The sequence below is a fragment of the Pseudomonas sp. xss_4 genome (genome assembly GCF_043104125.1).
Lineage (GTDB): Bacteria > Pseudomonadota > Gammaproteobacteria > Pseudomonadales > Pseudomonadaceae > Aquipseudomonas > Aquipseudomonas parafulva_B.
Genome location: NZ_JBICKJ010000078.1, coordinates 57,672 through 107,767 on the forward strand (window position 1 = coordinate 57,672; position 50,096 = coordinate 107,767).

General features: G+C 62.2%; 43 protein-coding genes, 2 tRNA genes and 1 pseudogene (1 of these 46 only partly in view). 34 read left to right on the forward strand and 12 right to left on the reverse strand.

Annotated elements, in window-relative coordinates; genetic code table 11:
- Positions 1 to 273: the 3' portion of a membrane integrity-associated transporter subunit PqiC gene (locus tag ACF8GB_RS17080; RefSeq protein WP_023532908.1), read on the forward strand. It extends 438 nt beyond the left edge of the window; 273 of the gene's 711 nt are visible here — the last part of the coding sequence; the start codon falls outside the window, past its left edge; its stop codon occupies positions 271 to 273.
- An 85-nt stretch (positions 274 to 358) separates the two neighbouring features.
- On the opposite strand, the gene ACF8GB_RS17085 is transcribed toward ACF8GB_RS17080, so the two are convergent.
- Positions 359 to 1,801, reverse strand: coding sequence for a hypothetical protein (locus ACF8GB_RS17085; protein WP_058638925.1), 1,443 nt, complete (start codon positions 1,799 to 1,801; stop codon positions 359 to 361).
- A gap of 134 nt (positions 1,802 to 1,935) precedes the next feature.
- Between ACF8GB_RS17085 and serB the strand changes: the two genes are divergently transcribed.
- Entirely contained in the window at positions 1,936 to 3,150 is a 1,215-nt protein-coding gene (serB, locus tag ACF8GB_RS17090) for a phosphoserine phosphatase SerB (protein ID WP_058604066.1), read from the forward strand.
- 66 nt (positions 3,151 to 3,216) lie between these two features.
- Here serB and asd read toward each other — a convergent pair whose 3' ends face one another.
- The 3 genes from asd to ACF8GB_RS17105 are packed head-to-tail and all read right to left on the reverse strand — an operon-like array spanning position 3,217 to position 6,477.
- Positions 3,217 to 4,080: an archaetidylserine decarboxylase gene (asd, locus tag ACF8GB_RS17095; protein ID WP_058638926.1), complete on the reverse strand. Its 864-nt coding sequence runs from the start codon at positions 4,078 to 4,080 to the stop codon at positions 3,217 to 3,219.
- Between the two features lie 9 nt (positions 4,081 to 4,089).
- Positions 4,090 to 4,899: a rhodanese-like domain-containing protein gene (locus ACF8GB_RS17100; RefSeq protein ID WP_058603990.1), complete on the reverse strand. Its 810-nt coding sequence runs from the start codon at positions 4,897 to 4,899 to the stop codon at positions 4,090 to 4,092.
- Positions 4,900 to 4,941: 42 nt separating this feature from the next.
- Positions 4,942 to 6,477, reverse strand: coding sequence for an HDOD domain-containing protein (locus ACF8GB_RS17105; protein WP_325941928.1), 1,536 nt, complete (start codon positions 6,475 to 6,477; stop codon positions 4,942 to 4,944).
- Positions 6,478 to 6,607: 130 nt separating this feature from the next.
- Here ACF8GB_RS17105 and motA point away from each other — a divergent pair, with 130 nt between their 5' ends.
- Together motA and motB are read left to right on the forward strand one after the other, a co-directional pair.
- Positions 6,608 to 7,459, forward strand: a complete 852-nt coding sequence (motA, locus tag ACF8GB_RS17110; RefSeq protein WP_058605808.1) for a flagellar motor stator protein MotA — start codon at positions 6,608 to 6,610, stop codon at positions 7,457 to 7,459.
- A 3-nt stretch (positions 7,460 to 7,462) separates the two neighbouring features.
- Positions 7,463 to 8,485, forward strand: coding sequence for a flagellar motor protein MotB (motB, locus tag ACF8GB_RS17115; RefSeq protein ID WP_058637983.1), 1,023 nt, complete (start codon positions 7,463 to 7,465; stop codon positions 8,483 to 8,485).
- A gap of 80 nt (positions 8,486 to 8,565) precedes the next feature.
- Here the strand turns inward: motB and rsgA are convergent, their stop codons facing one another.
- Complete coding sequence (gene rsgA / locus ACF8GB_RS17120) at positions 8,566 to 9,597, reverse strand: small ribosomal subunit biogenesis GTPase RsgA (protein ID WP_058637984.1); 1,032 nt, start codon at positions 9,595 to 9,597, stop codon at positions 8,566 to 8,568.
- Positions 9,598 to 9,736: 139 nt separating this feature from the next.
- Between rsgA and orn the strand changes: the two genes are divergently transcribed.
- Together orn and ACF8GB_RS17130 are read left to right on the forward strand one after the other, a co-directional pair.
- A complete protein-coding gene (gene orn / locus ACF8GB_RS17125; RefSeq protein WP_027913960.1) occupies positions 9,737 to 10,279 on the forward strand; it encodes an oligoribonuclease in 543 nt (180 codons plus the stop codon).
- Between the two features lie 112 nt (positions 10,280 to 10,391).
- Entirely contained in the window at positions 10,392 to 11,003 is a 612-nt protein-coding gene (locus tag ACF8GB_RS17130; RefSeq protein ID WP_023532953.1) for a trimeric intracellular cation channel family protein, read from the forward strand.
- A 98-nt stretch (positions 11,004 to 11,101) separates the two neighbouring features.
- Here the strand turns inward: ACF8GB_RS17130 and queG are convergent, their stop codons facing one another.
- Positions 11,102 to 12,166, reverse strand: coding sequence for a tRNA epoxyqueuosine(34) reductase QueG (gene queG / locus ACF8GB_RS17135; protein ID WP_058637985.1), 1,065 nt, complete (start codon positions 12,164 to 12,166; stop codon positions 11,102 to 11,104).
- A gap of 64 nt (positions 12,167 to 12,230) precedes the next feature.
- Here queG and ACF8GB_RS17140 point away from each other — a divergent pair, with 64 nt between their 5' ends.
- The 13 genes and pseudogenes from ACF8GB_RS17140 (at position 12,231) to ACF8GB_RS17200 (ending at position 26,612) form a co-directional block, all read left to right on the forward strand.
- Positions 12,231 to 13,091, forward strand: a complete 861-nt coding sequence (locus ACF8GB_RS17140) for an NAD(P)H-hydrate dehydratase (protein WP_078477907.1) — start codon at positions 12,231 to 12,233, stop codon at positions 13,089 to 13,091.
- The gene (tsaE, locus tag ACF8GB_RS17145) at positions 13,079 to 13,561 is read left to right on the forward strand and encodes a tRNA (adenosine(37)-N6)-threonylcarbamoyltransferase complex ATPase subunit type 1 TsaE (RefSeq protein WP_058605813.1); all 483 of its coding nucleotides are present in this window, start codon (positions 13,079 to 13,081) and stop codon (positions 13,559 to 13,561) included. Before ACF8GB_RS17140 ends, tsaE begins: the two co-directional genes overlap by 13 nt.
- Before the next feature lie 2 nt (positions 13,562 to 13,563).
- Positions 13,564 to 14,994 (forward strand): N-acetylmuramoyl-L-alanine amidase, encoded by a 1,431-nt coding sequence (locus ACF8GB_RS17150; RefSeq protein WP_058605814.1) that lies wholly within the window; start codon positions 13,564 to 13,566, stop codon positions 14,992 to 14,994.
- Positions 14,991 to 16,880, forward strand: coding sequence for a DNA mismatch repair endonuclease MutL (gene mutL / locus ACF8GB_RS17155; protein ID WP_058637987.1), 1,890 nt, complete (start codon positions 14,991 to 14,993; stop codon positions 16,878 to 16,880). The genes ACF8GB_RS17150 and mutL overlap by 4 nt, the downstream gene beginning before the upstream one ends.
- 1 nt (position 16,881) lies before the next feature.
- On the forward strand, positions 16,882 to 17,853 hold the full coding sequence (gene miaA, locus ACF8GB_RS17160) for a tRNA (adenosine(37)-N6)-dimethylallyltransferase MiaA (RefSeq protein WP_078477909.1): 972 nt from the start codon (positions 16,882 to 16,884) through the stop codon (positions 17,851 to 17,853).
- A 94-nt stretch (positions 17,854 to 17,947) separates the two neighbouring features.
- Entirely contained in the window at positions 17,948 to 18,208 is a 261-nt protein-coding gene (gene hfq / locus ACF8GB_RS17165; protein ID WP_015272006.1) for an RNA chaperone Hfq, read from the forward strand.
- Between the two features lie 12 nt (positions 18,209 to 18,220).
- Positions 18,221 to 19,522 carry a ribosome rescue GTPase HflX gene (gene hflX, locus ACF8GB_RS17170; protein WP_058605817.1) on the forward strand — a complete coding sequence of 434 codons (1,302 nt, stop codon included), beginning with the start codon at positions 18,221 to 18,223 and terminating at the stop codon, positions 19,520 to 19,522.
- A gap of 96 nt (positions 19,523 to 19,618) precedes the next feature.
- Complete coding sequence (hflK, locus tag ACF8GB_RS17175; protein ID WP_392527356.1) at positions 19,619 to 20,797, forward strand: FtsH protease activity modulator HflK; 1,179 nt, start codon at positions 19,619 to 19,621, stop codon at positions 20,795 to 20,797.
- The gene (gene hflC, locus ACF8GB_RS17180; RefSeq protein WP_058605819.1) at positions 20,797 to 21,666 is read left to right on the forward strand and encodes a protease modulator HflC; all 870 of its coding nucleotides are present in this window, start codon (positions 20,797 to 20,799) and stop codon (positions 21,664 to 21,666) included. The genes hflK and hflC overlap by 1 nt, the downstream gene beginning before the upstream one ends.
- 287 nt (positions 21,667 to 21,953) lie before the next feature.
- On the forward strand, positions 21,954 to 23,141 hold the full coding sequence (locus tag ACF8GB_RS17185) for an ATP phosphoribosyltransferase regulatory subunit (RefSeq protein WP_023532898.1): 1,188 nt from the start codon (positions 21,954 to 21,956) through the stop codon (positions 23,139 to 23,141).
- Between the two features lie 56 nt (positions 23,142 to 23,197).
- Positions 23,198 to 24,490, forward strand: coding sequence for an adenylosuccinate synthase (locus ACF8GB_RS17190; protein WP_058637990.1), 1,293 nt, complete (start codon positions 23,198 to 23,200; stop codon positions 24,488 to 24,490).
- A gap of 1,003 nt (positions 24,491 to 25,493) precedes the next feature.
- Positions 25,494 to 25,706, forward strand: a pseudogene (locus ACF8GB_RS17195) (methyl-accepting chemotaxis protein); the annotation flags it as partial.
- Between the two features lie 201 nt (positions 25,707 to 25,907).
- Entirely contained in the window at positions 25,908 to 26,612 is a 705-nt protein-coding gene (locus ACF8GB_RS17200) for a methyl-accepting chemotaxis protein (RefSeq protein ID WP_392475052.1), read from the forward strand.
- A gap of 14 nt (positions 26,613 to 26,626) precedes the next feature.
- Here the strand turns inward: ACF8GB_RS17200 and ACF8GB_RS17205 are convergent, their stop codons facing one another.
- The 4 genes from ACF8GB_RS17205 to ACF8GB_RS17220 form a co-directional block, all read right to left on the reverse strand.
- Complete coding sequence (locus ACF8GB_RS17205) at positions 26,627 to 28,192, reverse strand: iron ABC transporter permease (protein WP_196124453.1); 1,566 nt, start codon at positions 28,190 to 28,192, stop codon at positions 26,627 to 26,629.
- On the reverse strand, positions 28,192 to 29,205 hold the full coding sequence (locus tag ACF8GB_RS17210) for an extracellular solute-binding protein (RefSeq protein WP_058637993.1): 1,014 nt from the start codon (positions 29,203 to 29,205) through the stop codon (positions 28,192 to 28,194). The genes ACF8GB_RS17205 and ACF8GB_RS17210 overlap by 1 nt, the downstream gene beginning before the upstream one ends.
- Positions 29,206 to 29,447: 242 nt before the next feature.
- Positions 29,448 to 29,534, reverse strand: a tRNA-Leu gene (locus ACF8GB_RS17215).
- A gap of 86 nt (positions 29,535 to 29,620) precedes the next feature.
- A tRNA-Leu gene (locus ACF8GB_RS17220) sits at positions 29,621 to 29,707 on the reverse strand.
- A gap of 271 nt (positions 29,708 to 29,978) precedes the next feature.
- Between ACF8GB_RS17220 and rnr the strand changes: the two genes are divergently transcribed.
- The 9 genes from rnr to azu all read left to right on the forward strand — a co-directional run bounded on the left by rnr (position 29,979) and on the right by azu (position 40,439).
- Complete coding sequence (gene rnr, locus ACF8GB_RS17225) at positions 29,979 to 32,561, forward strand: ribonuclease R (RefSeq protein ID WP_058605823.1); 2,583 nt, start codon at positions 29,979 to 29,981, stop codon at positions 32,559 to 32,561.
- Positions 32,558 to 33,304 (forward strand): 23S rRNA (guanosine(2251)-2'-O)-methyltransferase RlmB, encoded by a 747-nt coding sequence (gene rlmB / locus ACF8GB_RS17230; RefSeq protein ID WP_023532995.1) that lies wholly within the window; start codon positions 32,558 to 32,560, stop codon positions 33,302 to 33,304. The genes rnr and rlmB overlap by 4 nt, the downstream gene beginning before the upstream one ends.
- Before the next feature lie 291 nt (positions 33,305 to 33,595).
- On the forward strand, positions 33,596 to 34,021 hold the full coding sequence (gene rpsF, locus ACF8GB_RS17235; protein ID WP_021783885.1) for a 30S ribosomal protein S6: 426 nt from the start codon (positions 33,596 to 33,598) through the stop codon (positions 34,019 to 34,021).
- A gap of 28 nt (positions 34,022 to 34,049) precedes the next feature.
- Entirely contained in the window at positions 34,050 to 34,280 is a 231-nt protein-coding gene (gene rpsR / locus ACF8GB_RS17240) for a 30S ribosomal protein S18 (protein ID WP_003249563.1), read from the forward strand.
- A 33-nt stretch (positions 34,281 to 34,313) separates the two neighbouring features.
- The gene (locus tag ACF8GB_RS17245; RefSeq protein ID WP_392527357.1) at positions 34,314 to 35,177 is read left to right on the forward strand and encodes a hypothetical protein; all 864 of its coding nucleotides are present in this window, start codon (positions 34,314 to 34,316) and stop codon (positions 35,175 to 35,177) included.
- A 20-nt stretch (positions 35,178 to 35,197) separates the two neighbouring features.
- Entirely contained in the window at positions 35,198 to 35,644 is a 447-nt protein-coding gene (rplI, locus tag ACF8GB_RS17250) for a 50S ribosomal protein L9 (protein WP_012316464.1), read from the forward strand.
- Positions 35,645 to 35,757: 113 nt separating this feature from the next.
- Positions 35,758 to 37,155 carry a replicative DNA helicase gene (dnaB, locus tag ACF8GB_RS17255; RefSeq protein ID WP_023532900.1) on the forward strand — a complete coding sequence of 466 codons (1,398 nt, stop codon included), beginning with the start codon at positions 35,758 to 35,760 and terminating at the stop codon, positions 37,153 to 37,155.
- Between the two features lie 183 nt (positions 37,156 to 37,338).
- Positions 37,339 to 39,639: a YgiQ family radical SAM protein gene (locus ACF8GB_RS17260; protein WP_078477912.1), complete on the forward strand. Its 2,301-nt coding sequence runs from the start codon at positions 37,339 to 37,341 to the stop codon at positions 39,637 to 39,639.
- Between the two features lie 350 nt (positions 39,640 to 39,989).
- Positions 39,990 to 40,439: an azurin gene (gene azu / locus ACF8GB_RS17265; RefSeq protein WP_058637996.1), complete on the forward strand. Its 450-nt coding sequence runs from the start codon at positions 39,990 to 39,992 to the stop codon at positions 40,437 to 40,439.
- Between the two features lie 55 nt (positions 40,440 to 40,494).
- Here the strand turns inward: azu and nadE are convergent, their stop codons facing one another.
- Positions 40,495 to 41,322: an ammonia-dependent NAD(+) synthetase gene (nadE, locus tag ACF8GB_RS17270; RefSeq protein ID WP_058637997.1), complete on the reverse strand. Its 828-nt coding sequence runs from the start codon at positions 41,320 to 41,322 to the stop codon at positions 40,495 to 40,497.
- A gap of 4 nt (positions 41,323 to 41,326) precedes the next feature.
- Positions 41,327 to 42,532, reverse strand: a complete 1,206-nt coding sequence (gene pncB / locus ACF8GB_RS17275) for a nicotinate phosphoribosyltransferase (protein WP_145253664.1) — start codon at positions 42,530 to 42,532, stop codon at positions 41,327 to 41,329.
- Positions 42,533 to 43,017: 485 nt separating this feature from the next.
- Between pncB and ACF8GB_RS17280 the strand changes: the two genes are divergently transcribed.
- The 6 genes from ACF8GB_RS17280 (at position 43,018) to ACF8GB_RS17305 (ending at position 49,528) form a co-directional block, all read left to right on the forward strand.
- Positions 43,018 to 44,154, forward strand: coding sequence for a branched-chain amino acid ABC transporter substrate-binding protein (locus ACF8GB_RS17280; protein WP_058637999.1), 1,137 nt, complete (start codon positions 43,018 to 43,020; stop codon positions 44,152 to 44,154).
- A 157-nt stretch (positions 44,155 to 44,311) separates the two neighbouring features.
- Complete coding sequence (locus ACF8GB_RS17285; protein ID WP_023533025.1) at positions 44,312 to 45,226, forward strand: branched-chain amino acid ABC transporter permease; 915 nt, start codon at positions 44,312 to 44,314, stop codon at positions 45,224 to 45,226.
- A gap of 2 nt (positions 45,227 to 45,228) precedes the next feature.
- Entirely contained in the window at positions 45,229 to 46,530 is a 1,302-nt protein-coding gene (gene livM, locus ACF8GB_RS17290) for a high-affinity branched-chain amino acid ABC transporter permease LivM (RefSeq protein ID WP_392527359.1), read from the forward strand.
- Positions 46,527 to 47,402 (forward strand): ABC transporter ATP-binding protein, encoded by an 876-nt coding sequence (locus ACF8GB_RS17295; RefSeq protein WP_023532980.1) that lies wholly within the window; start codon positions 46,527 to 46,529, stop codon positions 47,400 to 47,402. Before livM ends, ACF8GB_RS17295 begins: the two co-directional genes overlap by 4 nt.
- Positions 47,399 to 48,115 (forward strand): ABC transporter ATP-binding protein, encoded by a 717-nt coding sequence (locus ACF8GB_RS17300; RefSeq protein WP_058638001.1) that lies wholly within the window; start codon positions 47,399 to 47,401, stop codon positions 48,113 to 48,115. Before ACF8GB_RS17295 ends, ACF8GB_RS17300 begins: the two co-directional genes overlap by 4 nt.
- Positions 48,116 to 48,760: 645 nt before the next feature.
- On the forward strand, positions 48,761 to 49,528 hold the full coding sequence (locus ACF8GB_RS17305) for an SDR family oxidoreductase (protein ID WP_058638002.1): 768 nt from the start codon (positions 48,761 to 48,763) through the stop codon (positions 49,526 to 49,528).
- Positions 49,529 to 50,096 lie beyond the last annotated feature (568 nt).

The window sequence follows — 50,096 nt, forward strand, 5'->3', positions numbered from 1 at the left end:
CGCCGTGGTCAGGTGCGTGACAACCGCATCGTACATTTAGAGCAGAAGCATGAAGGCAGCGAGGCCTCGCAGGTCCAGGCGCAAGGGCAACTGTTGCAGAAGCTGGCCGAGCAACTAAGCACTGCGGTCAAGCCGTTGGCAAACCAGCCGGCCATCGCCGAAGCCGCACCCAAGAAGCCTGCAGCGCCTGTGCAGGTCAAGAAGCAGCCCGAGAAATCCAAAATCCCGATGGCCTCGCCGATTCGTACCGACATGGAAGTGTATCGGTTCTGATCGAAGACCAGCCACGAAAAAGCCCGCATCAAAGCGGGCTTTTTCGTGGGCGCTGTACGGCGCCGCGCAGCGACCCTGTAATGGCTCAGGCGCGGCGTTCGTGCATGCGGGCCAGCTGGCGCTCCAGCATCGAGGGGTATGGCTCCATCAGGCGCTCCACACAGCAGGCGCCTTCCGGGCTTGCAATGGGGCGGATGCGAGCACGCTGGCGAATCAAACCGTCGTCATTGACCTTGCGCTCGACCAGCAACAGATTGCGGCTGTGTTGAGACAGTGCCAGCGCATCCTGCACCTTCTCAGCCATCAGCAGGTCGACCAGTTCCAGGCCATCGAGGTCATTGCTCATGGCAAGGCCCAGTTGCAGTTGCAAGGTGATGCCGCTGTCAGCGACGTCGATCTGCAAGGCATGGCCCAAGGCACGTAGCAACTCACCGCAACAGATGGCATTGGTAAGGTAGTCCTCGCCGCACTGGCGGCTGTGGAACAGGACCAACGTACTGCCATCGTTGAGGGTGTGGGTTTCGCCCTCGTACAGCGAGGCCGCATGCTCCAGGCACTCCTGATAGCGCTCGGTAAGCTCGGTCAGGCGGGTGCGCGGCAAACGCCGCAGCTGCTCCTGGGAACCCAGTTGCACGGCAAGCACTGCGCTGAACTGGGGCTCATCGGACTCCATTTCGATCGCATGCGCCGGTGTGTCGTCCAGCAGGCCGGCGAATGCCTCGTCGTCATCGTCCGCGCTGGTCACGGTAGTGCGCTGGGCAGGCTTGGAAACGGGGGCGGGCGCTTCATCGAAGTGCTCGTCGTCCTCCAGTTCCGGTTCCGGCTCTGGCGGAGGCGGTGGCGCCAGTCGGGCGTGCAGTTGCCGGGCGATGTCGCCGATCTCGTCCTGGCGGTCGGTGGCGGGCGTGTAATACTGCGGGTCGCGCAACCAGACCCGCAGTTGCAGCAGCGGCAAGGTGATGAATCGGCCCTGGCGCAGGCTCAAGGTCAGGGCGAGCACCAGCAGAATGGCCGCCAGGATAGCCATGCTCTGCATGCTGATCAGCATGGGCTGCTGGAACTGGCTCATGTCCAGGCTCATGCGCAGTTGTCCGGCGGCCACGTCCTGGAAGGTGATCTTGGTCTGATAGACGCCCTCGGCCTCACCCAGCAGGCTGTTGCGCGGACGCTGGCCTGCCTCGGCGAGGATGCGGTTGTCGACACTGTAGATGGCGGCATGCGCCACCAGCGGGTTCTTCACCAGGTTGCCCAGCAGCACGTTGAGGCTGAGGATATCGTTGGCCACCAGCAACTCGGTCGCCGACGTGGCCGTCTGGGTCGTCAGGCTCTGGCCCACGGCATCGGCCTGGTCGTGCATGGCCTGCTTGAACTGCAACCCCATTACGCAGGCATAGATCACCAGCGCCAGGGCCACCAGGAAAATGTTGGTGCAGGCGATGCGCAATGCCAATGGCACGCGACGTTGACTCAGGGCGCGATAGATCATCAGGAAGAAATTGTCTGTTTTGACTGAGGTGGGCCGGTTCACTGAGCTCGGCTCTTAATGGCATGAAGTGGGGGGCAGTATAGCGACACGGGTTTTGTCGGCAAAGTATCGTTAGCGCCCGATGGTCACGGAAAATCGGTAGAATGCGCATTTTTCATCGAAGTCGGAGCCTGGTTGTGCGCGAAATCGTCCTGATCAACATCACCGGTGAGGACCGCCCCGGTCTTACCGCTGCCATCACTGGCGTCCTGCTGCAGGGCGGTGTGAGCATTCTCGACATCGGCCTGGCGGTGATGCACGGCACGTTGTCGTTCGGCATCCTGGTGGATATCCCGGATAACGAAGTGGCGACCAAGCTGCTGCAGAGTGTCCAGGCCAAGGCGCACGAGCTGAACTTGCAGGCGCGCTACACACCGATTTCCGAAGCGGACTACCAGCACTGGGCCGATGGCCATGGTGAAGCACGGCACGTGGTGACCCTGCTTAGCCGCAAGATCTCGCCCGACCAGTTACAGCGTGTCAGCGCCATCATCAGCCAGCACGGGCTGACCATCGAGCGCATCGAGCGCCTGTCGGCTCGAGTGGCGCTGGACGCGGACACCAGCAAGGGCAAGGCCGCGGTGGAGATTTCGGTTCGCGGCGAGCCTGACGATGGCCAGGCGTTGCGCGCCGAGTTCTTTGCCTTGTCCGAGGCCCTGAGCATCGACATCGCCTTCCAGCGGGACGACCTGTTCCGCCGCAACCGCCGCCTGGCCGTGTTCGACATGGATTCGACCCTGATCGAAGCCGAAGTGATCGACGAGCTGGCCAAGGCCGCTGGCGTGGGTGAGCAGGTCGCGGCGATCACCGAGCGGGCCATGCGGGGGGAGTTGGACTTCCGGGCCAGTTTCAAGGAACGCATGGCGCTGCTCAAGGGTTTGGATGTCAGCGTGCTGGATGAAATCGGCGCATCGCTGCGCTTGACCGAGGGCGCGGAAAACCTCTTTGCCGAGCTCAAGCGCCTGGGTTACAAGACCGCCATTTTGTCGGGTGGCTTCACCTACTTCGCCCGCCAGGTACAGGCGCGCCTGGGCATCGACTACGTCTTCGCCAATGAGCTGGAAGTGGTCGACGGCAAGGTGACTGGCGTGGCGGTGGAGCCTATCGTCGATGCCCAGCGCAAGGCCGAGCTGCTCCAGCAACTGGCCAGCGAGGAGGGCCTGCAACTGGAACAGACCATCGCCGTGGGCGATGGCGCGAACGACCTGCCGATGCTGGCGTTGGCGGGGCTGGGCGTGGCCTTCCGCGCCAAGCCGCTGGTGCGTCAGTCGGCCAAGCAGGCGATTTCCACGCTGGGCCTTGATGGTGTGCTGTACCTGCTGGGCCTGCGCGATCGCGATACCCGCGGCTGATCCAGCCTGCGCAGACCCCAGGGTTTTGGCGTCAGCGCCCGAACCCTGGGGCCACGTCTTGGGCCATCACGCCTGCAGCGGCGTGGCCAACAGCTGGCCCATGCGCACCGCCGAGGCGGCGCCCACGTGGTCGGCCCATTTGACCTGGTCGGGGCCGAACAGCACGATCGCCGTCGAACCCAGCTTGAATCGACCCAGTTCGGCGCCTTTTTCCAGGTGAATTGGCGCACGGCTGGCATCGTCGTAGCGGAAGGTCTTGAGCTCGCGCTTGGGCGGCGTGACCAGCCCTGCCCAGACGGTCTCGATGGAGGCCACGATCATGGCACCGACCAAGACAACCGCCATCGGGCCGCGCTCGGTGTCGAACAGGCAGACCACCCGCTCATTGCGAGCGAACAGTTCAGGCACGTTTTCTGCGGTGGTCTGGTTTACCGAGAACAGCCGCCCCGGCACGTAGACCATCTCGCGCAGCGTGCCTGCCAGCGGCATGTGCACGCGGTGGTAGTCCTTGGGTGAGAGGTAGACAGTGGCAAACTCGCCGCCCATGAAAGGGGCTGCCAGGGCCGGGTCGCCGCCCAGCAGTTCCTGTGCGCTGTAACTGTGGCCCTTGGCCTGGAAGATGCGGCCGTGCTCGATCGGGCCAACCTGGCTCACTGCACCGTCGGCCGGGCACAGGATGGCGCCGGGGGTCTGGTCCAGGGGGCGTGCGCCTGGTTTCAGGGCGCGGGTGAAGAATGCGTTGAAGTGCTCGTAGGCGGTCAAGTCTTCGACCAGCGCTTCACGCATGTCGACCTGGTAGCGCTTGGCAAACCAGGCGGTGAAGGCGTTCTTGAACCAGCGGGCGCGGCACTCGGCAACGCAGCCGGCCAGGCGCGACAGCAGGTGATGCGGCAGCAGGTACTGGCTGATGATGAACAGACGGGATTTCATTCAGGTTCCTTAAACTTCGACAGGCGTGTCCGGGTGGTTGCCCCACTCGCTCCAGGAGCCAGCGTACGCTTTGACTCGCGGGTAGCCCAGGGCCTTTGCCACCAGATAAGTGAAGCCGGAGCGGCGATGCGTCTGGCAGTGGGTGATCACTTCCTTGTCAGGCGTGATGCCAAGGGACTGCAGCACTTCGGCGATGTCCGGGCGGATGCGCAGATGGTCATTGAGATCCATGCCGGCGGTCCATTCGAAATTGACCGCACCAGGTATGTGCCCGCCTTTGGCCGCGAGCATTTTTTCGCCGGTGAATTCCTGTGGGGCGCGAGCATCCCAGATGGCCAGGTCATCGGCGCCCAGGCGGCTTTGCAGGTACTCGCGGGTGGCGGTGGGTTCCGGATGCAGTTGCAAACTCACCGGCCGGGTACCCTTGGCAGGCACATCGGTACTGAGCCGGTCGGCCGGCCAGGTCTGGATGCCACCGTTGAGATAGTGGTACCGGGTGTGACCGATCACATCGAGCAACCAGATGAAGCGGCCAGCCCAGCCACCGCCATCATCGTCATACACCACGTAGACCGCATCGCTGCGGTGGCCCAGTTCGCCGAACAGCTTTTCCAGGTCGCTCTGCGGCGGTAGCAGCCCAGGCGCAGGCGGCTGGCCGAGCTGGGTCCGCTTGCCCTCGACGAAATGCGCGCCCGGGATATGCCCGCTGACGTAACGATTGGCGCTGCTGAGGTCGACCAGGATCAAGTCGGGCGAGCCCAGGCGTGGCAACAGGTCGGCGGCTTCGATCACCAGCGGCAGGCCGGAAAAGTCGGTCATCCACGGTCTCCAGTGTGCAAAGGGGCGATTGTAGCGCAAGGCTCAGCCGTTGCGGTTGGCAAACACCCACAGCGCCCGTTCGATGCATTGCGAGGTTTTGCCAAAAGCCTGCACGCTGATGTCGGCCAAGGGCCGGCACCCCTGGTCGGCCACCAATAACATGACCACCTGGTCTTTGACCGCCAGCGAGCGCAGCAGGACATGCTCGCCCCGGAACAGGGCACGCAAGGGCGGCGGCAACAACGAGGCGAACTGCGTGTGGTTTTCGGGCGTGATGCGCAGTTGCCCGGCCTTGGACATCAGCTTTTGCAGCAGCTTGTTCGCCGCCACCGGCAATACCAGGCTGGTCGCCTCTTTCGCTAGCCCGGCCGCCTGTTGCACGCGTAGGCAGTCATTGGTCCGGTCCAGGCCAAGCAGCAGCAGGCGTTGCATGCCGCACGCCAGTACCGCCTCACGGGCTTGGGCCGCCAGGTGCACGGTATTGGTGAAAGGGCTGGGCTGGGCCAGCAAGTCCTGGCAGAGCGACCGCCAGCGCGCCAGTTCATCGGCGGTGGGGGGCGGGGGCGCCAGCATGTCCGGGTGGGGGCGGCGTTGATGCCATGGCCAGATCAAGGCCTCGGCTGGGTGGAACAGTGCCAGGCGCGCATGGCGCCTGGCACTAGCCGCGGCTTGCTGGTGCACCTGCTGCTGTATGTCTTCGAGCGAGGTCTGCAGGTAGAGTGCGGTCAGCAGTTGCCAGCGCAGCAGATGGGGATTGTCCCAGCCCACCTGGGCTGCCAGCGCCAGGTTATTGGCCAACAGCACGGTGTTGGCCGGTTGATTGAACCAGCGCCGCAGACCGGGCTCGGCATCGAGCCGATGTTGTTGGTTGAGCAGGTCTTCGTCCCGGGCGATGTTCAACACCTGGGCAAGCTGCTCGCGCTCTTCGAGCAGCAGACGGTAACCCTGGGTCACCCATTGCGGCAGGCGCCACTGCTGGGCCACGGCCTGGCACAGCGCCATGATGCGAACACCGAATAGCTCCTGCTCGACAATGGCGGCGTCTTCTCCTTTATGGATGACCCGCAGCTCCCAGGTGTCGAGCAGCTTCGGGTGGGCCAATGCCAGCGGCCATAACGGGGACAGAAACAGCAGGCTACCCCAGTGGATTTCCTGCCACAGCCGCGCCAGTCGGCTGGCGAACAGGCCACTGGCCTGCTGCGAGGCATGCTGGCTGATCATCTGGAACTGGCGCAGCACCGGCGGGATGTCTTCCATCGGCAGCGCTGGCAGGCGCTTGAGCAGCAGTGCGCTGCGCTCAAGGCCCAGGCGATTGAGCGCAATCTCCAGGCTTTCGGCCGGCTCGGCCTGGCTGGCGTTGGTCGGGTGGTTGGCTTCGCGCATCACCGACAGCACCAGGGCCGGGCTGTCCTGCATCAGCTCGGCGATGTCGCGCAATGAACGCCGGTTATCGTTGATGGCCGCCATGACCCGGTCGTAGCTGTGCTTGGGCACAGGAATGCGCACACTCTCCAGCAGCTTCACCCAGGCTTCTAACGTACGTGGGGCCTGGCCGGATACCTCGGTTTCAATTGGCATTTTGACATCAGTCCGAACTGGCTTTTCGCTTTTAGTGGCTATAGTCTGGCGCAGTTCTGCCGATAAGGAGAAGAAGAGTTTTGACGCTCCCGCCTCTTTCCCTGACCACGACAGCAAGTGCTTTGAATCTATGGCTAAAATTATCGGCATCATCGTCGTATTCGCGAGCGTACTCGGCGGCTACGTCCTTTCCCACGGCAAGATTGCGGCGCTGATCCAGCCGTTCGAAGTGCTGATCATCGGCGGCGCGGCCTTTGGTGCGTTTCTGCAGGCCAACCCTGGCTACATGACGATGCACGTTCTGAAGAAGTCGATGAAGATGTTCGGCTCGCGCTTCACCCATGCCTATTACCTGGAAGTGCTGGGACTGGTCTATGAAATTCTCAACAAGAGCCGCCGCGAAGGCATGATGGCCATCGAGGCCGACATCGAAGACGCCTCGGCCAGCCCGATCTTTGCCAAGTACCCGACCGTACTGGCCGATGAGCGCATGACCGCGTTCGTCTGCGACTACCTGCGCATCATGTCCACCGGCAACATGGCCCCCCACGAACTCGAAGGTCTGTTCGACATGGAGCTGCTGAGCATGAAGGAGGAGCTGGAGCATCCGTCCCACGCGGTCACTGGGGTCGCAGACGGCATGCCAGGCTTCGGTATCGTTGCAGCCGTATTGGGTATCGTCGTCACCATGGCGTCGCTGGGCGATGGTGACCAGGCAGCCATCGGTATGCACGTGGGCGCCGCCTTGGTGGGTACCTTCTTCGGTATTCTCGCCGCCTACGGTTTCTTCGGCCCACTGGCCAAGTGCCTTGAGCACGATGCCAAGGAAGAACTCAACCTGTACGAGTCGATCAAGGCCTCGCTGGTCGCCTCGGCCTCGGGCATGCCGCCGTCGCTGGCCGTGGAGTTCGGGCGCAAGGTGCTGTACCCCAAGCATCGCCCCAGCTTCTCCGAGCTCGAGCAAGCGGTACGCGGTCGCTGAGTCATGGAGAACAATCAGCCCATCATCGTCAAGCGCGTAAAGCGCTTTGGCGGCGGCCACCACGGTGGCGCCTGGAAGATCGCCTTTGCCGACTTCGCCACGGCCATGATGGCGTTCTTTCTGGTGCTGTGGTTGCTGTCGACCGCAACCCCTGAGCAGAAGATCGCCATCGCCGGGTACTTCAAGGACCCGATCGGCTTCTCCGAGAGTGGTACACCCTACGTCATCGACCTGGGCGGCTCGCCCGAGCTGGCGCCGGAGAAGACCATCAACCCCGAGGTGAAATCGGAGCCGACCCCAGACACCAGCATCGAACTGAACAAGGACCAAGTGGAAACCATGGCCGAGCAGGTCGAGCGCGAGCGCCTCGAGCTGCTGCTGCAGGAGTTGCAGAACAAGGTGGAGGAGAACCCGCAGCTGCAGAAGTTCAAGGACCAGATCCTGTTCGAGATCACCCAGGACGGCCTGCGCATCCAGATCATGGACGCCGAGAACCGGCCCATGTTCGACATCGGCAGTGCACGCTTGCAGCCCTATTTCGAGGACATCCTGCTGGCCATGGCCGATACCATCAAGACCGTGCCCAACAAGATCAGCGTCAGTGGCCATACCGATGCCAAGCCGTACGCAGGCGCTGGCGAGTTCGGCAACTGGGAGCTGTCGGCCAACCGTGCCAACGCTGCGCGGCGGGCCCTGGTGGCAGGGGGGTATCCAGATGGCCAGGTGGCACGGGTGGTGGGGTATGCGTCTTCGTCGCTGTTCGATCGCAAGAACCCGTTCAACCCGGTAAACCGTCGGATCGACATCATCGTGCTGACCAAGAAGGCCCAGCGTGATATCGAAGGCGAGCAGGGCGCCGCGCCACCGCCGGCGCAAGCCCCTACCGGGGCGCAGCCACCTTCAACGACTGCACCGGCACCCTCGGCGGCCGATGACCATACGCCCATGCAACCACGTGAGTTGCGCCAGAAGCTCAACATCTTCGAGGACGGCACGTTGAAGATGGATGAGGCCAAGGAACAGTAAGGGCTTGGCAGCCCCGTTGGGCTGCCGGTCACTGCCGGGGCGGACAAGGTACCTCGCCTGCATTGGGCATGCAGGGTTGATCAGTAGGTTTCTTCCGGCAGGCTGGCGATGATCGAGCGGTAGCTGTTCATCCGCTGTGGCTTGATTCGCCCGTCTTCCAGGGCCTTGAGCAGCGCGCACCCAGGCTCGCGATCATGTTTGCAGTCGCGGAAGCGGCAGGTGCCGAACAGGTCGCGGAACTCGATAAAGCCCTCTTCCACATCGGTGCGGCTGACATGCCCCAGGCCGAACTCACGGATGCCCGGCGAGTCGATCAGGTCGCCCCCGTTGGGGAAGTGGTACAGGCGGGCGGTGGTGGTGGTATGGGTGCCCTGGCCTGACCATTCCGACAGGTCACCGACCCGGGTACCGGCCTGTGGCAGCAGGCTGTTGACCAGCGACGACTTGCCCACCCCCGACTGACCGACGAAGACGCTGATGTGTCCATCCAGTGACTGCTGCAGGCGCTGCATGCCATCCCCTTGATGCGCCGACACTTCCAGCAGCGGGTAGCCCAGTTCACGGTAGACGTCCAGGAGCGCTTGCAGGCCTGGCCCGTTCTCGTCATTGACCAGGTCAGCCTTGTTCAGCAGCAACAGGGGCCGCAGGCCGGCATGCTCGGCGGCCACCAGGTAGCGGTCGATGAGGTTGGGGTGCGGTTCCGGCGCCGGTGCGAAAACGATGACGATAAGGTCGACATTGGCCGCCACTGGCTTGAGCTGGCCATGGTTGTTGGGCCGGCACAGTTCGGTTGCACGGGGCATCTGCGCAACGATGACGCCGATCCCCTGGTTGCCGGCACGCCAGACCACGCGGTCGCCAGTGACCAACGCAGGAAGGTTGGCGCGCAGGTGGCAGCGAAACACCTGGCCTGCGGTGTCGCCATCCTGGGCTTCGACTTCAACTTGTACACCGAAGTGCGCGATCACCAGCCCCAGCTGCTCGGGCCCAAGGTCGCCGCCTTCCAGTTCCTGCAAGGCATGCTGCTCGCGCTTTGCCGCACGTGCAGCGCGCTCGTTCTGAATCTTTTCGATACGCCAGTTCTGGCGACGGTTGAGCTGGCGTTTGGCCATGAACGCTCCGTAGAAGGCCCCGTGCGGGGCGTAGAAAACGACTGGCAGTCTAGCATGCCGGGCCTGAACGCTGTCCGCTTCACTTTGGTTCGTGGGGGTGCACTGCGCTAATATAGGCCTCCATCGGAGGAGTGCCTGCATGCAAAACCCACAGAACCTGATCTGGATCGACCTGGAGATGACCGGGCTGGATCCGGACAGCGATGTCATCATCGAGATGGCCACCATTGTCACCGACAGCGACCTCAATACGCTGGCCGAGGGCCCGGTCATCGCCATCCACCACAGTGATGAAGTGCTGGCGCGCATGGACGACTGGAACACCCGCACCCACGGCGCCTCCGGCCTGACCCAGCGTGTGCGCGAGAGCCAGGTGAGCATGGCCCAGGCCGAGGCCCAGACCATCGCCTTCCTCGAGCAGTGGGTACCTAAAGGCAAATCGCCAATCTGCGGGAACAGCATCTGCCAGGACCGTCGATTCCTGTACCGGCACATGCGTCAGCTGGAAAATTACTTCCACTACCGCAATCTCGACGTCTCCACCCTCAAGGAACTGGCAGCGCGCTGGGCCCCCGAAGTGCGAGACAGCTTCAGCAAGGGCAACACGCACCTGGCGCTGGACGACATTCGCGAATCCATCGCCGAGCTGCGCCACTACCGCGAACACTTCATCAAATTCTAAAAAAACGCAGCTCACGCGCTTCACGCGACCATTAGCGTACGGCCCCCGGCACTTCTGCCCGAGGCCGTGCGCTGACGGTCGCTTGAGCGGGTGATCGGTGTGGGTCTTGCTCATGTTGCTGATGCTTTATCTGATCGCCATCACCGCCGAAGCGATGACCGGTGCGCTGTCTGCCGGCCGTCGTGGCATGGACTGGTTCGGGGTGGTGCTGATCGCATGCGTGACCGCATTGGGCGGTGGCTCGGTGCGTGACGTGCTGTTGGGGCACTACCCGCTGACCTGGGTCAAGCACCCGGAATACCTGGTGCTGACCAGCTGTGCGGCGCTGTTGACCATTTTCATCGCGCCGATGATGCGCCGCCTGCGCTCCCTGTTTCTGGTACTCGACGCCTTGGGGCTGGTGGCCTTTACCCTCATTGGTTGCATGACCGCGCTGGAGATGGGGCAGGGCATGCTGGTGGCGTCCATCAGCGGTGTGATCACGGGGGTCTTCGGCGGGATTCTGCGGGATATCTTCTGCAATGACATTCCGCTTGTGTTCCGCCGGGAGCTTTACGCGAGCGTGTCGTTCGCTGCGGCCTGGTTCTACCTGGGCTGCGACTACTTCAAGGTGCCCGCAGAGCAAGCCATGCTGCTGACCTTGTTCGGTGGCTTTCTGGTGCGATTGCTGGCTATCCGCTTTCACTGGGAGATGCCCAAGTTTCATTACAATGACCAGCAGTGAGGTTGGGCGCCCGCACCAGGCTAGCGGGCCCTGGCTTTGTGCTACACCGCAAAGGTGCAGAGGCCGCTATGCGGCCTATCGCGACCTCCCCTTTAGGGTCATGCCACCCCGTGCCGGGCAAGCGCCCATTCCACGTGTTCCCTCACCAGTGGCGAGGCATCGTCGCGTCGCGCCTTGAGGGCTTCGATGACCGGGATCGTGGAGGGGGCGTTGCCCAGACCAACGGCCAGGTTGCGCAGCCAGCGCTCATAACCGGCACGTCGCAATGGCCCGCCTTCGGTCTTGCGCAGGAAAGTAGGCTCATCCCACAAGAACATCTGCGCCAGCTCCGCGTTCTCCAGGCCGTGGCGGGGCTGGAAGTCCTGCTCGCGGGTGGGCTTGGCGAAGCGGTTCCAGGGGCAGACGATCTGGCAGTCATCGCAGCCGAACACCCGGTTGCCCATCATCGAGCGCAACTGCACCGGGATCGGCCCCTTGAGCTCGATGGTCAGGTAGGAGATGCAGCGGCGGGCATCGAGCACGTACGGGCCGACGAACGCCTGGGTTGGGCAGATGTCCAGGCAAGCCGTGCAGCGGCCGCAATGCTCGCTGGTGGTGGCCTGGTCCACTGGCAGGGGCAGGTCGACGAACAGTTCAGCCAGAAAGAAGTAGCTGCCGGCCTTGCGGTTGAGCAACAGGGTGTTCTTGCCGATCCAGCCAAGCCCGGCTTGTTCGGCCAGCGCCTTTTCCAGCACCGGCGCGCTGTCGACGAAGGCTCGGTAGCCAAAGGGGCCGATGGCCTGCTGGATGCGGTCGGCCAGCGACTGCACACGCTTGCGCACCAGCTTGTGGTAGTCCCTGCCCAAGGCATAGCGGGATACGTAGGCCTTTTCCGGTTGGGCCAGGCGCTGCGCCATTTGCGTGTCGCCGGGCAGATAGTCCATGCGCAGCGAGACGACGCGCACGGTGCCTGGAATCAGCTGCTCTGGGTGGGCGCGCTTGCTGCCGTGTGCCCCCAGGTATTCCATCTCCCCCTGATAACCGGCGTCCAGCCAGCGCTGCAGGTGATGCTCGTGTTCGCCCAGGTCGATACCGGCGATGCCGACGTGGGCAAAGCCCAGTTCCTGGCCCCACAGCTTGATGTTATGGGCCAGTGCGTCGAGGTCAGGAGTGAAGGCGGACATGGATGGGCAAGCAATACGGGCAGAGGTGCGTATAATTCTGCCAGACATTGGAGCTTTTGACCCCATGCAACAGACCAGTAACCCCGTACACGCCCCCACAGTGCTGAGCAGCCTGACCGTTGCCCGCCTGCCGCCACGCCCTGCTCAGGCCCATAAAGGTGACTTCGGCCATGTGCTGGTGGTCGGCGGCGACCTTGGCACCGGCGGCTCCGTCCTGCTCAGCGCCGAGGCCGCGTTGCGCTGCGGCGCGGGGCTGGTGAGCGTAGCCACGCGGCCGGAGCACGTGGCCGCCGGGCTGACTCGCATGCCCGAAACCATGTGCCTGGGCGTGCAGTCGGCCAACCAGTTGATGACCGTGCTGGGCCGCGCTTCGGTGGCGGTCGTGGGGCCTGGCCTGGGGCAGGCGGCATGGGGGCGCAGCCTGCTGTCCGCTGTGGCCAACGCCGAGGGCGCGCAGGTTTGGGATGCCGATGCCCTGAACCTGCTGGCAGCCTCGCCCCTTGCGCTGCCCAGTGGCAGTATCCTGACCCCGCACCCAGGCGAAGCTGCACGGCTGCTGGGTATTTCCACCGAAGCGGTGCAGGCGGACCGCCCGGGTGCAGCGCGCAAGCTGGCACGCCGCCACAACAGTGTGTGCGTGCTCAAAGGCGCAGGTACCTTGGTCGCCGACCCCGAAGGGCGGTTGGCGCGCTGCGACCGTGGCCATCCAGCCATGGCGGGCGCAGGCCTTGGAGATGTGCTCAGTGGTGTGTGCGGCGCGCTGCTGGCCCAGGGGCTTGGCGCCTGGGACGCCGCAGGCCTGGGCGTCTGGCTGCATGCCTGTGCTGGCGAGCGCCTGGGTAGCGGCGGCCGGGGGTTGGCGGCCAGTGATCTGATACCTGTGATTCGTGCGTTGTTGGAGGAGCATTCAGCGTGTCTGGCTTAAACCTGTTTCTGGCCGATGAAGCGGCCATGGTTGCCTTTGGCGGCCAACTGGCCGGTGTGACCGGTGGGCGCGGGATCATCTTCCTGGAAGGCGACCTCGGCGCTGGCAAGACAACCCTGTCTCGCGGCCTTATTCGTGGGTTGGGCCATACGGGTGCAGTGAAAAGCCCTACGTTTACCGTGGTAGAACCCTACGAGATTGGTGATGTCCGAGCTTTTCACTTCGACCTCTATCGGCTGGTCGATCCGGAGGAGCTTGAGTTCATGGGCATTCGTGACTATTTCGAGGGTGATCCACTGTGCCTGTTCGAGTGGCCACAAAAGGGTGCGGGCGTTTTGCCAAAGCCTGACCTGACCATTACCATAAGCCCCCAGGCGAGCGGACGCTCGCTTGTACTTTCGCCGCAGGGGGCTCGCGGCGACGCCTGGTGCGTGGCACTGGCCGAATACTATAAACAGCAAGCGGGGTAGGTATGCGCATACGCGCACTGGTCGCCATCGTTGGGCTTTTGCTGACAACGGTGACCGTTGAGGCTCTGGCCGTCACTCAAGTCAAGAGCGTGCGCCTGTGGCGTGCGCCGGACAACACCCGGCTGGTCTTCGACCTGTCTGGCCCTGTGCAGCACAGTGTCTTCACATTGAGCGCACCCGATCGGCTGGTCATCGACATCAACGGCGCAACCCTGGGCGCACCCTTGAAGGTGGCGACGTCCAATACGCCGATCAGCAGCGTGCGCTCGGCCCAGCGCACGCCGACCGACCTGCGGGTGGTCGTGGACCTGAAGAAATCGGTCACGCCCAAGAGCTTCACCCTGGCGCCTAACGCGCAATACGGCAATCGCCTGGTGGTCGACCTGTACGATCAGGAGGCGGACGCCATTGCCGCCAGTGCCCCACCGCCTGCGCCGCCACCGGTGCAAACGCCAGCCACCACGCCAGCGGTGCCCGTCACGCCAACCCAGCCAGCCATCAAGCTGCCACCGGTGCCCAGTGGCAAGCGCGATATCGTGGTGGCCATCGATGCCGGTCACGGTGGCGAGGATCCAGGCGCTTCGGGCTCCAGCGGGCAGCATGAAAAAGACATCGTCCTGCAGATCGCCCGCGAACTGCAGCGCCAGATCAACAGCGAGAAGGGCTTTCGCGCCGAGCTGACGCGCACCGGCGACTACTTCATCCCGTTGCGCAAGCGCACCGAGATCGCCCGCAAGAAAGGCGCCGACCTGTTCATCTCCATCCACGCCGATGCTGCCCCGTCGCGCGCTGCCTTCGGCGCCTCGGTGTTCGCCTTGTCCGACCGCGGTGCCACCTCCGAGACCGCACGCTGGCTGGCCGATACGGAAAACCGCTCTGACCTGATCGGCGGTGCCGGCAATGTCAGCCTCGATGACAAGGACCGCATGCTGGCCGGGGTGCTGCTCGACCTGTCGATGACGGCCACGCTCAGCTCCAGCCTCAACGTCGGTCAGAAGGTGCTGGGCAACATGGGGCGTATCACCTCGCTGCACAAGCAGCGCGTGGAACAGGCCGGCTTCATGGTGCTCAAGTCCCCGGACATTCCCTCGATCCTGGTAGAGACCGGCTTCATCTCGAACAATGCAGAAGCCGCCAAGCTGGCCACACGCAGCCACCAGCAGGCATTGGCCCGCTCCATTCACACCGGGGTTCGCCAGTACTTCCAGCAGAACCCACCGCCAGGCACTTACGTGGCGTGGCTGCGCGACAGCGGCAAGATCGCCCAGGGCCCGCGTGAACATACGGTGCGGCCCGGCGAAACCCTGGCCATGCTTGCGGTGCGCTATCAGGTCAGCGTCACCAGCCTGCGCAGCACCAATAGCCTAAAGACCGATGAGCTGAAGGTCGGCCAGCGCCTGGACATTCCTGCCACCACGTTGGCTTCGCAATGAGCGGCGGCTCTCGTATCCAGCTGCTCAGCCCGCGGCTGGCCAACCAGATTGCGGCTGGCGAGGTGGTGGAACGGCCGGCATCGGTTGCCAAGGAGCTGTTGGAAAACAGTCTTGACTCCGGTGCTCGCCGGATCGACGTCGACGTCGAGCAGGGTGGCATCAAGCTGCTGAAGGTGCGCGACGATGGCAGCGGCATCTCTGCCGACGACCTGCCGCTGGCGCTGGAGCGCCATGCCACCAGCAAGATCCGCGAGCTCGAAGACCTTGAAGGCGTCCTGAGCCTGGGGTTTCGCGGTGAAGCCTTGGCCTCGATCAGCTCGGTCGCCCGGCTGACCCTGACCTCGCGCACGGCCAACGCCAGCGAAGCCTGGCAGGTGGAAACCGAAGGGCGCGAGATGACTGCGCGGGTGCAGCCTGCTGCGCACCCCGTCGGCACGTCCGTGGAAGTGCGCGACCTGTTTTTCAACACGCCGGCGCGGCGCAAGTTTCTCAAGGCCGAGAAAACTGAATTCGACCACTTGCAGGAAGTGATCCGGCGCCTGGCACTGGCCCGGTTCGACGTGGCCTTCCATCTGCGGCACAACGGCAAGAGCATTCTGAGCTTGCACGAGGCACGCGAGGAAGCCGACCGTGCCCGGCGGGTGGGCGCCATTTGCGGTCCGGGTTTCATGGAGCAGGCCCTGCCCATCGACGTGGAGCGCAACGGCCTGCGTCTGTGGGGGTGGGTCGGGTTGCCGACCTACTCGCGCAGCCAGGCAGACTTGCAGTACTTCTTCGTGAACGGGCGCGCGGTGCGCGACAAGCTGGTGGCCCATGCCGTACGCCAGGCTTACCGGGACGTGCTGTTCAACGGTCGTCACCCCACCTTCGTCCTGTTTCTTGAGCTTGAGCCCAATGGCGTGGACGTCAACGTTCACCCGACCAAGCACGAAGTGCGCTTCCGTGAGGGACGCAGCGTCCACGACTTTCTGTACGGCACCTTGCACCGTGCCCTGGCCGATGTGCGTCCCGAAGACCAGTTGGCTGCCCCGGCTGCTTTGCCTGAGGCGACCCGCCCGACGGGGCAGCAGGCAGGCGAGTTCGGGCCCCAGGGCGAAATGCGCCTGGCTGCGGCCGTGCTCGAGCAACCGCGTGCTGCGCCGTCTCCTGTTGCCGGCAGTGGCAGTGGCGCGGGTTACCAGTATCAATACACACCCAGGCCGTCGCAGCCATTGCCGGCTGCCGAGGCCCAGGCGGTCTATCGCGAGTTCTACAAGCCCTTGAGCGAAGGCGCCGCCGCGCTGCCGGAAAGCCAGGGCGACATCCCCCCGCTTGGCTTCGCGTTGGCCCAGCTCAAGGGCATCTACATCCTGGCCGAGAACGCCGCAGGCCTGGTGCTCGTCGACATGCATGCCGCCCATGAACGGATCATGTACGAGCGGCTGAAGGTGGCCATGGCCAGCGAGGGTCTTAGCGGTCAGCCATTGCTGGTGCCCGAAACGCTCGCCCTGAGCCAGCGCGAGGCCGATTGCGCCGAAGAACACGCCGCCTGGTTCCAGCGCCTGGGCTTCGAGTTGCAGCGCCTTGGCCCGGAAACCCTGGCGATTCGCCAGATTCCTGCGTTGCTCAAGCAGGCTGAAGCCAACCGCCTGGTACAGGATGTGCTGGCGGACCTCATGGAGTACGGCACCAGCGACCGTATCCAGGCACACCTGAACGAATTGCTCGGCACCATGGCCTGTCACGGTGCCGTGCGTGCCAATCGGCGCCTGGCGATCCCGGAAATGAACGCCTTGCTGCGCGACATGGAAAACACCGAGCGCAGCGGCCAGTGCAACCATGGCCGTCCCACCTGGACCCAGATGGGCCTGGATGATCTGGACAAACTATTCCTGCGCGGTCGATGAAATGAGTGGCAAGCCCCCTGCAATATTTCTGATGGGCCCGACGGCATCGGGCAAGACCGACCTCGCCATCGAGCTGAGCAAGGTCTTGCCTTGCGAGCTGGTGAGCGTCGATTCCGCCCTGGTCTATCGGGGCATGGACATCGGTTCGGCAAAGCCTTCCAAGGCTGTGCTGGCTGCCCATCCGCACCACCTGATCGACATCCGCGACCCGGCCGACGCTTACTCGGCTGCGCAGTTTCGTGCCGACGCCTTGCGCGTGATGGCCCAGATCACCGCCCGCGGCAATATCCCATTGCTGGTGGGCGGGACCATGCTCTATTACAAGGCGTTGACCGAGGGGCTGGCCGACATGCCGGCGGCCGATGCCCAGGTCAGGGCCGAGCTCGAGGCCCTGGCCGAGGTCGAGGGCCTGGAGGCGCTGCACCAGCAATTGGCTGAGGTCGATCCGGAGTCGGCCGCGCGCATCCATCCCAACGATCCGCAACGGTTGATCCGGGCACTGGAGGTGTACCGGGTCAGCGGGCAAAGCATGACGGCCCATCGACAGCGTCAATTGGCTGAAAGTAGCGGTGCAGACGCAAGCGCCTGCGGTCATTTGCCCTATACTGTCGCCAGTCTTGCGATTGCGCCTACAGATCGTCACATTCTGCATCAGCGAATTGCGTTACGATTTTCACAGATGTTGGAACAGGGCTTTGTCGACGAGGTCCGATTGCTGCGAGCCAGAAGTGACTTGCACGCCGGACTGCCGTCTATACGGGCAGTGGGCTATCGGCAGGTCTGGGATTACCTGGACGGCCAGCTGACTGAGAATGAGATGCGTGAACGCGGTATCATCGCGACCAGGCAGTTGGCCAAGCGGCAATTCACCTGGCTGCGTGGCTGGCCAGACGTGCATTGGCTCGACAGCCTGGCCTGCGACAATCTGTCCCGCACCTTGAAATACCTTGGGGCCGTCTCCATATTGAGCTGAGTCCCTGCTGATTGCCGTCTATCCTTGTGAAAGCCGGCCTTACTTATCGTTTTTTCAGATTTTCCAATTATTTATCCTTACAGGAGTGCGGCATATGTCAAAAGGGCATTCGCTACAAGACCCTTACCTGAATACCTTGAGAAAAGAAAAGGTTCCGGTTTCGATCTACCTGGTAAACGGCATCAAGCTGCAAGGCTCGATTGAGTCGTTCGACCAGTTCGTGGTGCTGCTGAAGAACACCGTCAGCCAGATGGTCTACAAGCACGCCATTTCCACTGTTGTACCTGCCCGCCCGGTTCGTCTGCCAAGCCCGTCCGATTCCGATCACGGCGACAGCGAGCCAGGCAACGCCTGATAGGAGCCTGCATTGTTCTTTGAGCGCCACGGTGGTGGTGAACGCGCGTTGCTCGTTCACTTGGAAGGTCAGAACCCTGAGGCGCGCGAAGACCCGCAGGAGTTTCAGGAACTCGCGTTGTCGGCCGGTGCCGACATCGTCTCGCTGGTAACGGTCTCGAGGCATCAGCCCTCGGCCAAGTACCTGATTGGCAGTGGCAAGGTCGAGGAGTTGCACGACCGTGTCCATGCCGAGCAGGTAGACCTGGTGATTTTCAATCACACCCTCACGCCCAGTCAGGAGCGCAACCTCGAACGCGTGTTCGAGTGCCGTGTGCTCGACAGGACCGGGCTGATTCTGGATATCTTCGCCCAACGGGCACGTACCCACGAAGGCAAGCTGCAGGTCGAACTGGCCCAGCTTGAGCACATGAGTACGCGGCTGGTACGCGGTTGGACCCACCTTGAGCGACAAAAAGGAGGTATTGGCCTGCGGGGGCCGGGTGAAACCCAGCTCGAAACCGACCGTCGCCTGCTGCGCGTACGCATCCGGCAGATCAAGTCCCGCCTCGAGAAAGTACGCAGCCAGCGTGAACAGGCGCGTCGCGGGCGCAAGCGCGCGGACATTCCGTCGGTCTCGCTGGTGGGCTACACCAACGCCGGCAAGTCCACGTTGTTCAACGCCCTGACCCAGTCCGAGGTGTACGCCGCCGACCAGTTGTTCGCCACCCTCGACCCGACGCTGCGTCGGCTTGAGCTCAACGACCTGGGGCCTATCGTGCTGGCCGATACCGTGGGCTTCATTCGCCATCTGCCGCACAAGCTGGTCGAGGCGTTTCGGGCTACGCTCGAGGAGTCGAGCAACTCCGACCTGCTGCTGCACGTGATCGATGCCCATGAGCCTGAGCGCATGGAGCAAATCGAGCAGGTGCTGGCCGTGTTGGGCGAGATTGGCGCCGAAGGCTTGCCGATCCTCGAGGTGTATAACAAACTCGACCTGCTCGAAGAGGTCGAGCCGCAGATCCAGCGCAATGCCGACGGCAAGCCCGAGCGGGTCTGGGTTTCGGCACGTGACGGGCGTGGCCTGGAGTTGGTTGGCCAGGCGATTGCCGAGCTGCTGGGTGATGATCTGTTTGTCGGCACCTTGTGCCTGGAGCAACGTTTTGCCCGCCTGCGCGCGCAATTCTTTGACCTGGGCGCGGTGCAGAGTGAAGCGCATGATGAAGAAGGGCGCAGCCTGCTGAGCGTGCGTCTGCCCAGGGTAGAACTCAATCGCCTGGTCAGCCGTGAAGGCATGGAGCCGCAAGTGTTTGTCGAGCAACACACTTTGCAATAAATGCCCTACGAGGTCGTCGGGCAGCAGTGACAGGCATTCTGTAGCATTGGACGGCGCGCCGTGGGCGCGTCTTTGCTTTATCAGATGGAGAGCGCTATGGCTTGGAACGAGCCGGGTGGCAACTCGAACAATCAGGATCCCTGGGGCGGCCGCCGCGGTGGCGGTGGTGGCGGCGACAAAAAAGGTCCGCCGGATCTGGACGAGGCCTTCCGCAAACTGCAGGACAGCCTCAACGGCATGTTCGGTGGTGGCAAGAAACGGGGTGGCGGTGACCGCAATGTCGGCAAAGGCGGCGGCCTCGGGCTGCTGGCCATCGGCCTGGCAGTGCTGGCGGCCATCTGGCTGTACAGCGCCGTGTATGTCGTCGACGAGCAGGAGCAGGCCGTTGTGCTGCGCTTCGGCAAGTACTATGAGACGGTCGGTCCCGGCCTGAACATCTACTTCCCGCCGATCGATCGCAAGTACATGGAAAACGTCACGCGCGAGCGGGCCTACACCAAGCAGGGCCAGATGCTGACCGAAGACGAGAACATCGTCGAGGTACCGCTGACCGTCCAGTACAAGATCAGCAACCTGCAGGACTTCGTGCTCAACGTCGACCAGCCTGAGGTCAGCCTGCAGCATGCGACCGACAGCGCCCTGCGTCACGTGGTGGGCTCTACGTCCATGGACCAGGTATTGACCGAAGGTCGTGAACAGATGGCCGTGGACATCCGCGAACGTCTGCAGCGTTTCCTCGACAACTACCGCACCGGCATTACCGTTACCCAGGTCAACGTGCAGAGCGCGGCAGCCCCGCGTGAAGTGCAGGAAGCCTTCGATGACGTGATCCGGGCGCGCGAAGACGAGCAGCGTGCCCGCAACCAGGCCGAGTCCTACGCCAATGGCGTGGTGCCCGAAGCCCGTGGTCAGGCCCAGCGCATCATCGAAGACGCCAACGGCTACCGCGATGAAGTCATTGCCCGCGCCAAGGGTGAGGCCGACCGCTTCACCAAGCTGGTCACTGAGTACCGCAAGGCACCTGATGTGACCCGCGAGCGCCTGTACCTGGAAACCATGCAGGCGGTGTACAGCAATTCGAGCAAGGTCATGGTGGCAACCAAGGACGGGCAGAGCAACCTGCTCTACCTGCCACTGGACAAGATGGTCGAAGGCAGCCGCAACTCGTCCGCACCTGCGAGCGGTGTATCGTCGGCCAACGACGCTGCCGCCGCGCGCTCGGCGCAGGACACGCAACAGCAACAGCAGCCGCTGCGCACTAGGGAGAGCCGCTGATGAGCAACCGATCGCTGATCGCCCTGATCGCCGCCGTGGTTCTGGCCATCGTGGCCTGGAACAGCTTCTACATCGTGGCCCAGACCGAGCGGGCAGTATTGCTGCGCTTCGGCAAGGTGGTTCAGGCCGATGTCCAGCCAGGGCTGCACGTGAAAGTGCCGTACGTGAACCAGGTACGCAAGTTCGACGCCCGCCTGATGACCCTCGACGCCCCTACCCAGCGGTTCCTGACCCTGGAGAAGAAAGCGGTGATGGTCGACGCCTATGCCAAATGGCGCGTCAAGGATGCCGAGCGCTTCTACACGGCCACTTCCGGCATGAAGCAGATCGCTGATGAGCGTCTGTCCCGTCGTCTGGAAAGCGGCCTGCGTGACCAGTTCGGTAAGCGCACCCTGCACGAAGTGGTGTCCGGTGAGCGTGACGCGTTGATGGCCGACATCACCGCTTCGCTGAACCGCATGGCCAACAAGGAGCTGGGTATCGAGGTCATCGACGTCCGCGTCAAGGCCATCGACCTGCCCAAGGAAGTCAACCGCAGTGTGTTCGATCGCATGAGCACCGAGCGTGAGCGCGAGGCGCGCGAGCATCGGGCCAAGGGTAATGAGCTGGCCGAAGGTATTCGTGCCGACGCCGATCGCCAGCGCCGTGTGCTGCTGGCCGAGGCCTATCGCGAATCTGAACAGACCCGCGGTGAGGGTGATGCCCAGGCGGCGGCTATCTACGCCAAGGCCTACACGCAGGACGCTGATTTCTACGCGTTCTACCGTAGCTTGCAAGCCTACCGCGAGAGCTTCTCCAGCAAGAGCGACGTGCTGGTCCTGGATCCGAAGAACGAGTTCTTCCGCTTCATGGACAAGAGCAAGCCCTGAGCCGAATTCGGGCAGGCGCCCCGCCTGGCAGCTAAAACGCCAGGCAGGGTGCATCCCGAATCAAAAGGGGTGTATGATGAGTCAGCCGGGAAATTTCCCGGCTTTTTTGCGTCTGCAAGGTTGATCGGCTTGGTGTCGGTTCGCCTTTGACACGTTCGCAAGGCAATTCGAGGGTATCGGGTACGGTGGCTGCGCTGGGATCAGTGCTGCCCGTTGCTGTGCGCGATACCTGCTTTACTGACGGCCGGCTTGCTGGCGGCCGCCCGGACCAGAGGGGAAAAGGCGTAATGGCAACGGTAGACCGCTGGCTGCTGCCAGATGGCATCGAGGAAGTACTGCCACCTGAGGCTGCGCGCATCGAGATCGCGCGTCGCCAGGTGTTGGACCTGTTCCAGAGTTGGGGTTACGAACTGGTCGTCACCCCGCATATCGAGTACCTGGAATCGCTGCTTACCGGCGCTGGCCAGGACCTGGATCAGCGTACCTTCAAGGTAGTGGACCCGCAGTCCGGCCGCCTGATGGGCTTTCGTGCCGACTTCACGCCGCAGGTCGCGCGCATCGACGCCCATACCCTGCGCCGTGAAGGCCCAAGCCGGTTGTGTTACGCCGGCAGTGTGCTGCATGCCCAGCCGCGTGCTTTGTCTACCTCGCGCAGCCCTATCCAGCTGGGTGCCGAACTGTACGGTGATGCCAGCCCCACCAGCGATGTGGAGGTCATCAGCCTGATGCTCGCCACACTGCAGTTGGCCGATGTGCCTGATGTCCACATGGACCTGGGCCATGTGGGCATCTACCGTGGCCTGGCTCGAGCCGCCGGCCTGTCGGGCGCGGTCGAGCAGCAGCTGTTCGACGCCCTGCAGCGCAAGGCGGTCGACGAAGTGCAGGCGCTGACGGCCGACTTGCCAAAGGATGTGGGCAACATGCTGCGAGCCCTGGTCGAGCTGTGTGGCGGCAGGGAAGTTCTGGCCGAGGCCCGCGTACGCCTGGGTCGTGCACCTGCAAGCGTGCTGGCGGCCCTGGACGATTTGCTGGCCATCGCCGACCGGTTGGCCGCTCGTTACCCGCAGTTGCCGTTGTACTTCGATCTGGGTGAACTGCGCGGTTACAACTACCACACGGGCGTGGTGTTTGCGGTGTTCGTGCCAGGTGAAGGGCAGTCGATTGCCCAGGGCGGACGCTATGACGACATCGGCGCCGACTTTGGCCGGGCGCGCCCGGCTACCGGTTTCTCCACGGATTTGAAGACCCTGGTCACACTGGGGCGAGCGGAGGTCGTACTGCCCACGGGCGGCATCTGGATGCCGGACAGTGGCGATGCGGCCCTATGGCAGCATGTCTGCCAGTTGCGCAACGAGGGCCAGCGTGTGGTCCAGGCCCTGCCTGGTCAGCCGCTGAGTGCTGCCCTTGAAGCGGATTGTGATCGTCAATTGATTCAGCAAGACGGGCGCTGGCAGGTTCTGCCGCTGGCCCAGTGAGTTTCTGCGTCGGCAACAGGCCGGCAACCAAGTTTGCGTGAATGAGGACCAATGTAATGGGTAAGAATGTCGTCGTCCTGGGCACCCAGTGGGGTGATGAGGGCAAAGGCAAGATCGTCGATCTGCTGACCGAACATGCTGCCGCCGTCGTGCGCTACCAGGGTGGCCACAACGCGGGCCACACCCTGGTGATCAACGGTGAAAAGACCGTTCTGCACCTGATTCCATCCGGCATCCTGCGTGAAGGCGTGCAATGCCTGATCGGCAACGGTGTGGTCGTTGCACCCGATGCGCTGATGCGCGAGATCACCAAGCTGGAAGAGAAGGGCGTACCGGTGCGCGAGCGCCTGCGCATTTCCCCGGCTGCGCCGCTGATCCTGTCGTACCACGTCGCGCTGGACCAGGCCCGTGAAAAAGCCCGTGGCGAAGCCAAGATCGGCACCACCGGCCGTGGTATCGGCCCAGCGTACGAAGACAAGGTCGCCCGCCGTGGCCTGCGCGTGGGCGATCTGTTCCACCGCGAGCGTTTTGCCGCCAAGCTGGGCGAGCTGCTGGACTACCACAACTTCCAGCTGGTCAATTACTACAAAGAGCCTGCCATCGACTTCCAGCAGACGCTGGACGAGTGCATGGCCTATGCCGAACAGCTCAAGCCGATGATGCTCGACGTCACTGCCGAGCTGCACAAACTGCGTCGTGCCGGCAAGGACATCATGTTCGAAGGCGCGCAAGGCTCGCTGCTGGACATCGACCACGGTACCTACCCGTACGTCACCAGCTCCAACACCACCGCTGGCGGTATCTCGACCGGTTCCGGCGTGGGCCCGATGTACCTGGACTACATCCTGGGCATCACCAAGGCCTACACCACCCGCGTAGGTTCGGGCCCGTTCCCGACCGAGCTGTTCGATGACACGGGCGCCACCCTGGCCAAGCGTGGCCATGAGTTTGGCTCCACGACCGGGCGTGCCCGTCGTTGCGGCTGGTTCGATGCCGTCATCCTGCGCCGCGCCATCGACGTCAACAGCATCTCGGGCATCTGCCTGACCAAGCTCGACGTGCTGGACGGCCTGGAGACCATCAACATCTGTGTAGGTTACAAGGATGCCAATGGCGAAGTGATCGAAGCCCCGACCGATGCCGACAGCTACATCGGCCTGCAGCCTGTGTACGAAACACTGCCGGGCTGGAGCGAGTCGACCTTGGGTGCCAAGACCCTGGAAGCGCTGCCTGCCAATGCGCGTGCCTACATCACCCGTATCGAGGAGCTGATCGGCGCGCCGATCGACATCATCTCCACCGGCCCGGACCGCAACGAGACCATCGTGCTGCGTCATCCGTTCGCCTGATCTGCCCTGCAGGCTGATCCGACGCCGTGGCCCTGAACAGGGGCCGCGGCGTTTTTCATTGTGGGTATGAAACGCGCATTGCTTGGACTTGGCGTTTATCCCCGCTGCTACCGGCATAACCCTTGCTGTAAGAAGTGTCTGTCGATGCCATCAAAGTAATGGCGCCAGAAAACACGAGGGTTTCACCGTGTCTGCCATCCTTTCGCTGTTACGAAGCCGCCTGTTGCGGCCTGTTTTTGTGGCCTTGGGTATCGCCCTTTTGGTGCAAGTGCTGGTGGCCGTTGCCCTGACACGAAGCACCGTTTCGGCCCTTGAGCGCGAACTGGCCGAACGCCTGGGGCATGACAGCCAGCAACTCACGACCGATCTGGAGCAAGCCGGCCAGGAGGTGCGCGCAGGCCTCGATGGCCTGTCTGCCAGCACGCGCCAACGCTTGAGTGCAGGGCTCTCGACGCGCCTGCAGGCCGAGCAGCAGCAACTGCGCGAAACTCTCGAAGGCACGCTGAAGGAGTCCGCCAACGACATGGCAGAGTTGCTGGCCTCGGTGGCGCCGCGCGCCATCTGGGACAAGGATGTGCCGGTGCTGTCGGATTTCGCCCGACGGGCGCAGCGCAATCCCAACGTTCTGTTCGTGATTTATGACGATGCAGAAGGCCAGCACCTGACCCGCTACCTGAACCGACAGAACCCGATCAACCAGGCATTGCTCGAGAAGGGCCAAGGGGAGCGCGCGCTGGACAAGGTGATCGAGGCCGCTCGCCGTGATCCTGCCGTGTACATGGTCGAAGCGTCGATCAACCCAAACGGGGCGGAAATCGGCAAGGTTCTGCTGGGCGTGTCAACCGCCGGTATCGATCAGCAACTGGCCGCGCTGGATCAGCGTTTCGCAGCCTTGATCACCAGCAGCGAACAGCTGGTTGGCGACAGCCTGGTAGGGGCGGCTGCCGATAGTGGCAAGACCCTGCGTGAACGCCTTGAGGCCGCGCAAGGCAGCGCCGCGGCCATGCAGAACAATACAGCGCAAACCGTGCGCGATGCGGCGGCTGAATTGCGTTGGCGCATCGGGCTGGGCCTGGTGCTGGTAGGGTTGGGCGTGCTGTTGGTGGTGGCCGTGGTGCTGGGCCGGCGTGTAGTGAGCAAGTTGCGCCTGTTGATCGCGGCGCTCGATGACCTGGCGGCGGGCGAAGGCGACCTGACCAAGCGGGTACGGCTGGACAGCTGCGACGAGATTGGCGACATGGCCTCTGCAGTCAACCGCTTCGTCGACAAGCTGCAACCTATCGTGCGCGAAGCCGGTGACGTGGCCCAGCGCACCGGTGTGGAAATCGACGCCATGGCCCAGCGCAACGCCGGCGCCGATGCCGCCGCTGCGTTGCAACGTGATGAAGTGGCGGCCAGCCTGAGCGACCTGTCGAGCATGGCTGAAGAAGCCCAGGCCGAGAGCTACGCCATGCAGGCCGCCTTGCAGCAAGTGGTGGACATCCGCCAGGCCACCGACGAAAACAGTCGAACCTCGACGCAACTGGCCGGGCTGATCGAAAACCTGGCTGGGCAGGTGGACGCAGGCTCCCAGGTCATTGAGCGCCTGGCCAAGCAAAGTGAGCAGATCGAGGTGGTACTGACGGTGATCCATGGCATTGCCGAACAGACCAACCTGCTGGCCCTCAATGCCGCCATCGAAGCCGCCCGTGCCGGTGAGACGGGGCGTGGCTTTGCCGTAGTGGCGGACGAAGTGAGGGCATTGGCGAGCAAGACGCAACGCTCCACCGGTGATATCCAGGCGCATATTGCCGCACTGCAGGCAGGGGCGAAGGAGGCGGTAGCCACGATCAGTCAGGCGGGTACAAAGGCCAGCGAAGGGCTGCTGGTGCTGCGTGACAACGAGCGTCGCCAGCAGTCGGTACAGGCTGCCGTTGAGCAGGTGCATGCGGCGATAGGCCTGGCTACCCGTGCCGCCGAACAGCAAGCCAACGGCGCGCAAGCGGTGCGCGGCAGGGTGCAGAACATACATACCCAGGCCGAGCGTTCAGCCGAAGTGGTGATGCAGACCACGGCAAGCAGCAAGGTACTGGACGATCTGGCGGCGCAGCTTCGGGCGAGTCTAGGCCAGTTCCGGGCTTGATGCGTTTGAGGCCATCACGCCCGGTTCAGGTACATCCGCGTTGTCAGCAGGTACACCGGCAACCCCGACACCACAATCAACAACGCCGCATACGGGGCTGCGGCCGCGAACTCCACATTGGCCGTGTGTGCCCAGACTTCGGTGGCAAGGGTCGTCATGCCGGTCGGGCTGAGCAGCAACGTTGCCGTCAATTCCTTCATGGCGTCCAGAAACACCAAGGCGAAGGCCGCTGCCATCGCCGGGAAGATGATCGGCAGGGTCACTTTGCAAAACGCGGCAAAGCTGCTTGCTCCCAGGGTGCGGGCCGCTTCTTCCAGCGTAGGGGAGGCCTTGTTCAAGGCCGTGCGTACAGGGGACTGGGCCAGAGGCAGGAACAACAGTGCATAGGCCAAAAGCAGTAACGCCGTGGTCTGGTACAGCACCGGCACGTAGTGCAGGGCGAAGAACACCAGCGTCAGGGCAATGACCAGGCCGGGCAGGGCATGCAGCAGGTACGGCAAGCGTTCTGCCCAAATGGCCAGGCGCCCCTTGTAGCGCACCACCAGGAAGCTGATCGGCAGAGCTAGCACGACGCAGAAGCCGGCGCCGCCTAGCGACACGGACAGCGAGGTGAGCAGTGCACTGGAAATATCCGCAATGGGGAACGCTGCGGAGGAACCCACGCTGAGCCAGTAACCGAGCATGGCCAATGGAATACCGCTGCCCAAGACTGCCAAGCCCAGGCAGAACAACTGAGCAGGTATTGCCCAGCCACGCAGCTTTATAGGCTGAGCGCGGCGTGCCACGCCCTGGCCGATGCGCACATGCCGGGCCTTGCCGCGTACCCGCAGCTCCAGCCAGAGCATGACCAGGCACATGGCTAGCAGTACGGCAGAGAGCATGGCCGCGTTGGCGTTGCTGAACTCCAGCTCGAACTGTTGGTAGATGGCGGTGGTGAATGTCTGCAGGCCTAGAATCGACAGCGCACCGAATTCCACGAGCATGTGCAGGGCAATCAACAAGGCGCCCCCGAGCATCGATGGCCACAGCAGGGGCAGGGTGACTTTCCGGTACACGCTCCAGCGGCTACAGCCCAGGGTACGCGCCGACTCCTCGAGTGAGGTGTCCAGGTTGCGCAAGGTGGCGGCCACTGGCAGGAAGATCAGCGGGTACTTGGACAGGGCCATCACCAAAATGGCGCCGCCCAGGCCCTCGAAGTCAGCGCTCAGCGAGACCCAGGTGAAGCTGCTGACGAACGACGGCACGGCAAAGGGCAGGCACAACACCACCCCCCACAGCCTGCGACCGGGTAGGTCGCTGCGTTCGAGCAACCAGGCCAGCGCCAGGCCGACCACCATGCAAGTCAGGGTTACCCCGACCATCAACAACAAGGTATTGCGCATCAGCCCCCATACATAGGGGCGCCACAACAGATACAGCGCCTCTCGCCAGCCGGCTTCCCAGGCTTTGATGGCCACGTAGAGCAATGGCAGCACGCTCATCGCCACCAGGAAAAGCACGGGCAGCACCACCCAGATCGAGGGGCGCTTGCGGCGCGGTACGAAACGTACCGGCACCGGCTGGGTCAGGGCGGCAGTCATTAGAGCAGACCGACCTCACGTTCCAGTTCGATGGCTTCCTCGGCATTGCCCAGGTCGGCAGGCGAGATCTTGGGCGGGCGCAGGTCTTCAAACGGCTTCAGGCCCCGGTCGGAGACCATGCCCTTGTGCAGCGGGTACTCGGCTGTCGTCTGGGTGATGACGCGCTGGCCTTCTTCGCTGGCCATCCAGTTGAGCAGGGCCTGGGCTTCCTTGGGGTGCTTGCTGGCCTTCACGGCCGCGGCACCCGAAATGGTCACCAGGTTGCCGGCATCGCCGTCGGCCAGGTAGTACAGCTTGGAATCGAGCTTGCCACGCTCGCGCTCCAAGGCGTACCAGTAGTAGTTGTTGACCAGCACCGCGTCCACTTCACCTTTCTCCACGGCCTTGAGGGCGACCATGTTGTTGGTGTAGGTCTTGCCGAAGGCCTTCAGGCCGGTCAGCCATTCTTCCGTTGCCTCGCGACCATGCATCTTCAGGATGGCTACCGCCTGCTCCTGGAAAGCCCCGCTGGTGGGCACGAAGCCAACACGCCTGTCCCATTCAGGGTTGGCGAAGTCCATCACCGTGGTCGGCAGGTCCTTCTCGTCGATTTTCTTGGGGTTGTACACCACCACCCGGGTCCGCGCGGTCACGCCCATCCAGGTGCCGTTGGCGGCGACGTATTCCTTGGGCAGCATGTTGAGCGTGGCATCATCGATCTTTGCCAGCAGGCCCAATTCACCCAGGTTGTTCAGGGGTGGCGACTCTTCGGTATAGATGATGTCGGCCGGCGAGCGCTCGCCTTCTTCGATGATCTGGCTGGCCAGCTGGTTGCTGCTGCCCTTGCGAATATTGATATGGATGCCGGTCTTGGCTTCATAAGCCTTGGCGATGGCCTCGCCGATTTCCTTGTGCTGACCGTTGTACATGGTCAAGGTGACCGGCGCGTCTGCCATGGCGGCCGGAGCGCCGATGACCAGGCTCAATACGGCGGCGGCCAGGGTGCGCATCAGCGGTTGCGGGCGGATCGTCATGCGGGTACTTCCTCGCTTACGGCTACATATTCGGAAACAATGGTAAACGAAATCGTTTCTCATGTGGCGAGGTGACGATAAATTCATTGAGCGGGTTACGTGGGCTTATGCATGCATCGGAAGGGGCGGGGCGTTGGGTCTTGTGCACCGTCTTGCAGAAGGCCGAAAGCACGGGAGGGCGCGGCCAAGGTGCTGAATTTCAGGCAAGAAAAAACCCACTAGCAAGCTAGTGGGTTTTTGTATGGTGCCCAGGAGAAGACTCGAACTTCCACGACCGTTAAGTCACTGATACCTGAAACCAGCGCGTCTACCAATTCCGCCACCTGGGCAAAGCTTTACATCATCTGATGAAGGCGACTATTGTTCGCTTCACACAGTAGTAACAGATCCTTGGTCATCTATTACTTGAAAATTTTGGTGCCCAGGAGAAGACTCGAACTTCCACGGCCGTTAAGCCACTGATACCTGAAACCAGCGCGTCTACCAATTCCGCCACCTGGGCACACATTCGAGATAAAAGATGCTTTACAGCGCCGCTCATCTCTACTACAACTTCGGGGTTGTCCGTCGTCGTGGTGCGCACTATACGGATGCTCCCAAGGGCTGTAAAGCCCTCGATCAAAAAAAATCTCAAAAAATTCAACTTGTTGATTTCATGGGCCTATTGCCGATTGCCGAGCGCTCCTCAGGGGGCTGTCCAAGGCTGACATTTCCGGTTTCAATACGCCTATGCCAGAATTCCTATCTATATACCCCAAGGTGAACCCCTTCTGATGGCCGATTGGCAATCCCTCGATCCCGAGGCCGCTCGCGAAGCGGAAAAATACGACAACCCCATTCCCAGCCGTGAGCTGATCCTGCAGCGCCTTGCCGACCGTGGCGAACCGGCCGCGCGCGAGGAGCTGGCGGCAGAGTTCGGTCTGCACGAAGAAGACCAGATCGAAGCACTGCGTCGCCGCCTGCGGGCCATGGAGCGCGACGGCCAGCTTATCTACACCCGGCGCGGCACCTATGCCCCGGTGGACAAGCTGGACCTCATCTGCGGTCGCGTCTCCGGCCACCGCGACGGCTTCGGCTTCCTCATTCCCGACGACGGTAGCGAAGACCTGTTCCTGAGCCCGTCGCAGATGCGCCTGGTATTCGATGGCGACCGCGCCCTGGCTCGCGTATCTGGCGTCGACCGCCGTGGTCGCCGCGAAGGCGTACTGGTAGAGGTTGTCTCCCGCGCCCATGAGAGCGTGGTCGGCCGCTACTTCGAGGAGGGCGGCATCGGTTACGTGACCCCCGACAACCCGAAGATCCAGCAGGAAGTGCTGGTCACGGCCGGGCGCAACGGTGGCGCGAAGATCGGCCAGTTCGTCGAGATCAAGATCACCCATTGGCCGACGGCGCGGTTCCAGCCACAAGGCGATGTGGTGGAAGTGGTCGGCAACTACATGGCGCCGGGCATGGAAATCGACGTTGCCTTGCGCAGCTACGATATCCCACACGTTTGGCCCAAGGATGTGATCAAGGAGGCCCGCAAGTTCCGCTCCGAAGTCGAAGACAAGGACAAGGAAAAGCGCGTCGACCTGCGCCACCTGCCTTTCGTGACCATCGACGGCGAGGACGCGCGCGACTTCGACGATGCCGTTTACTGCGAACCGCTGGGCAAGCTGCGGATGTTCTCCGGTGGCTGGCGCCTTTATGTGGCCATCGCCGACGTGTCGAGCTACGTTCGCCTGGGCTCGGCGCTGGATGTGGAAGCCCAGCAGCGCGGCAACTCGGTGTACTTCCCCGAGCGCGTGGTGCCCATGCTGCCCGAGGAGTTGTCCAACGGCCTGTGCTCGTTGAACCCGCATGTCGATCGACTGGCCATGGTCTGTGAAATGACCATGAACAAGGCCGGGCAAATGGTCGACTACCAGTTCTATGAAGGGGTCATCCACTCCCACGCCCGCCTGACCTACAACAAGGTCAGCAGCATGCTCGAGCATTCACGCACCCGTGAAGGCAAGGCGCTGCGCGAGGAATACAAGGAAGTCGTCCCGGACCTGAAGAACCTCTACAACCTGTACAAAGTCCTGCTCGAGGCCCGTCACACCCGCGGTGCCATTGACTTCGAGACCCAGGAAACTCGCATCGTCTTCGGCGAAGACCGCAAAATCGCGGAAATTCGCCCGACCGTGCGCAACGATGCGCACAAGCTGATCGAGGAATGCATGCTGGCCGCCAACGTGGCCACGGCAGAGTTCCTGCAAAAACATAACGTGCCGGCCTTGTACCGCGTGCACGACGGCCCACCACCGGAGCGCCTGGAAAAGCTGCGCGCGTTCCTGGGCGAGCTGGGGCTGTCCTTGCACAAGGGCAAGGATCCGTCGCCCAAGGACTACCAGGCACTGCTGGCGAGCATCGCCGCCCGCCCGGACTTCCACCTGATCCAGACCGTGATGCTGCGCTCGCTCAGCCAGGCGGTGTACAGCACCGACAACAACGGCCACTTCGGCTTGAACTACGAGGCGTACACTCACTTCACCTCGCCGATCCGCCGTTACCCTGACCTGCTGGTGCACCGCGCCATCCGCAGCGTGATCCGCTCCAAGGTCGATACCCCGCACGTCAAGCGTGCCGGTGCCATGAGCATTCCCAAGGCGCGTATCTACCCGTACGACGAGAACACCCTCGAGCAACTGGGCGAGCAGTGTTCGATGACCGAACGTCGGGCTGACGAAGCCACCCGTGACGTGGTCAACTGGCTCAAGTGCGAATACATGAAGGACCGCGTGGGCGAGACGTTCCCGGGTGTGATCACTGCGGTGACCGGTTTCGGCCTGTTCGTCGAGCTGACCGACATCTACGTCGAGGGTCTGGTGCACGTCAGTGCGCTGCCGGGCGACTATTACCACTTCGACCCTGTGCATCATCGCCTGTCGGGCGAACGCACCGGCCGCAGCTTCCGGCTGGGTGACACGATCGAGGTCAAGGTCATGCGCGTGGACCTGGACGAGCGCAAGATCGACTTCGAGGTGGCCGACGCCACTTTGGCCGCTCCGATCGGTCGCAAGCAGCGTGGTGCAACGGCTGCGGCGGCCCCGACCGAGCAAGCTCCGGAGCAAGTGAAGGCCAAGGCCACGCCCAAGCCGCGCAGCCGCAAGAGCGAAGCCTCCGAGGCGTATTTCCCCAAGGACGCCGTGCAGCGCAACGCCGAGGTGCGCAAGAGCCGCGAAATGAAAAAGGCGCTGATGACCGAGGCCCGCACTACCGGCCACGGCAGCAGCAAGTCGGACAAGGGCAGCAAGACGTCCGGCAAGCCTACCAAGCACCGTAAAGGGCCGTCGAAATCCGGCGCCTCACGCAAGAGCAAGAGCAATTCATGAGTCAGTTGGAAAAGATCTACGGCGTTCACGCGGTACAGGCGCTGTTGCAGCACCATCCCAAGCGAGTCAAGCAGATCTGGCTGTCAGAGGGTCGCAGCGAGCCGCGCCTGCAAGCGCTGCTGGCCTTGGCCGCCGAGAACCGTGTGGCCGTGGGTCAAGCCGAACGCCGTGAGATGGACGCCTGGGTCGAGGGCGTGCACCAGGGTGTGGTGGCCGAGGTGAGCCCCAGCCAGGTCTGGGGCGAGCTTATGCTCGAGGAGTTGCTCGAACGCACTGAAACGCCGCCGCTGATCCTGGTGCTGGACGGGGTGACCGACCCGCACAACCTCGGTGCCTGCCTGCGCACCGCCGATGCGGCGGGGGCCACGGCTGTGATCGTGCCCAAGGACAAGTCAGCGACCCTTACGCCTGTAGTGCGCAAGGTCGCATGCGGCGCAGCCGAGGTGATCCCGCTGGTGGCCGTGACCAATCTTGCGCGTACGCTTGAGAAGTTGCAGCAGCGGGGCCTATGGGTGGTCGGCACCGCTGGCGAAGCCGAGCAGGAAATCTACCAGCAGGACCTGACCGGCCCGCTGGTGATGATCATGGGCGCCGAAGGCAAGGGCATGCGCCGGCTGACCCGCGAGCACTGCGATTTTCTGGTGAAGCTGCCGATGAGCGGCAGCGTCAGCAGCCTGAACGTGTCCGTGGCCACTGGCGTATGCCTGTTCGAGGCCGTGCGCCAGCGTCAGGCCAAGGGTTGAGCCCAGGGCCGTGCCGGTCTTGTGGCCGGGCGTCAGCCTGACCTGACCACGTGAACTGATCCTATGCAGGCAGCTGCACCCGTGGAGCGACAGGCGCCGCGTCGAAGTGTTTCCGGTTGTTCAAATAATCGCCAATTGCCTTGCTTGTCTGTCTGGCCTTCTCTACAATTGCGCCCCTTGCCGAGCTGGCAGGTGCGCATGTGCCTCTACTCCCTGGCAAGACACACCAGTGTCATTCACTCCTTGTCTGACCAGATTCGCTGGCAGACTACTAACCCGTAAGGAGCATTCATGCGTCATTACGAAATCATCTTCCTGGTTCACCCGGACCAGAGCGAGCAAGTCGGCGGCATGGTTGAGCGTTACACCAAGCTGATCGAAGAAGATGGTGGCAAGATCCACCGCCTGGAAGATTGGGGCCGTCGTCAACTGGCCTACGCCATCAACAATGTTCACAAGGCTCACTACGTGATGCTGAACGTTGAGTGCACTGGCAAGGCCCTGGCCGAGCTGGAAGACAACTTCCGCTACAACGATGCCGTTATCCGTAACCTTGTCATCCGTCGCGACGAAGCCGTTACCGGTCAGTCCGAGATGCTGAAGGCTGAAGAAAACCGCAGCGAGCGCCGTGAGCGTCGTGAGCGTCCTGAGCATGCCGAGTCCGCCGAAGGCGACGACAGCAATGACAGCGACTCCAGCGATAACGCTGACGAGTAATCCACGGACCTTTAGAGGAGCCTATTAAATGGCACGTTTCTTCCGTCGTCGTAAATTCTGCCGCTTCACTGCTGAAGACGTGAAAGAGATCGACTTCAAAGATCTCAACACCCTGAAAGCTTACGTATCCGAAACCGGCAAGATCGTTCCAAGCCGTATCACCGGTACCAAAGCTCGTTATCAGCGTCAGCTGGCTACCGCTATCAAGCGCGCCCGCTTCCTGGCCCTGCTGCCCTACACCGACAGCCACGGCCGCTGAGACCGGGTCGTCGACAAGCAGTAAGGGATTAGCATGCGAGCGTTAGCAAGTTTCATCATGCGCGGTCGTGTGCAGGCCACCCTCGTGGTGGTCATCAGCGCGGTATTGCCGCTGCTGTTCTGGTTGAGTGCCGCTGCCGGCAGCCTTGTGCTGCTGCGGCGCGGGTTCAAGGATGCTTCAACGGTCATCGCTGGCGGCTTGCTGGCAGGGTTGGCCGTTTGGGTCATGGGCGATCCGATCACCTTCATGGTGATTGCGGGCGCCCTGGCACTTGCCGGCCTGTTGCGGGCCGAGCATCCCTGGAGTCGGGTGTTGGTGGTCAGTGCCGTGTTCGCCGTGGCGTTCAGCCTCGTGCTCGATCTGGCGCTGGCCCCTACCTTCGATGCGCTGGCCAAGGCGTTTGCCGAAGCCATGCCGCAAGTAGAAGGGCAGCCGGTGCTCTCCGGTGAAGTGATCCGCCCATTGCTGGTCACTTCCACAGCGGTGACAGTGCAGTTGTTCTGCGTGCTGGCCTTGGTGCTAGCGCGCTATTGGCAGGCAGCGTTGTACAACCCTGAAGGCTTCGGTCACGAGTTTCGTGCCCTGAAGCTGCCGAAACAGACCATGGTGGCCCTGGTGGCAGTGATGGTGGTGGCCCCGTTCATCGGGCCGCAGTTCATCATCCTGGCATCGGCTTCGAGCCTGGTACTGGTGCTGGCCGGCATCGCTTTGATGCATGGGCTCGTGGCGCAGGGCCGACTGGCCGGTTTCTGGCTGGTAGGGATGTACGTGACGCTGCCGCTGATCATGCAGCTGATTTACCCGTTGCTGGTGGTCCTGGCCATTGTCGACAGCCTGATTGATTTTCGCGGTCGCAAGTCCCCCAAAGGGAATGACTCCGCGAACGGTGAAGGTTAAAAGTTAAGAGGTTTTACCAAATGGAACTGATCCTGCTGGAAAAAGTCGCCAACCTGGGCAACCTGGGCGATAAAGTAAAAGTTAAGGCTGGTTACGGCCGTAACTTCCTGCTGCCATTCGGCAAGGCTACCGTTGCCAACGCCGCCAACCTGGCTGCGTTCGAAGAGCGTCGCGCCGAGCTGGAAAAAGCAGCTGCAGACCGTAAATCGTCGGCTGAAAGCCGCGCTGCCCAACTGGCCGAGCTGGAAGTGACCATCACTGCCACCGCTGGCGACGAAGGCAAGCTGTTCGGTTCGATCGGCACCCACGACATCGCTGACGCCCTGACCGCCTCCGGCGTTGAAGTGGCCAAAGCTGAAGTTCGTCTGCCGAACGGCACCATCCGTCAGGTTGGCGAATACGACGTAGCCGTGCACCTGCACAGCGACGTTGAAGCCACCGTACGCGTGGTCGTCGTAGCTGCCTAAGCTGCGCTGACTGGCTGGCCCCTCAGGTGTCAGCCGGTTAACATCGGGCACGGTCCTGTCTTCGACAGGCCGTGCCCTTTGTCTTTTTCATCCTCCAGAATTCTTTCGTGGCCATGAACGAGATCACTACCTCCGAACAGCTCGACCTGCAAACCGCAGCCCTGAAAGTGCCGCCGCATTCCATCGAGGCCGAACAGGCCGTGCTCGGTGGTCTGATGCTGGACAACAACGCCTGGGAGCGGGTGCTGGATCAGGTGTCGGACGGTGACTTCTACCGGCATGACCACCGGCTGATCTTCCGTGCCGTGCACAAGTTGGCCGACGCCAACCAGCCGTTCGATGTGGTGACGCTGCACGAGCAGCTCGACAAGGAAGGCTTATCGACGCAGGTCGGTGGCCTGGCGTACCTGGCCGAACTGGCCAAGAACACGCCTTCGGTGGCCAACATCAAGGCCTACGCCGCGATCATTCGCGAGCGGGCCACGCTGCGGCAACTGATCAGCATCAGTACCGACATCGCAGACAATGCGTTCAATCCGCAAGGCCGTGATGCGGCGGAAATCCTCGACGACGCCGAGCGGCAGATCTTCCAGATCGCCGAGGCGCGACCCAAGACCGGCGGCCCGGTAGGGGTCAACGACCTGTTGACCATGGCCATCGACCGCATCGATACCTTGTTCAACTCCGACAGCGACATCACCGGTATTTCCACCGGTTATACCGACCTGGACGAGAAAACCAGCGGCCTTCAGCCGGCCGACCTGATCATCGTGGCGGGCCGGCCTTCGATGGGTAAAACCACGTTCGCCATGAACCTGGTGGAAAACGCCGTGCTGCGGACCGACAAGGCCGTGCTGGTGTTTTCGCTGGAAATGCCAGGCGAATCGCTGGTCATGCGTATGCTGTCCTCACTGGGTCGTATCGACCAGACCAAGGTCCGCTCCGGTCAATTGAGCGACGACGACTGGCCACGCCTCACCTCGGCGGTAAACCTGCTCAACGACCGCAAGCTGTTCATCGATGACACCGCTGGCATCAGCCCATCAGAGATGCGCGCGCGCACCCGGCGCCTGGCACGCGAGCACGGCGAGATCGCCATGATCATGGTCGACTACCTGCAGTTGATGCAGATTCCCGGATCTTCCGGTGACAACCGCACGAACGAGATTTCCGAAATCTCTCGCTCGCTCAAAGCCCTGGCCAAGGAATTCAATTGCCCGGTCATTGCCCTTTCGCAGCTCAACCGTTCGTTGGAGCAACGTCCGAACAAGCGTCCGGTGAACTCCGACCTGCGTGAATCGGGTGCAATCGAGCAGGACGCCGACGTCATCATGTTCGTGTACCGCGACGAGGTGTACCATCCGGAGACCGAGCACAAGGGCGTGGCGGAAATCATCATCGGTAAACAGCGTAACGGGCCTATCGGCTTTGTGCGCCTGGCGTTTATCGGCAAGTACACCCGCTTCGAGAACCTCGCGCCGGGCATGTACAACTTCGACGACGACGAATAGCACCTGTTTCTGCTTCACCAGACGTACCTCATCACCTGCACCGTGGGGCGAACGTGCCCCGCGAGGTGTCACGCCCCAATCATCGCACGCCTGTCAATTCCCACGAATCCAGTCGGATTTGGTTAAAATTTGTGCTATTCTCCGCGCCCGCGATTTCCCTGCACACCAGAGCCGGTCACTGATATGCAAGCAGCCAAACCACTTTACGATTATCCCAAGTACTGGGCCGAATGCTTCGGGCCAGCACCTTTCCTGCCGATGAGCAGGGAGGAGATGGATCTGCTCGGTTGGGATTCCTGCGACATCATCATCGTGACTGGCGACGCCTACGTCGACCATCCGTCGTTCGGCATGGCCATCATCGGCCGGTTGCTGGAGGCCCAGGGTTTTCGCGTAGGCATCATTGCCCAGCCGAACTGGCAGTCCAAAGACGACTTCATGAAGCTTGGCGAGCCCAACCTGTTCTTCGGTGTGGCTGCCGGCAACATGGACTCGATGATCAACCGCTACACCGCCGACAAGAAAATCCGTTCCGACGACGCCTACACCCCGGGCGGCCTGGCGGGCAGCCGGCCTGACCGTGCCAGCCTGGTGTACAGCCAGCGTTGCAAGGAAGCCTACAAGCACGTGCCCATCGTGCTGGGCGGCATCGAGGCCTCCTTGCGCCGCATCGCGCACTACGATTATTGGCAGGACAAGGTGCGCCACTCGATCCTGATCGACGCCAGCGCCGACATCCTGCTGTTCGGCAATGCCGAGCGTGCCGTGGTCGAGGTGGCACAACGGCTGTCCAACGGCGAGAAGATCGAGTCGATCACCGATGTGCGTGGCACGGCCTTCGTGCGGCGCGACACCCCGGACGGCTGGTTCGAAATCGACTCCACCCGTATCGATCGTCCGGGGCGTGTCGACAAGATCATCAACCCGTACGTCAACACCCAGGACACCCAGGCCTGCGCCATCGAACAAGCCAAGGGCGACCAGGAAGACCCGAACGAAGCCAAGGTGGTGCAGATACTGGACAGCCCGCGCGTGACGCGCGAGAAGTCGGTAATTCGCCTGCCATCGTTCGAAAAGGTGCGTAACGACCCGGTCCTGTATGCGCATGCCAACCGTGTGCTGCACCTGGAGACCAACCCAGGCAACGCCCGCGCCCTGGTGCAGAAACATGGCGAAGTGGACGTGTGGTTCAACCCACCGCCCATTCCCATGAGCACCGAGGAAATGGACTACGTGTTCGGCATGCCCTATGCGCGCGTGCCGCACCCTGCCTATGGCAAGGAGCGCATCCCGGCCTACGAGATGATCCGCTTCTCGGTCAACATCATGCGCGGCTGCTTTGGCGGTTGTACGTTCTGCTCGATCACCGAGCACGAAGGGCGCATCATCCAGAACCGTTCGCACGAATCGATCCTCAACGAGATCGAGGAGATGCGCGACAAGGTGCCAGGCTTCACTGGCGTGGTGTCGGACCTCGGCGGCCCTACCGCCAACATGTACCGTATCGCCTGCAAGAGCCCGGAAATCGAGAAGCACTGCCGCAAGCCCTCGTGCGTGTTCCCCGGTATCTGCGAGAACCTGAACACCGACCACAGTTCGTTGATCGAGCTGTATCGCAAGGCCCGTGCGCTGCCAGGCGTGAAGAAAATCCTCATCGCCTCGGGCCTGCGCTACGACCTGGCGGTGGAATCGCCGGAGTACGTCAAGGAGCTGGTGACCCACCACGTGGGTGGCTACCTCAAGATTGCCCCGGAGCACACCGAGCGTGGCCCGCTGGACAAGATGATGAAGCCGGGCATTGGCAGCTATGACCGCTTCAAGCGCATGTTCGAGAAGTTCTCCAAGGAGGCGGGCAAGGAGCAGTACCTGATCCCGTACTTCATCGCGGCGCACCCCGGCACCACCGACGAAGACATGATGAACCTGGCCTTGTGGCTCAAGGGCAACGGTTTCCGTGCCGACCAGGTGCAGGCGTTCTACCCCTCGCCGATGGCGTCTGCCACAGCCATGTATCACTCGGGCAAGAACCCGCTGCGCAAGGTGACCTACAAGAGCGAGGGCGTGGATATCGTCAAGAGCGACGAGCAGCGTCGCTTGCACAAGGCGTTTCTGCGTTACCACGACCCCAAGGGCTGGCCGATGCTGCGCGAGGCGCTGCAGCGCATGGGGCGTGCCGACCTGATCGGGCCAGGCAAGCATCAGCTGATCCCGTTGCACCAGCCGCAATCCGATACCTACCAGAGCGCCCGACGCAAGAACTCGACGCCTGCCGGTAGCCACAAGGTGGGCAAGGACCAAAAGATCCTGACCCAGCACACCGGCCTGCCGCCGCGTGCCAGCGATGGCAGCAAGCCATGGGACAAGCGTGAGAAGGCCAAGGCGGAGGCGTTCGCCCGCAACCAGCAGGCGGCCAAGGAGCGCAAGGAGTCGGCCAAGGGTGGCAAAGGCGGGAAGAAGCCGCGCCAGCCAGTCATCCCACGCTAAACCCCGGGCCGCCTGGCGGCCCCTTCCTCAGCAACAAAGGGTTACTCGATCACTGCACAACGGCATCACTCGGGGCGCGAGAACTCGCAGATCGCGCCTGTGGCAGCGTGGGCATAGGCAGCGAGCAGGCTGTTCAAGAAACTGGACATGGGCATTTGGTACTGCTCCTAAATGAGAGGTTGTCCCATCGTCTATTAAAAGGGCATGATGTGCCCTTAGATTGGTTGTATACAATCCATTGAACAATTCAACTGACTGGCCCATTGACATCCCCTTGACGCACGTCACCCAGGGGCTGGACGGTTTCAGGCAGTCTCGCTGTTGATAAAACCCTGCCAAGGAGATTCACGATGTTTGCGAAAGCTGTAGCGGTATCCCTGCTGACCCTCGCCAGCGCCTCTGTCTTCGCCGCCGAGTGTTCGGTAACTGTCGATTCGACTGACCAGATGTCCTTCAACACCAAGGAAATTACGGTCGACAAGAGCTGCAAAGAATTCACCGTCAAACTGACTCACTCCGGTAACCTGCCGAAGAACGTCATGGGCCATAACCTGGTCATCAGCAAGACGGCCGACATGCAGGGCATCGCCACCGAAGGCATGAGTCAGGGTCTGGAAAAGGACTACATCAAGGCCGACAACGCCGCCATCATCGCCCACACCAAGATGATCGGCGCGCCAGAGAAGGAAACTGAAGTGACGTTCGACACCGCCAAGCTCGAAGCCGGCGGTGACTACAGCTTCTTCTGCACCTTCCCAGGTCACATCGCGATGATGAAAGGCAAAGTTGTGGTCAAGTGATGTCACCAAGCGGTAGAACACGAATTGGGGCCGCAACGCGGCCCCAATTGCGTATTCAAGGGGCGAACGGCAGTTCGCGCTTGTGCTGGGTCTTGCGGTAGTTGGCAACGATGACATCGAACGCAGCTTGATCGATTTCCTGGCCATGCAGGAATGCGTCGATTTGCTGGTAGGTAACCCCGTGGGCCGCTTCGTCTGGCTTGCCCGGGTCGAGGTCTTCGAGGTCGGCGGTAGGCACTTTCTCCACCAGTGACTCCGGCGCCCCGAAATGGCGCGCGATGGCGCGTACCTGATGCTTGACCAGGCCACTGAGCGGCGCCAGGTCGCAGGCGCCGTCGCCGAACTTGGTATAAAAGCCCATGACCGCCTCGGCTGCGTGGTCGGTCCCGATCACCAGGCCTGCGCGCGCGCCTGCGATGGTGTACTGGGCAACCATGCGCATCCTGGCCTTGATGTTACCCACCACGAAATCCACGAGCGTAGGCGAGCCGTTTTTCAACGCCTGCGTTTCGCCTGCCAGTGCCTTGACGGCCGGGGCAATGTCGATGGTATGCGTCTCGTCCGGCTTGATGACGTCCAGGCACGCCTGTGCATCATGCTCATCGTGCTGGACATGATAGGGCAGGCGCACGGCGATGAAGGTATAGCCCTTGTCACCGGTTTCATCACGCAACTCATTGATGGCGCGCTGGGCGAGCAGGGCTGCGGTCAGCGAATCGACGCCGCCGCTGATGCCCAGTACCAAGGTCTTGAGCCTTGCATTGGCCAGGCAGTCCTTGATGAACGCTACCCGCCGGGTCACTTCGGCCTCGAGGGCGGCAGCGTCGGCGAACGGCGGTTGTACCTTGAGTGCCTGGGCAATCTCTTGCTGAACCGCTTGCATGGGGTTACTCCTTGCTGGGGACTTTGAAAACGTGACGTAGGTAGGTGACGAAGTTCTCGTCACGACACTGGGTCTTGGCCGCTTCGTCTGAAATCTTGGCCACCGGTGCGCCGTTGCAATCGGTCATCTTAAGCACGATGCTCATCGGCGTTACGCCCGGAATGTCGCAAGTCAGGTTGGTGCCGATACCGAAGCTTACGTTGATGCGACCGCGCAGGGCACGGAAGATTTCCAGCGCCCGGGGCAGGTTCAGCCCATCAGAGAACACCAGCGTCTTGGTCATCGGATCGATGCCCAGGTGCTGGTAGTGAGCAATGGCTTTCTCGGCCCAGAGCACAGGGTCACCGGAGTCGTGGCGCAGCCCATCGAAGAGCTTGGCGAAGTACAGGTCGAAATCGCCCAGGAAGGCGTCCATGGTCACGCAGTCGGTCAAGGCGATGCCCAGCAACCCCCGGTACTCACGCACCCAGCAATCGAGTGCGGCGATCTGGCTGTCGATCAACCGCGGGCCCAACTGTTGATGGGCCATGATCCATTCATGAGCCATGGTGCCCAGCGGCTTGATGTCGAGTTTCCAGGCCAGGTCCACATTGCTGGTGCCGACGAAGCGGGCCGGGAAGTCATCGCGCAACACGCGCACCACGTCTTCCTGCACACGGCTGGAGAAACGCCGGCGGGTACCAAAGTCAGCGACCTGCATTTCGGCCAGTTCATCGGTGCTGGCGTTGGCGCGCAGCCAATCGAATTTACGGTAAAGCTGATCACGGGCATCGGCCAGGCGCATGTGCGGGTGCAGCGAACGGTTGCGCACCTCGCTGACGATCGCCAGCAGCGGCACCTCGAACAGGATCACATGTAGCCAGGGCCCTTTGAGGCGCAGCACCAGCTGACCGTCGTCGATACCCAGGTGCACGTAACGCAGGTTGAAGCGGAACAACCTCAGAAAGCGCAGGAAATCAGGCTTGAGAAAGCTGATGCGCTCCAGGAAGGCAAGTTGGCCGTTATCCAGCGTCAGTTCGGCAAGCTGCTCGAGTTGCTGGCGAATGTCGTGCAGGTAGGGGCGCAGGTCCTCGCCATTGCGGCAGCGAAATTCCCATTCGACATCGGCGTCAGGGTAGTTGTGGAGCACGCCCTGCATCATGGTGAGCTTGTAGAAATCGGTGTCGAGCAGGTTATGCACGATGCGCTCGGCGAATGCGCTCTCGCTCATCAAGGTGGCTCCAGAAACGGCAATAGGCGGTCATTGTGCCAGTCTTTGCCATGCCGATGTGATTGCGACGCCGATGGAGAGGTAAGGCAGCGTGAAACCCTTCAGAAGAATCTGACTACGGTGTCGTACCAGCCAAACCAGGCGGCGTTACATCACGTGCCGAGTGTAGTTAAGGTGCGGGCTGTAGCAGTCATGCACCAGCTGTGTGCAGTTCGGTGACGTTAATTGTTACAGGTCGGTTGCCCATCGGCCCGTGCACCAGTTGCAACGCCCTGCCGTTACGGTTGCCCTGCGCCGCGATAATCGGTGTCACCTGAGGTGGAATAGACGGTTGCACGCTCAATAAAGAAACGGCCAACGCCGGCCCGCCACCCTACGCACGATGGTGTTTGGAGATGATGCGAATCTAATGGCACGGCCCTTGCTCAGAGCACAGGGCTGAGTCGTTGTAGTGCCAATCAAAAAAACTCTAGGAGCACCACCTCATGTCGCAGACGTTTTACAGGAAAGGTTTCCTCGCCCTGGCCGTTGCCACGGCCATGGGTGTTTCTTCGTATGTACAGGCCGACGTCAAGATCGGTGTTGCAGGCCCGATGACCGGTGCCAACGCAGCGTTTGGCGAGCAATACATGAAAGGTGCGCAGGCAGCGGCCGACAAGATCAACGCAGCCGGGGGAGTCAATGGCGAGAAGATCGTGCTGGTCAAAGGCGACGACGCGTGCGAACCCAAGCAGGCCGTGTCTGTAGCGAACCGGCTGGTGGATCAGGACAAGGTCATTGGCGTGGTAGGGCATTTCTGCTCCTCCAATACCATCCCGGCATCCGAGGTGTACGACGAAGCAGGCGTCATTGCCATCACGCCCGGCTCGACCAACCCGCAGGTCACCGAGCGCGGGCTGTCGGCCATGTTCCGCATGTGCGGGCGTGACGACCAGCAGGGCGTCGTCGCTGGCAACTATATCGTCGATGTACTCAAGGGCCAGAAAGTAGCGGTGTTGCACGACAAGGACACCTACGGCCAGGGGCTGGCCGATGCGACCAAGGCTCAGCTGGAAAAACGCGGCGTCAAGCCTGTGCTGTACGAGGGCCTGACCCGAGGCGAGAAAGACTTCAGCGCCATTGTGACCAAGATCCGCTCCACCGGCGCCGACGTGGTCTATTTCGGTGGCCTGCACCCTGAGGCCGGCCCCCTGGTCCGCCAGCTGCGCGAGCAAGGGCTCAAGGACGTGAGGTTCATGTCCGATGACGGCATCGTCACCGACGAACTGGTGTCCACGGCAGGCGGGGCGCAGTACGTCGATGGCGTCTACATGACCTTCGGCGCCGATCCGCGTCAACTGCCCGACAGCAAGGCAGTGGTCGAGGAATTCCGTAAAGGCGGCACCGAGCCTGAAGGCTACACCCTTTACGCCTACGCCTCATTGCAGGCACTGGCTGCAGCGTTCAACGGCGCCAAGTCCAACAAGGGCGAAGACGCGGCCAAGTGGTTGAAGGCCAACCCTGTGCAGACGGTGATGGGCGAGAAGAAGTGGGACAGCAAGGGTGACCTGACGGTGTCGGACTACGTGGTCTACCAGTGGGACAAGGACGGCAAGTACCACCAGCTGGAAAAACAACAATAACAACGGCTCCAGGGACTTGGGGCGCGAGCCCCAGGGCCCGGCCCTGCGGTACCCGTCTTTATCCGAAGATCAGCACAGTGCTGCAGCGCCATGGCTGCCTGGTACCGGGCCCTGCGTGGGCAGCACCGGTGCGATCTCGATCAGGTGAGATTGCGTTATGGATGGTATTTTCCTGCAGCAACTGGTCAATGGCCTGACCCTCGGGTCGGTCTACGGCCTGATCGCCATCGGCTACACAATGGTCTATGGCATCATCGGCATGATCAACTTCGCGCACGGCGAGGTGTACATGATTTCCGCCTACCTGGCGGCGATCAGCCTGGCATTGCTGGCCTATTTCGGCGTCGAGTCCTTCCCTCTGCTGATGTTGGGCACCTTGTTGTTCACCATCGTGGTGACCGGGGTATACGGCTTCACCATCGAGCGCATCGCTTACAAACCCTTGCGCAACTCCACCCGCCTGGCGCCGCTCATCAGTGCCATCGGCATTTCCCTGATCCTGCAGAATTACGCGCAAATCAGCCAAGGTGCGCGGCAACAGGGGGTACCAACCCTGCTTGAAGGCGCCTGGCGCGTCGAGGTGGGCAGCGGCTTCGTGCAACTGACCTACACCAAGATCTTCATTCTGGTGGCGGCCTTCGTTGGCATGGGCCTGCTGACCTATGTGATCAAGTACACCAAGCTGGGGCGCATGTGCCGGGCCACTCAGCAGGACCGCAAGATGGCGTCGATCCTGGGCATCAATACCGACCGGGTGATTTCCTATGTGTTCGTCATCGGTGCCGTGATGGCGGCGCTGGCGGGCGTACTGATCACCATGAACTACGGCACCTTCGATTTCTATGCCGGTTTCATCATCGGCATCAAGGCCTTCACTGCCGCGGTACTCGGCGGTATTGGCTCGCTGCCTGGCGCGATGCTTGGCGGCATCATCCTGGGCATCTCCGAATCGCTGTTCTCCGGGCTCATCAACTCGGACTACAAGGACGTCTTCAGCTTCTCGCTGCTGGTGCTGATCCTTATCTTCCGCCCCCAAGGCCTGCTGGGTCGCCCACTCGTGGCTAAGGTGTGACCATGTCCATTGCCAAATCCGTATCCGTTCCCCAAAAGACAGGCTTCGATCTCAAGCGCAGCGTAGTGGAAACCCTGGTGGCAGGGCTGCTGGCGCTCATCGTGTTCGGCCCGGTCGTCGGTGTGGTGCTCGACGGCTACAGCTTCAACGCCGAACCGCGGCGTGTGGCGTGGCTGGTCGGCGGTGTGATGCTTGGGCGCTTCCTGCTCAGCCTCTACCTGCAAACCGCTGCCGGCCGGCGCATGCTGCAAGGCTTCGACAATGGCGGCTCGGGCGTGCATGTGAACCCGCCAGATTACAAGTCGCGGCTGCGCTACATCATTCCTGCGCTCATCGTGATCGCCATCATCTTCCCGATCTTTGCCAACAAGTACTTGCTGACGGTGGTGATCCTTGGGCTGATTTACGTGCTGCTGGGTCTTGGCCTGAATATCGTGGTTGGCCTGGCCGGGCTGCTGGACCTGGGCTATGTCGCGTTCTATGCCATCGGTGCCTATGGCCTGGCGCTGGGCTACCAGTACCTGGGGCTTGGCTTCTGGAGCGTGCTGCCCTTGGCGGCCATTGCCGCGGCCCTGGCCGGGTGCATCCTGGGCTTTCCGGTGTTGCGCATGCACGGCGATTACCTGGCCATCGTTACCTTGGGCTTTGGCGAAATCATTCGCCTGGTGCTCAACAACTGGCTGTCGTTCACTGGCGGCCCCAACGGCATGCCGGCCCCGGCGCCGACGTTCCTCGGCCTGGAGTTCGGGCGGCGGGCCAAGGACGGGGGCGTGCCTATCCACGAGTTCATGGGTATCGATTACAACCCCAACCTCAAGTTCGTGTTCATCTACGCGGTACTGTTCCTGGTGGTGCTGGCCGTGCTGTACATCAAGCACCGGCTGACGCGCATGCCGGTAGGTCGCGCCTGGGAGGCCCTGCGCGAAGACGAGATTGCCTGCCGTTCCATGGGGCTCAACCATGTGCTGGTCAAGCTCTCGGCGTTCACCCTGGGCGCCTCGACGGCGGGGCTGGCGGGGGTGTTTTTCGCCACCTACCAAGGCTTCGTCAACCCGTCCTCGTTCACCTTCTTCGAGTCAGCGCTGATCCTGGCCATCGTGGTACTGGGCGGCATGGGTTCGACCGTCGGCGTGGTGATTGCCGCGTTCGTGCTCACTGTTGCGCCAGAACTGCTGCGCAGCTTCTCCGAGTACCGGGTGCTGCTGTTTGGCGTGCTAATGGTGCTGATGATGATCTGGCGACCGCGCGGGCTGATCCGCATCAGCCGGTCCGGTGTGATCCCGCGTAAAGGAGTGGCGCCATGAGCGACGACATCATTCTCTCGGTAGACCACCTGATGATGCAGTTCGGTGGCATCAAGGCGCTCAGCGATGTGAGCCTGAAAGTCAGGCGCAACCAAATCTTCGCCCTGATCGGCCCCAACGGCGCAGGCAAGACCACGGTGTTCAACTGCCTGACCGGCTTCTACAAGCCCAGCGGCGGGCGGATCGAGCTCAACGCGCGGGGTAGCCATACCAACGTCATCCAATTGCTGGGCGAACGCTTCCAGGCGGCGGACTTCGTCTCGCCATCACGGTTCGCCAGCCGGCTGTACTACAAGATGTTTGGCGGCACCCACCTGGTCAACCGGGCCGGCCTGGCCCGGACGTTCCAGAACATCCGGCTGTTCAAGGAAATGTCCGTCGTCGAGAACCTGCTGGTGGCCCAGCACATGTGGGTCAACCGCAACCTGTTGGCTGGCGTGCTCAACACCAAGGGGTATCGCAAGGCCGAGAGCGACGCGCTTGACCATGCGTTCTATTGGCTGGAGGTGGTGGACCTGGTCGACTGCGCCAACCGCCTGGCCGGCGAACTGTCCTACGGCCAGCAGCGACGCCTGGAAATCGCCCGTGCCATGTGCACCCGCCCGAAGGTGATCTGCCTGGACGAACCTGCCGCGGGCCTGAACCCTCAGGAAACCGAAGCGTTGAGCCGCATGGTGCGGGTCCTGCGCGACGAACATGACATCACCGTGGTGCTGATCGAGCATGACATGGGCATGGTCATGAGCATTTCCGACCACATCGTCGTACTGGACCACGGCAACGTGATCGCCGAGGGCGCGCCCCAGGATATCCGCAACAACCCGACAGTGATCGCTGCCTATCTGGGTGCCGACGAAGAGGAGCTGATATGACTGCACCCATTCTGGAATTGAAGGACCTGGATGTATTCTACGGCCCCATCCAGGCCCTGAAGCAGGTGTCCATGCACATCGACGAAGGTGAGACGGTCAGCCTGATCGGTGCCAACGGGGCGGGCAAGTCCACCTTGTTGATGTCCATTTTCGGGCAACCTCGCGCCGCTTCCGGTCAGATCCTCTACCGGGGCACCGACATCACCCGCAAGTCCTCGCACTACATCGCCGCCAATGGCATCGCTCAATCGCCGGAAGGGCGGCGGGTGTTCCCGGACATGAGTGTCGAAGAAAACCTGATGATGGGCACCATCCCCATCGGCGACAAGCATGCTGACGAGGACATGCAGCGGATGTATGCATTGTTTCCACGCCTCAAGGAGCGACGCAACCAGCGCGCCATGACCATGTCGGGGGGTGAGCAGCAGATGCTGGCCATCGCCCGCGCCCTGATGAGCCGGCCTCGACTGCTGCTTCTGGATGAGCCTTCGCTCGGGCTGGCGCCCATCGTCGTCAAGCAGATTTTCGCCACCCTGCGCGAGCTGGCCAAGACGGGCATGACCATCTTCCTGGTCGAGCAGAACGCCAACCATGCGTTGAAGCTGTCCGACCGGGCTTACGTGATGGTCAACGGGCAGATACGCATGACGGGTACGGGCCAGGAGTTGTTGGTCAATGAAGAGGTGCGCAGTGCTTATCTGGGCGGGCACTGAGCCCTGATGGTCGTCCAGCCTTGAGCCAATCGGGGCTGGTCAGCGCTCGAAAGCATCTTCCTGCACGTCTCAACAGGCCAGTCCTCATGTGGACAACTGCCATGACCTCGGGCTTATGCACAGGCGCGAGGCGACAGGCCGCCCTCGGTTACCCACAACTTGATTTAGTCCACCATTCGTGTGGAGGTGCCTGTGGAAAACATGGTGGCATCTTTCTGCAGGCCCTTGAATCAAAGGCTTTCACAGGTTTGATCATTTTTTGACCATGGGCGTGCTGGGTGGTGCTATGCCTATCTGACTAGTACTTTTTAAGTGTGATGTCATAAGGTCAGATGTCTGTGGATAAAATTGTGGAAAAGCATTGGACAGACGTCTGGAAGCAGCATGTGGCCAAGGATCTGGCCCTAGTGAAAAAGTCAGACGAGACCGTGGTTCGCTGAAAGGGTTCCGCCGGGTGCGGCCGTTGCCCCCAATTGGCGGGGAAAGGCTTGTGGATAAGGTGCGCATAGGTGGCTGCAGCCCAGTGCATACGCGGCCTTCAGCGGTGTGGTCAAAAAACGATCAGTGCGTATGGCGACTTGCCCGGCGCATCGAGCACGGGCATGCTTCGGGTTAACCCAGGATCTCTTACGTGAGGAACACTGCATGACTTCGACCGTCTTCATCACAGGCGCCACGTCCGGCTTTGGCGAGGCCACTGCCCGCCGGTTTGCCGAGGCGGGCTGGAAGCTGGTGCTCACTGGGCGCCGCAAGGACCGCCTGGATGCCTTGTGTGCCGAATTGTCAGCGCAAACCGAAGTCCATGGCCTGGTGCTGGATGTGCGTGATCGCCAGGCGATGGAACAGGCCATCGCCAACTTGCCAGCGGGTTTCGACACGCTTCGCGGGCTGGTCAACAACGCCGGGTTAGCGCTGGGGGTGGACGCGGCACAGAATTGCAGCCTCGACGACTGGGAAACCATGGTCGACACCAACATCAAGGGGCTGATCTACACCACGCGCTTGCTGCTGCCGCGCTTGATTGCCCACGGGCGGGGGGCGTCCATCCTGAACGTGGGGTCGGTGGCGGGTAATTATCCCTATCCGGGCAGCAACGTCTATGGCGGTACCAAGGCGTTTGTCGGCCAGTTCTCGTTGAGCTTGCGGTGCGACTTGCGCGGCACTGGCGTGCGGGTGAGCAACATCGAGCCTGGCTTGTGCGAGAGCGAGTTCTCGTTGGTGCGTTTTGGCGGTGACCAGGCCAAGTACGATGCTACCTACGCGGGTGCCGAGCCGATTCAGCCACAGGACATTGCCGAGACCATCTTCTGGATCCTCAACCAGCCGGCGCATATCAACATCAACAGCCTGGAACTGATGCCGGTAAGCCAGGACTGGGCTGGGTTCTCCATTGATCGCTCGGCGAAGGGGTAATTTGGTGTCTTTCTCGGTGGGAATGATCTCGTCAACTGGCGAGTTCCCCGCGCAACCCTGCCGTATTCGGACGTGCTGTTCGCGAACCTGAATGGCCGTCGTCGTTGTCGTAGTCGTTGCCGTTGCCGTTGCTTTTGCTTCTAAGCGCGCGGTAGTTCAGGCGCCGCAGATCGCGACTTCAGGAGGCCGAGCGCAGGGCTTGCGGAGGGAGGTGACGGGCATGGATGCCCGTCAAGCGCTGGGCCCCAGGATGGGGCCTGCAGCGCGGTTCTCCCGGGAGCGAGCCCGGAGCGAGGGGACCCCGAAGCGCAGCGCAGGGGCCGGATGACAGGAGCAAGCGGTTTTTGCTCACTTTTTGACAAGACAAAAAGTGAGCCGCCGTAAGGGCGGAAAGGTGACTGTGCGCCACCCGCGCCAATGAATACCAACTTGCTGTGCGCGCCCACGCTTTCAAGTTTCAAGTTTCAAGTTTCAAGTTTCAAGTTTCAAGTTTGGATTGCTTTGGCGTGGGTATCGAAAGAGAGCATAGTCCATTTGCGATGGCGACGCTTATTCACCTTTTCGCCAT

Bases quoted from the DNA above. Each gene is read 5' to 3' on its own strand.
- ACF8GB_RS17150 (WP_058605814.1), top strand. From the start codon at position 13,564: ATGCGCATACGCGCACTGGTCGCCATCGTTGGGCTTTTGCTGACAACG.
- ACF8GB_RS17305 (WP_058638002.1), top strand. From the start codon at position 48,761: ATGACTTCGACCGTCTTCATCACAGGCGCCACGTCCGGCTTTGGCGAG.
- ACF8GB_RS17205 (WP_196124453.1), bottom strand. From the start codon at position 28,192: ATGACTGCCGCCCTGACCCAGCCGGTGCCGGTACGTTTCGTACCGCGC.
- pncB (WP_145253664.1), bottom strand. From the start codon at position 42,532: ATGAGCGAGAGCGCATTCGCCGAGCGCATCGTGCATAACCTGCTCGAC.
- ACF8GB_RS17140 (WP_078477907.1), top strand. From the start codon at position 12,231: ATGCAACAGACCAGTAACCCCGTACACGCCCCCACAGTGCTGAGCAGC.
- ACF8GB_RS17200 (WP_392475052.1), top strand. From the start codon at position 25,908: ATGGCTGAAGAAGCCCAGGCCGAGAGCTACGCCATGCAGGCCGCCTTG.
- ACF8GB_RS17185 (WP_023532898.1), top strand. From the start codon at position 21,954: ATGGCAACGGTAGACCGCTGGCTGCTGCCAGATGGCATCGAGGAAGTA.
- miaA (WP_078477909.1), top strand. From the start codon at position 16,882: ATGAGTGGCAAGCCCCCTGCAATATTTCTGATGGGCCCGACGGCATCG.
- orn (WP_027913960.1), top strand. From the start codon at position 9,737: ATGCAAAACCCACAGAACCTGATCTGGATCGACCTGGAGATGACCGGG.
- hflC (WP_058605819.1), top strand. From the start codon at position 20,797: ATGAGCAACCGATCGCTGATCGCCCTGATCGCCGCCGTGGTTCTGGCC.
- livM (WP_392527359.1), top strand. From the start codon at position 45,229: ATGTCCATTGCCAAATCCGTATCCGTTCCCCAAAAGACAGGCTTCGAT.
- ACF8GB_RS17190 (WP_058637990.1), top strand. From the start codon at position 23,198: ATGGGTAAGAATGTCGTCGTCCTGGGCACCCAGTGGGGTGATGAGGGC.
- rplI (WP_012316464.1), top strand. From the start codon at position 35,198: ATGGAACTGATCCTGCTGGAAAAAGTCGCCAACCTGGGCAACCTGGGC.
- ACF8GB_RS17245 (WP_392527357.1), top strand. From the start codon at position 34,314: ATGCGAGCGTTAGCAAGTTTCATCATGCGCGGTCGTGTGCAGGCCACC.
- ACF8GB_RS17100 (WP_058603990.1), bottom strand. From the start codon at position 4,899: ATGACCGACTTTTCCGGCCTGCCGCTGGTGATCGAAGCCGCCGACCTG.
- ACF8GB_RS17210 (WP_058637993.1), bottom strand. From the start codon at position 29,205: ATGACGATCCGCCCGCAACCGCTGATGCGCACCCTGGCCGCCGCCGTA.
- ACF8GB_RS17285 (WP_023533025.1), top strand. From the start codon at position 44,312: ATGGATGGTATTTTCCTGCAGCAACTGGTCAATGGCCTGACCCTCGGG.
- ACF8GB_RS17295 (WP_023532980.1), top strand. From the start codon at position 46,527: ATGAGCGACGACATCATTCTCTCGGTAGACCACCTGATGATGCAGTTC.
- ACF8GB_RS17130 (WP_023532953.1), top strand. From the start codon at position 10,392: ATGTTGCTGATGCTTTATCTGATCGCCATCACCGCCGAAGCGATGACC.
- rpsF (WP_021783885.1), top strand. From the start codon at position 33,596: ATGCGTCATTACGAAATCATCTTCCTGGTTCACCCGGACCAGAGCGAG.
- rsgA (WP_058637984.1), bottom strand. From the start codon at position 9,597: ATGGCCAAACGCCAGCTCAACCGTCGCCAGAACTGGCGTATCGAAAAG.
- ACF8GB_RS17300 (WP_058638001.1), top strand. From the start codon at position 47,399: ATGACTGCACCCATTCTGGAATTGAAGGACCTGGATGTATTCTACGGC.
- motA (WP_058605808.1), top strand. From the start codon at position 6,608: ATGGCTAAAATTATCGGCATCATCGTCGTATTCGCGAGCGTACTCGGC.
- rlmB (WP_023532995.1), top strand. From the start codon at position 32,558: ATGAGTCAGTTGGAAAAGATCTACGGCGTTCACGCGGTACAGGCGCTG.
- rpsR (WP_003249563.1), top strand. From the start codon at position 34,050: ATGGCACGTTTCTTCCGTCGTCGTAAATTCTGCCGCTTCACTGCTGAA.
- hfq (WP_015272006.1), top strand. From the start codon at position 17,948: ATGTCAAAAGGGCATTCGCTACAAGACCCTTACCTGAATACCTTGAGA.
- azu (WP_058637996.1), top strand. From the start codon at position 39,990: ATGTTTGCGAAAGCTGTAGCGGTATCCCTGCTGACCCTCGCCAGCGCC.
- rnr (WP_058605823.1), top strand. From the start codon at position 29,979: ATGGCCGATTGGCAATCCCTCGATCCCGAGGCCGCTCGCGAAGCGGAA.
- ACF8GB_RS17280 (WP_058637999.1), top strand. From the start codon at position 43,018: ATGTCGCAGACGTTTTACAGGAAAGGTTTCCTCGCCCTGGCCGTTGCC.
- motB (WP_058637983.1), top strand. From the start codon at position 7,463: ATGGAGAACAATCAGCCCATCATCGTCAAGCGCGTAAAGCGCTTTGGC.
- ACF8GB_RS17260 (WP_078477912.1), top strand. From the start codon at position 37,339: ATGCAAGCAGCCAAACCACTTTACGATTATCCCAAGTACTGGGCCGAA.
- dnaB (WP_023532900.1), top strand. From the start codon at position 35,758: ATGAACGAGATCACTACCTCCGAACAGCTCGACCTGCAAACCGCAGCC.
- queG (WP_058637985.1), bottom strand. From the start codon at position 12,166: ATGTCCGCCTTCACTCCTGACCTCGACGCACTGGCCCATAACATCAAG.
- nadE (WP_058637997.1), bottom strand. From the start codon at position 41,322: ATGCAAGCGGTTCAGCAAGAGATTGCCCAGGCACTCAAGGTACAACCG.
- asd (WP_058638926.1), bottom strand. From the start codon at position 4,080: ATGAAATCCCGTCTGTTCATCATCAGCCAGTACCTGCTGCCGCATCAC.
- hflK (WP_392527356.1), top strand. From the start codon at position 19,619: ATGGCTTGGAACGAGCCGGGTGGCAACTCGAACAATCAGGATCCCTGG.
- mutL (WP_058637987.1), top strand. From the start codon at position 14,991: ATGAGCGGCGGCTCTCGTATCCAGCTGCTCAGCCCGCGGCTGGCCAAC.
- ACF8GB_RS17105 (WP_325941928.1), bottom strand. From the start codon at position 6,477: ATGCCAATTGAAACCGAGGTATCCGGCCAGGCCCCACGTACGTTAGAA.